At 66.7% G+C, this 54,555-nt stretch carries 50 protein-coding genes and 1 riboswitch; of the genes, 33 read left to right on the forward strand and 17 right to left on the reverse strand.

Annotated features, from left to right (window positions below; genetic code table 11):
• A partial coding sequence (locus IV113_RS11575; protein ID WP_291084802.1) for a potassium transporter TrkG occupies window positions 1-401 on the forward strand: 401 nt, incomplete at its 5' end.
• A gap of 11 nt (window positions 402-412) precedes the next feature.
• On the opposite strand, the gene IV113_RS11580 is transcribed toward IV113_RS11575, so the two are convergent.
• Window positions 413-1,117, reverse strand: coding sequence for a glutathione S-transferase N-terminal domain-containing protein (locus IV113_RS11580; protein WP_291084805.1), 705 nt, complete (start codon window positions 1,115-1,117; stop codon window positions 413-415).
• A gap of 122 nt (window positions 1,118-1,239) precedes the next feature.
• On the opposite strand from IV113_RS11580, the gene IV113_RS11585 reads away from it, so the two are divergent.
• Together IV113_RS11585 and IV113_RS11590 are read left to right on the forward strand one after the other, a co-directional pair.
• Entirely contained in the window at window positions 1,240-1,617 is a 378-nt protein-coding gene (locus IV113_RS11585) for a YchJ family metal-binding protein (protein WP_291084807.1), read from the forward strand.
• A gap of 8 nt (window positions 1,618-1,625) precedes the next feature.
• Window positions 1,626-2,288: an HAD family phosphatase gene (locus IV113_RS11590; RefSeq protein WP_291084811.1), complete on the forward strand. Its 663-nt coding sequence runs from the start codon at window positions 1,626-1,628 to the stop codon at window positions 2,286-2,288.
• On the opposite strand, the gene IV113_RS11595 is transcribed toward IV113_RS11590, so the two are convergent.
• Window positions 2,262-3,314, reverse strand: coding sequence for an AraC family transcriptional regulator (locus IV113_RS11595; protein WP_291084814.1), 1,053 nt, complete (start codon window positions 3,312-3,314; stop codon window positions 2,262-2,264). The genes IV113_RS11590 and IV113_RS11595 overlap by 27 nt on opposite strands.
• Before the next feature lie 121 nt (window positions 3,315-3,435).
• Here IV113_RS11595 and IV113_RS11600 point away from each other — a divergent pair, with 121 nt between their 5' ends.
• The 8 genes from IV113_RS11600 to IV113_RS11635 are packed head-to-tail and all read left to right on the forward strand — an operon-like array spanning window position 3,436 to window position 12,081.
• Window positions 3,436-5,058, forward strand: a complete 1,623-nt coding sequence (locus tag IV113_RS11600; RefSeq protein WP_291084817.1) for a carboxyl transferase domain-containing protein — start codon at window positions 3,436-3,438, stop codon at window positions 5,056-5,058.
• A 4-nt stretch (window positions 5,059-5,062) separates the two neighbouring features.
• Window positions 5,063-5,566: a DinB family protein gene (locus IV113_RS11605; RefSeq protein ID WP_291084821.1), complete on the forward strand. Its 504-nt coding sequence runs from the start codon at window positions 5,063-5,065 to the stop codon at window positions 5,564-5,566.
• A 32-nt stretch (window positions 5,567-5,598) separates the two neighbouring features.
• Window positions 5,599-6,735 (forward strand): acyl-CoA dehydrogenase family protein, encoded by a 1,137-nt coding sequence (locus tag IV113_RS11610; protein WP_291084825.1) that lies wholly within the window; start codon window positions 5,599-5,601, stop codon window positions 6,733-6,735.
• Between the two features lie 11 nt (window positions 6,736-6,746).
• On the forward strand, window positions 6,747-7,538 hold the full coding sequence (locus IV113_RS11615; RefSeq protein WP_291084828.1) for an enoyl-CoA hydratase/isomerase family protein: 792 nt from the start codon (window positions 6,747-6,749) through the stop codon (window positions 7,536-7,538).
• 6 nt (window positions 7,539-7,544) lie between these two features.
• Window positions 7,545-8,174, forward strand: coding sequence for a DUF4126 domain-containing protein (locus IV113_RS11620; RefSeq protein ID WP_291084831.1), 630 nt, complete (start codon window positions 7,545-7,547; stop codon window positions 8,172-8,174).
• Window positions 8,174-10,180: an acetyl/propionyl/methylcrotonyl-CoA carboxylase subunit alpha gene (locus IV113_RS11625; RefSeq protein WP_291084834.1), complete on the forward strand. Its 2,007-nt coding sequence runs from the start codon at window positions 8,174-8,176 to the stop codon at window positions 10,178-10,180. Before IV113_RS11620 ends, IV113_RS11625 begins: the two co-directional genes overlap by 1 nt.
• 53 nt (window positions 10,181-10,233) lie before the next feature.
• Window positions 10,234-11,154 (forward strand): glyoxylate/hydroxypyruvate reductase A, encoded by a 921-nt coding sequence (locus IV113_RS11630; RefSeq protein WP_291084837.1) that lies wholly within the window; start codon window positions 10,234-10,236, stop codon window positions 11,152-11,154.
• Between the two features lie 18 nt (window positions 11,155-11,172).
• Window positions 11,173-12,081 (forward strand): hydroxymethylglutaryl-CoA lyase, encoded by a 909-nt coding sequence (locus IV113_RS11635; protein WP_291084840.1) that lies wholly within the window; start codon window positions 11,173-11,175, stop codon window positions 12,079-12,081.
• A 71-nt stretch (window positions 12,082-12,152) separates the two neighbouring features.
• Here IV113_RS11635 and IV113_RS11640 read toward each other — a convergent pair whose 3' ends face one another.
• The 3 genes from IV113_RS11640 to IV113_RS11650 form a co-directional block, all read right to left on the reverse strand.
• A complete protein-coding gene (locus tag IV113_RS11640) occupies window positions 12,153-14,048 on the reverse strand; it encodes a hypothetical protein (RefSeq protein ID WP_291084843.1) in 1,896 nt (631 codons plus the stop codon).
• 54 nt (window positions 14,049-14,102) lie between these two features.
• The gene (locus IV113_RS11645; RefSeq protein WP_291084846.1) at window positions 14,103-16,058 is read right to left on the reverse strand and encodes a hypothetical protein; all 1,956 of its coding nucleotides are present in this window, start codon (window positions 16,056-16,058) and stop codon (window positions 14,103-14,105) included.
• Between the two features lie 257 nt (window positions 16,059-16,315).
• Window positions 16,316-18,199 carry a hypothetical protein gene (locus IV113_RS11650; RefSeq protein ID WP_291084850.1) on the reverse strand — a complete coding sequence of 628 codons (1,884 nt, stop codon included), beginning with the start codon at window positions 18,197-18,199 and terminating at the stop codon, window positions 16,316-16,318.
• A 147-nt stretch (window positions 18,200-18,346) separates the two neighbouring features.
• Here IV113_RS11650 and IV113_RS11655 point away from each other — a divergent pair, with 147 nt between their 5' ends.
• From IV113_RS11655 to IV113_RS11665, 3 genes are read left to right on the forward strand one after another with little or no spacing between them, the layout of a single operon-like run.
• Window positions 18,347-18,850 (forward strand): YbaK/EbsC family protein, encoded by a 504-nt coding sequence (locus IV113_RS11655; RefSeq protein WP_291084852.1) that lies wholly within the window; start codon window positions 18,347-18,349, stop codon window positions 18,848-18,850.
• Window positions 18,851-18,864: 14 nt separating this feature from the next.
• Window positions 18,865-19,104: a DUF1289 domain-containing protein gene (locus IV113_RS11660; RefSeq protein WP_291084855.1), complete on the forward strand. Its 240-nt coding sequence runs from the start codon at window positions 18,865-18,867 to the stop codon at window positions 19,102-19,104.
• Window positions 19,105-19,142: 38 nt separating this feature from the next.
• The gene (locus IV113_RS11665; RefSeq protein WP_291084945.1) at window positions 19,143-19,811 is read left to right on the forward strand and encodes a 2-hydroxychromene-2-carboxylate isomerase; all 669 of its coding nucleotides are present in this window, start codon (window positions 19,143-19,145) and stop codon (window positions 19,809-19,811) included.
• A 4-nt stretch (window positions 19,812-19,815) separates the two neighbouring features.
• Here IV113_RS11665 and IV113_RS11670 read toward each other — a convergent pair whose 3' ends face one another.
• A complete protein-coding gene (locus IV113_RS11670; RefSeq protein WP_291084858.1) occupies window positions 19,816-20,886 on the reverse strand; it encodes a substrate-binding domain-containing protein in 1,071 nt (356 codons plus the stop codon).
• 66 nt (window positions 20,887-20,952) lie between these two features.
• Between IV113_RS11670 and IV113_RS11675 the strand changes: the two genes are divergently transcribed.
• From IV113_RS11675 to IV113_RS11685, 3 genes are all read left to right on the forward strand, one after another.
• Window positions 20,953-22,668 (forward strand): NADH-ubiquinone oxidoreductase-F iron-sulfur binding region domain-containing protein, encoded by a 1,716-nt coding sequence (locus IV113_RS11675; RefSeq protein WP_291084861.1) that lies wholly within the window; start codon window positions 20,953-20,955, stop codon window positions 22,666-22,668.
• Window positions 22,665-25,619, forward strand: coding sequence for a molybdopterin-dependent oxidoreductase (locus IV113_RS11680; RefSeq protein WP_291084864.1), 2,955 nt, complete (start codon window positions 22,665-22,667; stop codon window positions 25,617-25,619). The genes IV113_RS11675 and IV113_RS11680 overlap by 4 nt, the downstream gene beginning before the upstream one ends.
• Before the next feature lie 91 nt (window positions 25,620-25,710).
• Entirely contained in the window at window positions 25,711-26,148 is a 438-nt protein-coding gene (locus tag IV113_RS11685; protein ID WP_291084867.1) for a universal stress protein, read from the forward strand.
• A gap of 3 nt (window positions 26,149-26,151) precedes the next feature.
• Here the strand turns inward: IV113_RS11685 and IV113_RS11690 are convergent, their stop codons facing one another.
• A complete protein-coding gene (locus IV113_RS11690) occupies window positions 26,152-27,285 on the reverse strand; it encodes an ABC transporter substrate-binding protein (protein ID WP_291084870.1) in 1,134 nt (377 codons plus the stop codon).
• A 130-nt stretch (window positions 27,286-27,415) separates the two neighbouring features.
• Between IV113_RS11690 and uvrA the strand changes: the two genes are divergently transcribed.
• The gene (uvrA, locus tag IV113_RS11695) at window positions 27,416-33,415 is read left to right on the forward strand and encodes an excinuclease ABC subunit UvrA (RefSeq protein ID WP_291084873.1); all 6,000 of its coding nucleotides are present in this window, start codon (window positions 27,416-27,418) and stop codon (window positions 33,413-33,415) included.
• Window positions 33,416-33,418: 3 nt separating this feature from the next.
• Here uvrA and IV113_RS11700 read toward each other — a convergent pair whose 3' ends face one another.
• Entirely contained in the window at window positions 33,419-33,880 is a 462-nt protein-coding gene (locus IV113_RS11700) for an Lrp/AsnC family transcriptional regulator (protein ID WP_291084877.1), read from the reverse strand.
• A gap of 109 nt (window positions 33,881-33,989) precedes the next feature.
• On the opposite strand from IV113_RS11700, the gene mdeB reads away from it, so the two are divergent.
• On the forward strand, window positions 33,990-36,566 hold the full coding sequence (gene mdeB / locus IV113_RS11705; protein ID WP_291084880.1) for an alpha-ketoglutarate dehydrogenase: 2,577 nt from the start codon (window positions 33,990-33,992) through the stop codon (window positions 36,564-36,566).
• A gap of 14 nt (window positions 36,567-36,580) precedes the next feature.
• On the forward strand, window positions 36,581-36,901 hold the full coding sequence (locus IV113_RS11710) for a hypothetical protein (protein ID WP_291084882.1): 321 nt from the start codon (window positions 36,581-36,583) through the stop codon (window positions 36,899-36,901).
• On the opposite strand, the gene IV113_RS11715 is transcribed toward IV113_RS11710, so the two are convergent.
• The 3 genes from IV113_RS11715 to IV113_RS11725 are packed head-to-tail and all read right to left on the reverse strand — an operon-like array spanning window position 36,902 to window position 39,421.
• Window positions 36,902-37,285 (reverse strand): hypothetical protein, encoded by a 384-nt coding sequence (locus IV113_RS11715; RefSeq protein ID WP_291084885.1) that lies wholly within the window; start codon window positions 37,283-37,285, stop codon window positions 36,902-36,904.
• Between the two features lie 52 nt (window positions 37,286-37,337).
• Window positions 37,338-38,612, reverse strand: a complete 1,275-nt coding sequence (locus IV113_RS11720) for an MFS transporter (protein ID WP_291084888.1) — start codon at window positions 38,610-38,612, stop codon at window positions 37,338-37,340.
• A complete protein-coding gene (locus IV113_RS11725; RefSeq protein WP_291084891.1) occupies window positions 38,609-39,421 on the reverse strand; it encodes an HAD-IIB family hydrolase in 813 nt (270 codons plus the stop codon). The genes IV113_RS11720 and IV113_RS11725 overlap by 4 nt, the downstream gene beginning before the upstream one ends.
• 89 nt (window positions 39,422-39,510) lie before the next feature.
• A riboswitch (S-adenosyl-L-homocysteine riboswitch) is annotated at window positions 39,511-39,598 on the forward strand.
• A 63-nt stretch (window positions 39,599-39,661) separates the two neighbouring features.
• Here IV113_RS11725 and ahcY point away from each other — a divergent pair.
• The 7 genes from ahcY (at window position 39,662) to IV113_RS11760 (ending at window position 46,274) form a co-directional block, all read left to right on the forward strand.
• The gene (gene ahcY, locus IV113_RS11730; RefSeq protein WP_291084894.1) at window positions 39,662-41,092 is read left to right on the forward strand and encodes an adenosylhomocysteinase; all 1,431 of its coding nucleotides are present in this window, start codon (window positions 39,662-39,664) and stop codon (window positions 41,090-41,092) included.
• 5 nt (window positions 41,093-41,097) lie between these two features.
• The gene (locus IV113_RS11735) at window positions 41,098-41,856 is read left to right on the forward strand and encodes a TlyA family RNA methyltransferase (protein ID WP_291084897.1); all 759 of its coding nucleotides are present in this window, start codon (window positions 41,098-41,100) and stop codon (window positions 41,854-41,856) included.
• A 42-nt stretch (window positions 41,857-41,898) separates the two neighbouring features.
• Complete coding sequence (metF, locus tag IV113_RS11740) at window positions 41,899-42,729, forward strand: methylenetetrahydrofolate reductase [NAD(P)H] (protein WP_291084900.1); 831 nt, start codon at window positions 41,899-41,901, stop codon at window positions 42,727-42,729.
• On the forward strand, window positions 42,726-43,142 hold the full coding sequence (locus tag IV113_RS11745; protein ID WP_363318611.1) for a septal ring lytic transglycosylase RlpA family protein: 417 nt from the start codon (window positions 42,726-42,728) through the stop codon (window positions 43,140-43,142). Before metF ends, IV113_RS11745 begins: the two co-directional genes overlap by 4 nt.
• Window positions 43,139-44,395, forward strand: a complete 1,257-nt coding sequence (locus IV113_RS11750; RefSeq protein WP_291084903.1) for a LysR family transcriptional regulator — start codon at window positions 43,139-43,141, stop codon at window positions 44,393-44,395. The genes IV113_RS11745 and IV113_RS11750 overlap by 4 nt, the downstream gene beginning before the upstream one ends.
• 123 nt (window positions 44,396-44,518) lie before the next feature.
• Complete coding sequence (locus IV113_RS11755) at window positions 44,519-45,499, forward strand: tripartite tricarboxylate transporter substrate binding protein (RefSeq protein ID WP_291084906.1); 981 nt, start codon at window positions 44,519-44,521, stop codon at window positions 45,497-45,499.
• A 175-nt stretch (window positions 45,500-45,674) separates the two neighbouring features.
• Complete coding sequence (locus tag IV113_RS11760; protein WP_291084909.1) at window positions 45,675-46,274, forward strand: OmpW family outer membrane protein; 600 nt, start codon at window positions 45,675-45,677, stop codon at window positions 46,272-46,274.
• Window positions 46,275-46,283: 9 nt separating this feature from the next.
• Here the strand turns inward: IV113_RS11760 and IV113_RS11765 are convergent, their stop codons facing one another.
• From IV113_RS11765 to paaA, 5 genes are read right to left on the reverse strand one after another with little or no spacing between them, the layout of a single operon-like run.
• Complete coding sequence (locus IV113_RS11765) at window positions 46,284-47,396, reverse strand: 2Fe-2S iron-sulfur cluster-binding protein (RefSeq protein WP_291084912.1); 1,113 nt, start codon at window positions 47,394-47,396, stop codon at window positions 46,284-46,286.
• Window positions 47,397-47,400: 4 nt separating this feature from the next.
• Entirely contained in the window at window positions 47,401-47,925 is a 525-nt protein-coding gene (gene paaD, locus IV113_RS11770; RefSeq protein WP_291084915.1) for a 1,2-phenylacetyl-CoA epoxidase subunit PaaD, read from the reverse strand.
• Window positions 47,926-47,933: 8 nt separating this feature from the next.
• On the reverse strand, window positions 47,934-48,785 hold the full coding sequence (paaC, locus tag IV113_RS11775) for a 1,2-phenylacetyl-CoA epoxidase subunit PaaC (RefSeq protein ID WP_291084918.1): 852 nt from the start codon (window positions 48,783-48,785) through the stop codon (window positions 47,934-47,936).
• A complete protein-coding gene (gene paaB, locus IV113_RS11780; RefSeq protein ID WP_291084921.1) occupies window positions 48,785-49,087 on the reverse strand; it encodes a 1,2-phenylacetyl-CoA epoxidase subunit PaaB in 303 nt (100 codons plus the stop codon). The genes paaC and paaB overlap by 1 nt, the downstream gene beginning before the upstream one ends.
• On the reverse strand, window positions 49,084-50,097 hold the full coding sequence (paaA, locus tag IV113_RS11785; protein WP_291084924.1) for a 1,2-phenylacetyl-CoA epoxidase subunit PaaA: 1,014 nt from the start codon (window positions 50,095-50,097) through the stop codon (window positions 49,084-49,086). Before paaA ends, paaB begins: the two co-directional genes overlap by 4 nt.
• 160 nt (window positions 50,098-50,257) lie before the next feature.
• On the opposite strand from paaA, the gene IV113_RS11790 reads away from it, so the two are divergent.
• The gene (locus IV113_RS11790; protein ID WP_291084927.1) at window positions 50,258-50,920 is read left to right on the forward strand and encodes a CAP domain-containing protein; all 663 of its coding nucleotides are present in this window, start codon (window positions 50,258-50,260) and stop codon (window positions 50,918-50,920) included.
• Window positions 50,921-50,927: 7 nt separating this feature from the next.
• Here IV113_RS11790 and rlmJ read toward each other — a convergent pair whose 3' ends face one another.
• Window positions 50,928-51,845, reverse strand: coding sequence for a 23S rRNA (adenine(2030)-N(6))-methyltransferase RlmJ (gene rlmJ / locus IV113_RS11795; protein ID WP_291084929.1), 918 nt, complete (start codon window positions 51,843-51,845; stop codon window positions 50,928-50,930).
• 206 nt (window positions 51,846-52,051) lie between these two features.
• Between rlmJ and rplM the strand changes: the two genes are divergently transcribed.
• The 5 genes from rplM to erpA all read left to right on the forward strand — a co-directional run.
• Window positions 52,052-52,483 (forward strand): 50S ribosomal protein L13, encoded by a 432-nt coding sequence (rplM, locus tag IV113_RS11800; RefSeq protein WP_056267763.1) that lies wholly within the window; start codon window positions 52,052-52,054, stop codon window positions 52,481-52,483.
• Between the two features lie 12 nt (window positions 52,484-52,495).
• A complete protein-coding gene (gene rpsI, locus IV113_RS11805; RefSeq protein WP_056267767.1) occupies window positions 52,496-52,888 on the forward strand; it encodes a 30S ribosomal protein S9 in 393 nt (130 codons plus the stop codon).
• A gap of 100 nt (window positions 52,889-52,988) precedes the next feature.
• Window positions 52,989-53,696: a DUF6776 family protein gene (locus tag IV113_RS11810; RefSeq protein ID WP_291084936.1), complete on the forward strand. Its 708-nt coding sequence runs from the start codon at window positions 52,989-52,991 to the stop codon at window positions 53,694-53,696.
• Between the two features lie 29 nt (window positions 53,697-53,725).
• A complete protein-coding gene (locus IV113_RS11815) occupies window positions 53,726-54,124 on the forward strand; it encodes a polymer-forming cytoskeletal protein (protein ID WP_291084939.1) in 399 nt (132 codons plus the stop codon).
• Window positions 54,125-54,236: 112 nt separating this feature from the next.
• Window positions 54,237-54,555: iron-sulfur cluster insertion protein ErpA (gene erpA / locus IV113_RS11820; protein ID WP_291084942.1), on the forward strand; the 319-nt coding region annotated here is incomplete at its 3' end.

The raw sequence follows: 54,555 nt of genomic DNA on the forward strand, positions 1-54,555 counted from the left end.
GCATCAAGCTGGTGCGCATGGTGCTGCTGATCAAGCAGGCGCGGCGCGAGCTGGTCCGCATCGTGCACCCGCGTGTGGTCAACCCTGTCACGCTGGGCGGCGCGATCATGCCCCCGTCCGTCATGACCGCCGTGCTGGGCTACATGCTGATCTACGGCGCGGCCACCATGGGCCTGACCATGCTGCTGCTGTTCACCGGGCTGGACATCGTGACCTCATTTTCGGCGGTGGTGGCCACGGTCAACAACATCGGCCCCGGTCTGGGAGATGTGGGTCCGGCGAGCAACTTCGGCGTGCTCAACGAGTTCCAGATCTGGGTGTTGACGTTTGCGATGCTGCTGGGCCGTCTCGAATTGCTCACCGTGCTCGTGCTTTTCACCGGTCACTTCTGGAGGAAGTGACCTTTTGAAAATCAGCCGCGCGCCGGAATGGCCAGGCCCTTGATCACCGCAGGGCGGGCCCCGAAGGCTTCGAGCACGCGCGGCAGTTCGGCGAAGTCGCTGAAGCCCACCAGATCACCCGCGCCATAAAAGCCCACCAGGTTGCGCACCCAGGGCCAGATCGCAATGTCGGCGATGGAGTAGTCCGCGCCCATGATCCACTCACGCCCAGCCATGCGCTGGTTCAGCACGGCGAGCAGGCGCTTGGTCTCGGCCACGTAGCGGTCGCGTGGGCGTTTGTCTTCGAAGTCCTTGCCGGCGAACTTGTGGAAGAAGCCAAGCTGGCCAAACATGGGCCCGACCCCACCCATCTGGAACATCAGCCACTGCAGCGTTTCGTAGCGGGCGGCCGGGTCTTGCGGCAGGAACTGGCCCGTCTTCTCGGCCAGGTACACCAGGATGGCGCCCGACTCGAACAGCGCCAGCGGTTGGCCGCCCGGACCGTTGGGGTCGAGGATGGCCGGGATCTTGTTGTTCGGATTGAGCGAGAGGAAGGCCGGCGAGGTCTGGTCGTTGGTGTCGAAGCTCACCAGGTGCGGCTCGTAGGGCAGGCCGGTTTCCTCCAGCATGATCGAGGCCTTGACGCCGTTGGGCGTTGGCAGCGAATACAGCTGCAGGCGCTCCGGATGTTGTGCGGGCCATTTCTGCGTGATGGGAAATTTGTCGAGAGATGTCATGAATGTTTTCCTGAATGAGAGCCGCATTGAACACCCGTCCTGCATGACCCGGACCCTGCAAGGGCATCGATAATTTCGTAACCACGCGCACAGATCACCACCTGCAGCACGACGAAAACCAGATGAAAATTCCCTGTCCCTGCGGACGCAGCGCGGCCTTCGAGGTCTGCTGTGGCCGATACCTCGGCACCGATGTGCCCGTGCCAGACGCCGAATCGCTCATGCGCTCGCGATACACCGCCTTTGTGCGTGGCGACGCAGCGCACCTGCTGGCCACCTGGCACGCCAGCACACGCCCGCCCTCAGTCGAACTCGAGCCGAGCGTGAAGTGGTTGGGCCTGGAAGTGAAGCGGCACTCGCCGATCGACAGCGCTCACGCCGAGGTCGAATTCGTCGCGCGCTCCCGCGTGCAGGGCCGCGGACAACGCCTGCACGAGCGCAGCCGCTTTGTGCGCGAAGACGGCCAGTGGTTTTACCTGGATGGCGACATCCTGACTTGAAGGACAACATGTTTGATGCGGTTTTGTTTGATTGCGATGGCGTGCTGGTGGACAGCGAACCCATCACCAACGGTGTGCTGCGCGAGGTGCTCAACGAGAGCGGCTGGGCGCTCACGCAGGCCGAGTGCATGCAGATATTCATCGGCAAGGCGGTGCGCGACGAGCGCGCGCGCATCGAGGCCGAGACCGGGAAGCCGCTCACGGACGACTGGATGCGCGCCTTTTACGCCCGGCGCGACGCGCGGCTTCGCGCCGAGCTGCAGCCGGTGCACGGTGCGATCGATGTTGTGATGGCCGCGCACCGTCACGCGGGTGGCCGCATCGCCTGCGCCTCAGGGGCTGACCGACCCAAGGTCGTGATGCAGATCGAGATGGCGGGCATGCAACCCTACTTTGGCGACCGGATCTTCAGCGGTCACGACCAGCCGCGCTCCAAGCCCGCGCCCGATGTCTACCTGGCCGCAGCGGCACACCTGGGGGTCGACCCGGCGCGCTGCCTGGTGATCGAAGACACCGGCACCGGTGCGCTGGCCGGCCTGGCGGCGGGCGCCACCGTGTGGGGCTATTGCCCCGACGGCCATGGCCGTGCGTTTGAAGGGCTGGCTGTGCACCGCGTGTTCCACCGCATGCACGACCTGCTCGAGTTACTGCCCTCGCCACTCGCCCGGTGACTTTCCCGTCCAGCCTTTGAAGGCGCGCATGAAGCTCTTCTCGTTCTGAAAGCCCGCCGCCTCGGCCACCTGCTTGATCGGACGCTTCGTGCGCAGCAGCATCTCGGTCGCGCGTTGCCGACGCGACTCGTCCTTCAGGCTTTGCAGCGATGCGCCTTCGTCCTTCAGCTGGCGGTGCAGGGTGCGCGGTGAGGTGTTGAGCAGCGCAGCGAGGTCGTTGGCGTTGTGGGCGTCCTGCGGGCGGCTGGCCAGCATCTGTCGCACGCGCTGCACCAGCAGGCGGTCGCGCCGATAGGAGCGCACGGTCAGGGGCAGGGCGCGCTGCAACAGCTGGTTCATGGCGGCTTCGTCGCGCCGCACCGGCAGGCTCAGGTAGCGGGCGTCGAAGTGGATGGCCGCGTGCTCCGCATCGAATCGGGTGGGTCCGTCAAAAAGAACGGCGTAGGCCTCGGCGTGCGGTGGCGCGGCGTAGGGAAACTGCGCACCCAGCAACGCAATGCGCGAGTCCACGTACCAGCTGGCCAGGCCGTGGATGTTGCGCAGCAACGAGACCGCGCAGAGCTCGGCCATGGGCCCGGGGTCGCGGTGCAGGTGCAGCGCGATGCTGACCACCTCGCCCGACACCTCCACGGCCAGCGTCGCATCGGGTGCCAGCAGGCCGTGGTGGCGGCACCAGCGCTTGAGTGCCACCCCCAGCGTGGGGCTGGAGAGCGAGGCGCGCGCGAGCAGGCCGTAGCTGCCCCAGGGCAGGGGCCGGGCAAAACAGCCCAGCGCTTCGTCGTCCAGCTCTCGCATGGCCGCACCCGAAATCACCTCCATCTGGGCTGCGGTGATTCGCCCGGTCGGATTTCTCAGTTGTGCTGGCGTTATTTGTGCCTGCGCCAGCGCGGCTGACGGATCCATGCCACGCGCATCGAAGGCCATCACCATGGCCCGGATGAGTGCGATGGGCGTGAGCGCAGGTCCCGCCAGGAGCTGGGTGGCGTCGGGCGTGGCTGGCAGTCGGCGGGGGGTGGCTTGGGGCATACCCTGATTTTCAGGGGCAATGGCAGCATTTGCAACCCAGCTGACCGACAGTACCCCACGCGCATCCCTATCCTCCACAATGACCCGAAACCCCCACAAGACAACCTGACAGGACCGCGACATGTCGACCCTGGAGACACAACTCAACGCCCGCTCTGCCGATTTCCAGGCCAACGCAGCCGCCATGCGCGCGGTGGTGGACGACCTGCGGGCGCAGGTGGCCAAGTCCACCTTCGGCGGCGGCGACGTCGCCCGCGCGCGACACACCAAGCGCGGCAAGCTGTTGCCGCGCGACCGCGTGCAGATGCTGCTGGACCCGGGCACGCCCTTCCTGGAGCTGAGCCCGCTGGCCGCGCTCAACATGTACCCCGACCGCGACGGCACCGACAGCGCGCCCTGCGCCGGCGTGATCACCGGCATCGGTCGGGTGAGCGGAGTCGACTGCCTGATCGTCTGCAACGACGCCACCGTCAAGGGTGGCACCTACTACCCGATGACGGTGAAGAAACACCTGCGGGCGCAAGAGGTGGCGATGCAGAACAACCTCACCTGCATCTACCTGGTGGACTCGGGCGGCGCCAATCTGCCGAACCAGGACGATGTGTTCCCGGATCGGGACCACTTCGGCCGCATCTTCTACAACCAGGCCAACATGTCGGCCAACGGCATCGCGCAGATCGCGGTGGTCATGGGCTCGTGCACGGCCGGGGGCGCGTATGTGCCTGCCATGAGCGACGAGACCATCATCGTCAAGAACCAGGGCACCATTTTCCTGGGCGGCCCGCCACTGGTGAAGGCCGCCATCGGCGAGATCGTGAGCGCAGAAGACCTGGGCGGTGGCGACGTGCACACCCGCCTCTCGGGCGTGGCCGACCACCTGGCGCAGAACGATGCCCACGCGCTGGCCCTGGCGCGCCAGGCTGTGGCCACGCTCAACAAGCGCAAGCTGGCCACGCAGGCGCTGCGTGAGCCGCGCGCACCGATCTATTCCACCGAAGAAATTTATGGCGTGATCCCGGTCGACACGCGCAAGCCCTACGACGTGCGCGAAATCATCGCCCGCATCGTCGATGGCAGCGAATTCCACGAATTCAAGGCGCGCTATGGCGCCACGCTGGTCTGCGGCTTCGCGCACATCGAGGGCATGCCGATCGGCATCGTCGCCAACAACGGTGTGCTGTTCTCGGAGAGCGCGCAGAAGGGTGCGCACTTCATCGAACTGTGCTGCCAGCGCAAGGTGCCGCTTTTGTTCCTGCAGAACATCACCGGCTTCATGGTCGGCAAGAAATACGAAAGCGAAGGCATCGCTCGCCACGGCGCCAAGCTGGTCACCGCCGTGGCCACCGCCCAGGTGCCCAAATTCACCGTGATCATCGGCGGCAGCTACGGCGCCGGCAACTACGGCATGTGTGGTCGTGCCTACAGCCCGCGTTTCCTCTGGATGTGGCCCAACGCGCGCATCAGCGTGATGGGTGGCGAGCAGGCCGCCGGCGTGCTGGCCACCGTCAAACGCGATGGCATCGAGGCCAAGGGGGGCAGCTGGAGCGCCGAGGAAGAGGCGAAGTTCAAGCAGCCACTGCTCGACCAGTTCGCCCACCAGTCGCACCCCTATTACGCCAGCGCCCGCTTGTGGGACGACGGCGTGATCGATCCGGCGGACACGCGCCGCGTGCTTGGCCTGGCACTGTCGGCCGCGCTCAATGCGCCGATCGGCGAACCGAAGTTTGGTGTTTTCAGGATGTGACGCCATGGACGCGCGTCAGCATTTCACCCTACTCGCCCGCTACAACGTGTGGGCCACGCAGCAGCTGCTCGCAGCCATCGAACCGGTCAACGAGTTCGATTACCGGCGTGACCTGCGCCTGTTCTTCAAGAGCATCCACGGCACGCTCAACCACCTGCTGGTGGGCGAGCACATGGCGTGGCAGCGGCGCTTCGCTCGCGGAGAATCGCCGAAGCTGGAGCTGGACATGGAAGTCGAACCCGAGCGCGATCGTCTGGCGCAGGCCCTGAAGGGTGGCGCCAAGACCTGGGAACCGCTGATTGCCAGCTGGCCCGCCGAGCGCTTCGACGGCAAGCTCGACTACTTCAACACGCGTGGCCAGCCCATGAGCCTGCCGTTTGCCGCCACGCTGGCCCACGTGTTCAACCACGGCACGCACCACCGGGGCCAGATCAGCGCAGCACTCACCATGCTGGGCCAACCCGCACCCGTGCTGGATCTCGTGTATTTCCTGCAGCAGACGGCTTGAATCTCACGACAACAAAAAAAGCGAGACAAACCATGAGCGCCACCATCTACGACAACCCCGACCACGAACTGCTGCGCGACCAGGTGGCACGTTTTCTCGAGCGCGAAGTGGAGCCGCACGCAGCCGCGTGGGAAGAGACCGGCATGGTGCCGCGCGAGGTGTTGCGCCGCATGGGCCAGGCGGGTCTGCTCGGTATCGCGTTCGAGAGCGACTACGGCGGCGCTGACGCCGACGCCATGACCAACCTGGTGTTCGCCGAGGCGCTGTCGCAAAGCACCTTCGCCGGTTTCATCATCACCGTGCTCGTGCACACCGACATGGCCGGCCCGCACCTGCACCACGCGGGCACCCCGGCACAGAAGGCGAAATACCTGCCCAAGGTCACGGCGGGTGAACTGATCACCGCGGTGGGCATCAGCGAACCCGGCGCCGGCTCGGACGTGGCCGGCATGCGCACCACCGCGCGCCGGGACGGTGACGAGTGGGTCATCAACGGCACCAAGATGTTCATCACCAACGGCGTGCACGGCGACCTGTATTTCGTGGCCGCCAAGACCGGAGCAGCGCGGCACGACATGTCGATGTTCATCGTCGAAAAGGGCACGCCGGGCTTCACGGTAGGCCGTGCGCTCAAGAAGACCGGCTGGCTCTCCAGCGACACGGCCGAACTCGTCTTTGACAACGTTCGCATCCCGGCCGGCAACCTGCTGGGCGAAGAGGGCAAGGGCTTCTATTCGGTGATGAAGAACTTCCAGACCGAGCGCATTGCGCTGGGCGCCATGGCCATCGGTCACTGCACGCAGGCCCTCAAGATCACGCTGGACCACGTGCGACAGCGCCAGGCCTTTGGCGCCACGCTGTGGGATCAGCAGACCATCCGCCAGCGCCTCTCGATGCTCGACGCCAAGGTGCGCGCGGCTCGCCAGTTCATGTACCACTGCGCCTGGAGCGTGACCCAGGGCCACGACATCGTGCAGGAAGTCTCCATGCTCAAGGCGCTCACCGGCGAGCTGGTCAACGAGGTGGTGCAGACCTGCCAGCAGTTCCACGGCGGCATGGGCTTCATCCGCGAGACGGCCATCGAACGCCTGTGGCGCGACGCGCGCGTGCTGGCCATCGGTGGGGGAGCGACGGAAGTGATGCTCGAAGAAGTCGCGAAACGTTATTGAGGACGAAGAACATGAGTGAAGTTTTGGATGTTTCCCGCCCCGCGCCTCACGTAGCGCGCGTGTGGCTCAACCGGCCAGACGTGCGCAACGCCTTCAACGACGATGTGATCGCCGCGTTGACCGCCACGTTCGAGACCCTGTCGAAAGACGAGGACCTGCGCGTGGTCGTGCTCGGCGCGCACGGCAAGGCCTTCTGCGCCGGTGCCGACCTCAACTGGATGAAGACCATGGCCGGCTACAGCTGGGACCAGAACCGCGCCGACGCGCAGCGGCTCGCCGACATGCTGTGGACGCTGGACCAGTGCCCGGTGCCGGTGGTGGGCCGCATCCAGGGCGACTGCTACGCCGGGGGCATGGGGTTGGCCGCCATCTGCGACGTGTTGGTGGCCGTCGAAGGTGCCACCTTCTGCCTCTCCGAAGCACGTCTGGGACTGCTGCCGGCCACCATCAGTCCGTACGTGGTGCGCGCCTTGGGGGAACAGGCTTCGCGCCGCTACATGGTCACGGCCGAGCGCTTTTCGGCGGTGCGCGCGCACGCGCTGGGCATGGTCCACGAACTCGCCACGCCCGAGACGCTGGACGCCCGGGTCGACGAGATCGTGGCCACCCTGGTGGCCAACGGACCGAAGGCCGCGCGTGAATGCAAGCGCCTGGTGCGCGACGTGAGCGGTGTGCCTGTGACCGCCGAGCTGCGCGGCGAGACCGCGCGCCGCATCGCCGACATCCGCGCCAGCGACGAGGGCCGCGAAGGCCTGCAGTCCTTCCTGGGCAAACGCGCACCGGGCTGGTTGCCACAGGCCTGATCGACCATGACGGAAACCCTCGCCTCCCTGGGAACGCCCGAGCTGCTGGCTCTGGCCGGGGCGCTCGGCTGGGCCAGCGGGTTCCGTCTTTACGCGGTGGTGTTTCTGGTGGGCGCGGCCGGTGCGCTGGGCTGGATGGAGCTGCCCGCCGGTCTGCAGGTGCTGCAGCATCCCGCCTTGCTGGGGGCCAGCGGCTTCATGCTGTTCGTCGAGTTTTTTGCCGACAAGATCCCGGTGGTCGACTCACTGTGGGACATGGTCAACAGCGTGGTGCGCATCCCCGCCGGCGCGGCGCTGGCGGCCGGCGTGTTCGGTGCCGACAGCGGCTCCTTGGCGCTGGCCGCCGCATTGCTGGGCGGCTCGCTCGCGGCCACCAGCCAGGCCGCCAAGACCACCACCCGCGCGGCCATCAACGCCTCGCCCGAACCCTTCTCCAACATCGCCATGAGCCTGGTCGAAGACGGCCTGGTGGTCGGCGCGGTGTGGCTCGCCACCAACCACCCGGTGGCTTTCGGCGTGCTGCTGCTCATCGCCGTGGTGCTGATGTGGATCGTCACCTGGATGCTTTTCAAATTCCTGCGTGCGGTGTTCCGTCGCGCGCAGGGCTTCTTCTCCGGACCCGTCAAGGAAACCTGATGTTCACCAAAATCCTGATTGCCAACCGTGGAGAGATCGCCTGCCGTGTGGCGGCCACCGCTCGCCGACTCGGCGTGCGCACCGTGGCTGTGTATTCCGACGCCGACGCCAGCGCCAAGCACGTGGCCGCCTGCGACGAGGCGGTGCACATTGGCGGCAGCGCGCCCAAGGACAGCTACCTGCAGTGGGAGCGCATCATCGAGGCCGCGAAGGCCACGGGTGCGCAAGCCATCCACCCCGGCTACGGTTTCCTGAGCGAGAACGATGCGTTCGCCAACGCCTGCGCCAACGCCGGCATCGCCTTCATCGGCCCGCCGGCCTCAGCCATCCTGGCCATGGGCCTGAAGGCCGAGTCCAAGCAGCTGATGGAAAAAGCCGGCGTGCCGCTGGTGCCCGGTTACCACGCGGCCGACCAGGACCCCGCGCTGTTGCAGCGGGAGGCCAACCGCATCGGTTACCCGGTGCTGATCAAGGCCAGCGCGGGTGGCGGCGGCAAGGGCATGCGCGCGGTCGACAAGGCCGAGGATTTTGAGGCCGCGCTGGCGAGCTGCCAGCGCGAGGCGCGCAACAGCTTCGGCAGCGACGCGGTGTTGATCGAGAAGTACGTGCAGCGCCCACGCCACATCGAGATTCAGGTGTTCGGCGACACGCACGGCAACTGCGTGTACCTGTTCGAGCGCGACTGCTCGGTGCAGCGCCGCCACCAGAAGGTGCTGGAAGAAGCGCCCGCGCCCGGCATGACGCCCGAGTTCCGCGCGCAGATGGGCGCGGCGGCCGTGGCGGCGGCCAAGGCGGTGAACTATGTGGGCGCGGGCACGGTGGAGTTCATCGTCGAACAGCCACCCGAAGGCGGCATGCGTTTCTATTTCATGGAGATGAACACGCGGCTTCAGGTGGAGCACCCGGTGACCGAAGCGATCACCGGGCTCGATCTGGTGGAGTGGCAACTGCGTGTGGCCGGCGGCGAGCCCCTCCCGTTGAAGCAGGAAGAGTTGCGCATTCACGGCCACGCGATCGAGGCGCGCATCTGCGCCGAAACGCCCGACAACAACTTTCTGCCCGCCACCGGCACGCTCACGGTTTACCGCAAACCCGACTGCACTGCGTTTGAGCGCGGCGTGGTGCGTGTGGACGACGGCGTGCGCGAGGGCGACACCATCAGCCCGTTTTACGACTCCATGGTGGCCAAGCTCATCGTGCATGGGGCCACGCGCGCCGAGGCCCTGGCGCGCATGGACGCGGCCCTGGCCGAGACGCGCATCGTCGGTCTGTCCACCAACGTGCAGTTCCTGCGCCACGTGGTCAACAGCCCGTCGTTCGCGCAGGCCAACCTCGACACCGCGCTGATCCCGCGGGAAGCCGCGGTGCTGTTCCACCAGGACAAGGTCGGTCTGGCGCTCGCGGTGGCCTCGGCCGTGGCGCAGACGCTGGTTGCCGAGCGTGCCGTGGAAGCCGCCGATCCGTTCTCGCGCCGCGACGGCTGGCGCCCGCACGGTCTCACCGTGCGCCGTTTCGACTTCGAGTACCTCGGCGAGTCCCTGCTCGCGCACCTCACCTACCTGCACGACGGCGCATTGCAGCTCACCTTCGGCGAGGTCAGCGGCGTGCTGCAGTTCGACACCTTGCCCACCGAGGGTGGCGCGCGCATGGATCTGCAGTTCCAGGGCCAGCGGCAGACCGTGCAGACCTGGCAACTGGGCGAGATCGTGCATGTCTTCTGTGCACTCGGCGCCACCCAGATCACCGAGATCGACGCGCTGGCCCACGCCGGCGTGGCCGCGGCGGACGGTGGACGGCTCACCGCGCCCATGCCCGGCAAGGTGCTGTCGTTTGCGGTGAAGGCGGGTGACGTGATCAAGAAAGGCCAGGCGCTGGCCGTGATGGAGGCGATGAAGATGGAGCACACCATCGCCGCCCCCGCCGACGGCACGGTGGCCGAGCTGCTGTACGCGCCCGGAGACCAGGTGAGCGAAGGCGCCGAGCTGCTCAAGATCACCACGGCGTGATGGAGATGGTGGCCGTGACAGCGCGCGCGGCCCGCTTCTTTTAAGCTCGGCGCATGAACATCACCATCTGCGTTGCCCAAACCAAAGCCGCTCCCTGGGAAGAGGGCTTTCGCGCCCTGCTGCCCGACGCCCACGTGAGCACCTGGAAAGCCGGGGACCCCCCGGCCGAGTACGCCATCGTGTGGTCGCCGCCTCAGGCCTTTCTGGACGAACAACCCGGCCTCAAGGCCATGTTCAACATCGGTGCCGGCGTGGACGCGATCATGAAACTGCGCCTGCCGCCGCAAGCCCAGGTGGTGCGGCTGGACGACGCCGGCATGTCGGTGCAGATGGCCGAGTACGTGTGCCACGCCGTCATTCGCCACTTCCGCGAGTTCGATGGCTACGAGGCCGACATCGCGGCCGGCCAGTGGTCCTACCGCAAGCCGCGCAGCCGCGCCGACTGCCCCATGGGCGTGATGGGCCTGGGCGTGCTGGGCGAACGCGTGGCGCGGGCCCTGCGTGTGTTCGAGTTTCCTGTGCATGGCTGGAGCCGCAGCCCCAAGCAGATCGACGGCATCACCTGCCATTCGGGCGCCGAGGGCTTCAACGGGTTTCTCGCGGCGAGCAAGGTCCTGGTCAACTTGCTGCCACTCACGCCCGACACCCAGGACATCCTCAATCGTGAAACGATGGGCCGCCTGCAGCCCGGCGGCCATGTCATCAACGTCGCGCGCGGCGCGCACCTGGTCGAGGACGACCTGATCGCCCTGCTCGACAGCGGGCATCTGTCGGGCGCCACGCTCGATGTGTTCCGCACCGAACCGCTGCCGGCCGAGCACCCCTTCTGGCAACACCCCAAAGTCACCATCACCCCACACACCTCGGCCCGCACCCTGCGCGACGAGAGCATTGCGCAGATCGCCGGCAAGATCGCGGCGCTGTCGCGCGGCGAGTCGATCGCCGGTGTGGTGCACCGCGACCGCGGTTATTGAAAGCTGAAAGAGCCCCTCATGAACATCCCCACCCGCGTTCAACTCATCGACGTCGGCCCGCGCGACGGCCTGCAGAACGAAAAGCAGCCGGTGCCCGCCGCCATCAAGATCGAGCTGGTGCACCGCCTGCAGGCCGCTGGCCTGAAAGAGATCGAGGTCACCAGCTATGTGAGCCCGAAGTGGGTGCCGCAGATGGCCGACAACCACGACGTCATGGCCGGCATGTCGCGCCAGGGTGGGGTGCGCTACTCGGTGCTCACGCCCAACCTCAAGGGCTTCGAGGCCGCCGTGCTCGACAAGCCCGACGAGATCGTGGTGTTCGGCGCGGCCAGCGAGGCCTTCAGCCAGAAGAACATCAACTGCTCGATCGCCGAGAGCATCGAGCGCTTCGCGCCCGTGGTGGAAGCGGCCAGGGCAGCCGGCATCGCTGTGCGCGGCGCCATGAGCTGCACCGTCGGTTGCCCGTACGAAGGTGAGATCGCGCCCGAGCGCGTGGCCTACCTCGCCGGGCTCATGAAGGGCATCGGCGTGCAACGTGTGGACGTGGCCGACACCATCGGCGTGGGCACACCGCGCAAGGTGCAGGCCGCGCTCGAGGCCACACTCCAGCACTACGGCATCGACGCGGTGTCCGGTCATTTCCACGACACCTACGGCCAGGCCCTGTCCAACACCCTGGCTGCACTCGAGATGGGGGTCTGGAATTTCCAGTCGTCCGTGTCGGGGCTGGGCGGCTGCCCCTACGCCAAGGGCGCCACCGGCAACGTGGCCACCGAAGACGTGGTCTATCTGTTGCACGGCATGGGCATCGACACCGGCATCGACCTCGACGCGCTGGTTGATGCCGGCGCATACATCAGCGAGCAGCTCGGCCGTCCGAGCGGCTCGCGCGTGGCGCGCGCCTTGCTGGCCAAGCGGGCAGGCTGAGGCCAACAGGCCGACGCCCAGCCGTTGGAGCTTCTTCTTGGCCAGAAGACACGACGGACTCTCCCGCTCGCTCAGTTTTTGAACGGCACGTGCAGCACCAGGCAGGTGATGCGGCTGTCGCGCCAGGTGCGCGTGTTCATGCGAGGGTAGAGACCGCCTCCTTCCACGTAAGGCAAGCCCATGCACCCTGACTTGCGGCACCACAGATGCACCGATATGTCGAACCCGTATCCGCTGTGGCTGCTGCCGGTCACGTACATGGCCATGGCCCGATCTGACCGCAGCCCCGTCAGCTTCCCGTCGATCTCCAGCAGCTGTGTGTTGATCCAACGCTGATGGAACGTCTGGTATGCCCATGGCCAGTCGCTCTCCCCCATGGCGTACTGGATCACGCCGCCTTCTTCCCTGCCATAGACCAAACGCTCACGGTTCAGCGCCTCGTAGAGCGCGCGCTCGAACTGCTGACGCATCCGTTCCGGCTTTTCGAGTCTGATGGTCGCGGTGATGTCCTGCTCCACGGCCGCGATGGCAGCATCCGCCCGGTGCAGCAGGTCCTGCGCCTGCAACTCGTCGGTGTAGTGCCGCTGGACCAAGTCCTGCAGCGGTTGCACCAAGTTTTCACAATCTGCAAGCAGTTTGGGTTGAATCTTCACGCTCTTGGAGCGCGACAGCAGGCGGTTGATGTCGCCGAGCACGTAGCCGGCGTAGGTGCTCAAGCCGCTGTCCAGCACCAGACCCACATCTTTCTCGGTCATGTCCTCGTCGTTGTGCTCGTCCGGTGCGGCGTGCTTCATCGTGGTGCGGGCACGCTGAAGCACTTGGGTTTCTGCTTTGGCAATCGCCTGGCGGTTGATGCGCACCGGTGCAGGTCCCTCGATCCAGTCCACCAGCCACTCGACCGATCGCGCATGCATGGGGTCGGGCGCGGACTGCGGTGCTTCGGATGCCCGTGGTGTGGGCGCGGGTTTGACCTGGGACAGTTCCTTGCGCAAGCGCGTGCCGCTCATGCCGAGATCTATTCCCGCCTGGATCACGGTACAGGCCACTATCGCGGCGGTGTTTGCAGCCATGGATGTCGGGTCGAAGAGGACCTTCCGGTTGATGGCGTCCATGGTCGCCGTGCAGATGTCGTTGCAGCGCGTTGTGCGTCGCGTCACGAAGCGCGCCACTTCGATGGCCACGAGATCCTCCATGGCACTGCCGTCCCGCTGGGATTGCTCCAACGCCATCCAGGCCTGCAGCAAGCCATAAACCGCATCGCCGAGATCTGCAGCCAGGAGGTTTTTATCGCAGGCCGCCAGGCCATCCAGCAGCAAGGGCAGCCATTTGTCCAGACCCGTGCCGCTTGCCTGTTCGATGAGGTCCAGGCAGGCCGACTGGTCGCCCGGCAAGCGGCCGAAGTGGCAAGCCTCCAGGGCCTCTCTGAACTTGAAATCCCTCCAGTGGTATTCAATGGAGAGTTTGTTGAACAGCTCGATGGATCGCTTGAACGCTATCGGGACGGCAGGGGCTCTGACCATGCTGCGTTTCGTGAGAATGACCAGGGACCGCAGCACGACGTTCATGGCGGCGTCCGGGACCAGAACAGCCAGCGTTTGAAGATCCTTGACGTGCTGTTGCACCGGTTCAGCGAAGTGGGGCGCCATGATCGAGGCGATGCGCTGCTCGCGGGCTGCCCGCGTATCGGTGTTCAGACGGCAGTGGGCCAAGGCCATGTACATCTCGAAACTGATCTGCGTCATGTCGGCGGGCAGCAGCCGAATTACGTTGTAGACCTGATCGCACAGCAGTTTCCTGTTGGCTTCGGTCAGTTCGGGGCAGCTCGACTTCACCAAATATTCGACGCCGATCTTGCGCGCCCCTTCCAGCTTGGGTGGCAGCGTGTCGGCCACGTCCGACAGGGCGAAATAGTGGGCGATCCAGGGGGTGAGGGGGTTTTGGATGTCGAAGTTCAGGTAGCCGTACATGGTGTTCTCCAAGGTTTAAAGCGGACTGCGTTGCGCCCCGCGATGCGCTGGCGTTCAGTCGGCAGCCATCACATGAAGGACAGTGCAGGAAATGTGGGCGTCTCGCCATTCCTCGGTGTTCATCCAGACGTCGGTGCTGTTGCCGGCGTTGGGCGTGCTGTGGCAGCCCTCCTTTCGGATCCACATATGGACCGACACATCGAACGCGTAGTTGCTCCGACTGCTGCCCGTGACGTAGAGCGCCAGTGCCTGATGGCGTTCCAGAGGGGCTCGTTTGCCTGCGATCTCCAGGCTCTGCACGTTGAGCCAACGTTGGTGGTACTCGCGGTGTACCCAAGGCCAGTCGGCCTGCCGCACGCGGCATGAGAGCACACCTCCGTGCCGCTTGCCGTAAACCAGTGGCTCCTTGGCGAGGGCTTCTCTCAGGCTTCGGGAAAAATTCTGCCGCACGCGTGCCTCGATCGCGATCGAGTCGATGGATGCACGCAAGCTCTTGATGGCGGATTCCGTGCGCGTCAGCAGTCTCAGAGCATCCCGCTCGTTGGACATGGTCCCCGTTCGCAAGTCCTTCAGTGCGGGGACCAGTTCCGTGCAGGTTTCGAGCAAGTCCTTGTTCATTTTCAGACTGGCGGCCCGCAAGCTCATGTCCTGGATCTCGCCGAGGAAGAACTCGGCGGTCGAACACAGGCCGCTCTGGACCACGAGCCCTGCATCGTTCACAGACAGGGCTTCGTCGGCAGGGACGACCTCGTCCGGCTTTGTGGAAATGGGCTTGGTAGGAACAGGCTTGGTGGTGGCGGCCGGTTGCTTGGTTGGCGCCGGTTTGGGTGGAACTTCCACGGTGGGGCGCGTCTTGTTTTGCGCTTCGAGGATCTTTTGCCGGGCGAGCAGGGCAGGCGCATCGGGTGTTTCGATCAATCCGTCGATCCAGCTCGCCAGCAGCTCGACCGACCGTGCGTGGATCGGACTCATGTCCGGCAAATCGTCGCCAGCTTTCAACGGCGGCTCGGGTGCGTGCGCCTGCTTGAACACAGTGCGTGCGCCATCTGGCGTGAAGTTGATCGCCGCCTGCGACATCGCCAGCTTGTAGGCGATTTGCGCCTCGCTGTTGGTCTGGGTCGACTTGGCATCCAAAAGCACCCCGGCTTCCATGGCGTCCCGCGAGGACTCGACGATGGCCGTGAGCCGTGCCTGGATACGCTCAGAGTACCGTGCCACGCCGTCGGTCACCAGGTTCTCGATACTCTGTTCCGGGGCCTCGATGGAACTTTCAAGGGTGTCGTGAACCGCATCGGCCATGTCGGACTCGAGGTGCATGGGCGACAGGTCGTCAATGCCCTTTTTCAGCAGCGGTAGCCACTTCTGCAGTTTGTGCGACTTGAGCTCCGCGTACAGGTGCGTGAGGCACGCTTCTCGTTCGCCCAGCTCTCGCGAGAAGTAGCACGCTTGCAGGCAGGCGATGGCGGCCGGGTCGTCGATCCCGCCAGTGGCTTTCGTGTCCCGGAGGAAGTCGATGAGGGGCTTGTAGTCCTGAGGCGATGTATCCATGCACCCTCTGCAAAGCCTGACAACATGGGAGTGCAGCGCCGCATTCATCATTTCGTCGGGCATCGCGACCGCGAGCAACTTCAGCTTCTCCCCATATGCCTGAAGGAACGGGCTTGGGTGGCTTTTGAAGTGAGGGTCAAGCAGTGCGGCGATGCGCGTTTCACGCTGAGCGCGCCTGGCGTCATCCAGTCTGAAGTGCGCCAGCACCAGGTGCATTTCGAGGCTGGAGGAGGCCATGCGGTTCGGCAGCCACTGCACGGTGTTGCAGACCTGCTGGATCAGCCAGGCTTTTTTTTCTGATGGCACATCATTGACAAACAAGCCGACCAGCATCTCCACGCCTTTTTTGCGCGCCGCGTCGATGACGGGATCGATGACATCCGCAACCTCCGAAATCACGAAGAAGCGGACGAGCCAGGGGTTGGGTCGCCGATCGATCTTGAAGTCCAGAAAGCCGTACATGGTGTTCTCCTGTTCGTTTGCGAGGTGGTAAGGGGGAGGCGATTTTTTGGGTTGCACGCGTGCTCATTGCGCTGGTGGCATCCTGCTCGATGGGTCACGTGCTGACCATCGCGTTCACACCGTATCTGCCTCCCAGAGCCTGACCCTGAAGCCGTGCTGCTCGATAACATCGTTGGTCATGAGCAAGCTTGCTTCACTGATCACCGGGGCCGTGCAGCGCGTGATCGATCGGCTGGCCTTGCTGAAGCCCGGCCCGCTCAGGTGGCTGAGGGAATGTGCAACACCGTGCAGGACGTTCGGGTGTCGATCCAGTCCGCCGTGTTCATGGGCGCATACGCAGCCGTGCTGGTGCCCGGCGCACTGTATCGCCCTGACCTGCGTTGCCACAGGTGCACCGACACGTCGAACTCGAAGCCGCTGAGGCTTTTGAGCGTGACGTACAGCCCCAGCGCCTGGTCGGGTTGCAGGGGCTGAGGCACCCCATCGATCACGATCTGGCGGGTCCAGGGCAGCCAGCGCCCGTGGTATTGCTCGGCCACCCAGGCCCAATCGCTGCGACGCAGAGGGCAGTTGATCACGCCGCCGTTGCGTTTGCCCGCCATCATGGGTTCCCTGGACAAGGCCATCTGCAGTTGCTCGGCAAAGCGTTGACGGGTGCGCGCATCGGTCTCCACGACATGGGGGTCTTTGCGCAGCACGCTGATCGCCACATCCGCCTGGTACAGGAGGCTGCGAGCCTTTCGATCATCGGATTCAAGGCCATCCCTCAACCTTTGAAGCGAGACCAGCAGGGCGGTGCAGGCGTGTAAGGCCGGCGAGGGGGTGTTCAATGCCTTGCCCCGCTCGATTTCCCAGATGCAGAAGTCTGCGTAGGTGCTCAGCGCGTTCTGCACCGTACATCCGACATCCGATTCGGTCATATCAAGATCGGTGCGTGCGTCCTTCTCCGGCATCCTGGTCTTGACGCGCGCTTCCTGACGAACCGCTTTCTCCTTGACCACAATCGCCTTGCGCTCCAGTGGCTGTGGTTCCTTCTCGCTGATCGGGCCCCCGATCCATTGCACCAGTTTGCTCACGGACCACGTGTTGACCGGGTCGAGATCGGGTGGGTTGGATGGGGCGCCGCCTTTGGGGGGATCCGACGCGGGTGTCCGCGGGTTGCGCAGGCGCTGGGGTGTCATGCGAAGCAACTGCTCCGACCAGACCTGGTTGGCTGCCGCGATCGCAGCCTGGTTCTGCTGTTGCACCTTGGCGCCCAGGGGCACCCCGGCGCGAACAGCATCGATGGTGGCCTCGATGACCATCTGACCTCGCGCGCTGTCGGTGGCGTGGCCCAGGGCCACCTGGTTGGCCACGATCTGGTCAATGTCTGCTTGCATCGATCCATCCAGGTTGGCCACCGCGCAGTCCTGCAACACGCTCACCAGAATGTCGCCTTCAGACGCCGACAACAGGCCTGCACCGAGCAACGCGGCCTGGGTGCTGCGCACGGCACCACCGAGATGGTGTTGAGCGGCCAGCGCCAACAGTTCGAGAAACCTCGGCCGTTCTGTCTGCGGGCGCGTGAAGCACGCGCTGAGCAGCAGATACTCTTCTTTCGTTCGCGTTTCAATGCCCAGAGCGCCCATCAGGGTGTCAAGGTTTTTCACGAGATCGGCGAAGTGGGTTGCCCAGTCCGGTTGGGCCATGGACACCATTTGCAGCCGGGCGGCCTGGCTGCAGACCATGGTCTCCAGGAAGGCATCGGGCGCCAGCGGTGCCAACACGCTGAGGTGTTTCATGCCGGCGATCACACTGGGCAGCTCAGGCGTTCCATGGAAGTAGGCATTCATCGTCGTGGTGATCTGGGCTTCGCGCTCCTTGCGCTGCGCATCGGGCAGCCGAAGGTGTGCCAGGGCAATGTACAGATCGGACATCAGGTCGACCGTATCGGCGGGCAAGCCCCGGGCGATGGCGTTCAGTGCTTTGAGCTGGGCGTCTGTGAGGTCGGGTACCTCGACCCTGATCTGTTTGAGCGCCTGGCCTCGCGCGGCGGCTTGTTCGAAGGACAAGTCCGGCAGCGCCAGATCGCGGCACAGGAAATAGCTGACGATCCATGGGGCTTCAGCGTGTTCGGGTTTGTAGTCCAGTTGACCGTACATGGGACTTGCTCTCGTAGGTTCGGGCTCGAATGGCGCGATTCGGCCAGGTGGCGGACGAGACCAGTTTGTGCGCTTGCCCCTGCGCCGACCATCGCTTCGAAAGCCCATGGCAGCGGGGACCGGCGAGGGTCGATACCATCGGTGCCCATGAGCGATGTTTCCTGCTTCACCACCCCGGCGGTTCAACGCGTGGCCGAGCACCTGCGCGCGCTGGGCCATCCCAACCCACCCCACATGCTCGACGACGCCGCTCGCACCGCACAGCAGGCGGCAGACGCGTTGGGCGTGGGGCTGGGGCAGATCGCCAAGAGCATCGTGTTCCGCCGCAAGCCGGACGGTGTGGCGGTGCTGGTCGTCACCTCGGGCGATTTGCGCGTGGACGAGCAAAAGGTGCAGGCCATCGTCTGCGCCGAGGGCGGCAAGCTGGGTCGTGCCGATGCCGATTTCGTGAAGAGCGCAACCGGCTTCTCCATCGGTGGCGTCTCGCCACTCGCTCACGCCACGCCGGTGGTCACACTGGTCGACCAGCAACTGTTCCGCTTCGACGAGATCTGGGCCGCCGCCGGCCATCCACACGCGGTGTTCCGCCTCACGCCCCACCAACTCCAGACCCTGACCGGCGCGCCCGTGCACGACGTCACCGTGGCCTGACAACCTCTCTCCCAATGTCCCAGCTCACCCGCCCACCCGTCACGCTGCAGGCCGCCCGCGCCAAAGCCGGCATCGCTCCCGGCGTGCCATCGCCCTGCATCTCGGTCTGTGAGATGGACGAGGTCAAGCTGTCTTGCAAAGGCTGCTTTCGCACGCTGGCCGAGATCTCGCAATGGAGCCGCATGGGCGACGCCGACAAGCTGGTGGTGTGGCAACAGATCGAAGCGCGACAGGTGCCGGTGGTGGCGCCATGAGCGCGCCGGGTAGTCCAGTGAGCACGCCCAACGCCGCCCTGCGCGAGATCACGTTCCACTACGACCCCATCTCGCCCTACGCGTTTCTGGCGTTCGAACGCCTGCCGCAGGCGCTCATGGGTCACAGCGTGGCCGTGCGCTACAAGCCGGTGCTGTTCGCCGCCCTGCTCAAGGCCCACGGTCAGCTGGGCCCGGCGGAGATCCCCACCAAACGCGACTGGACCTACCGCCAGGTGAACTGGCTCGCACACCAACACGGTGTGCGGCTGGACTTGCCCGCAGCACATCCGTTCAACCCGCTGGCCCTGCTGCGCCTGGGCCTGGCCTGCGCCACCGATGACACCCCCGGCGACACCAGCCGCTATGTGACCGAGCAACTGTTCCACCACGTGTGGCACGGCGGCCTGGACGCCACCGACCCGGCTCGCCTGGCCGACCTGCAGGCCCGTTTGCAGGACCACATGGCCCAGCGCGGAAAACCCTGGCAGGCACCCGACGGCGAGGTGGTGAAGCAGCGCCTGCGCGCCAACTCCGACGAGGCGATCGCGCTCGGCCTGTTCGGCGTGCCGGCGATGGTGGTCGAGGGCCGCGTGTTCTGGGGTTTCGACGCACTGCTGATGTTGCGGGCCTACCTCGATGGCGATGCCTGGTTCGACGCCGGCTGGGATGCCGCGGCGCGCACGCCCTCGGGCGTGCAGCGGCGTTGACCAGTCAGTTCGCGAACGCCTCGCCCACCGTCGTCACCTGCCCGGTGCTGGCGGCCTCGTAACCCTTGAGCGCTGCCACGCGCGAGCGGAACGCCGGTGAGCGCAGCACGGTGAGCACCGGACGCAACTCCGCGCGATCCATCGCATCGGGCGGCAGGGCAAAGAAGTAGCGTTCCTTCAGCAGGGGAATGAAGTGCAGACCGAAGCGGTGGGCCGCGGTCTGCACGCCCAGCCCCAAGTCGGCCATGCCGCTGGCCACATAGGCGGCCACGCCGGCGTGGGTCAGCTCGGTGTTGTCGAAGCCGGCCACCTCGCGCGGCGCGATGCCGTGGCGCTGCAGCAGCAGATCGGTCAGCACGCGCGTGCCCGAACCTTCAGGGCGGTTGACGAAGCGCAGGCCGCGCCGGGTGAGGTCGGCCAGACCCTGGATGTTGTTCGGGTTGCCGGGTGCGCAAAACAGTCCCTGGGTGCGCACCGCCAGGTGCACCAGCAGGTGCTGGTCGGGCTTGAGCCACTGCAGGTAACGCTGGGCCGCCGCGGCTTCGAATTCGCCCAGCGGCACGTGAAAGCCGGCCAGCTCGCAGTCGCCCTGCGCGAGCGCGGCCACGGCCTCCAGGCTGTTGCGGTAGCGCAGCTCCACCGGCACCTGGCGCGCGGCGAGCTGCTCGCGCAGCGCGGCCACCGCAAACCCGTGGCTGGCGTGCAGGCGAGGCACCGCACGCTGGCGGCGCTGCACGCGTCCGAGTTCACCTTCGAGCTCCGAGGCCAGCGACTCCAGCAACGGCTGCAATCGCGCGCCGATGCGGGCGTCGGCCCAGATGAGTTTTTCGCCCAGCTCGGTGAGCGCCGATCCACGCCCGCGCCCGCGCACCAGCAGCGCCTGGCCAAACAGCTGTTCGGCCTGCTGCAGCAGGCCCCAGGCATGGCGGTACGACAGGTCCAGCTCCCGGCCCGCCTGCGAGATGCTGCCCGAGGCTTGCACGGCTGCCAGCAGGTGCAGCAAGGTGTTGGCGTCGAGCGCGGGGCCGTCGTCCTGGCTGACGCGCCATTGGGGTTGCAGGGTGATGCGCAGCATGGTGACGGTGGGGGTTTATGAAATGGTGAACATATTAAAGCGGACTTGCGGTGCTAGGCTGACGGCATGAGCACCGTGATCCCCATCCGCCCCCTGAACGAGCCTGTCCGCAGCCGCCCACGCCACGCACCCAAGGGTCGGCAAGTGCAGCCCGCCGCGCGAGAACGGGTGGCCACTGTGTGTGCCGGCCTGGCGCCGCGCGCCGACCTGCTGATCGAACACCTGCACCGCCTGCAGGACGGCGAGGGCGCGCTGCGCCACGGCCACCTCGCCGCGCTGGCCGAACACCTCAAGCTCAGCCAGGTCGAGGTGTTCGAGGTCGCGAGCTTCTACCACCACTTCGAGATCGTCGACGACGACGCGGCCGTGCCTGCCACCGTGGTCCGCGTGTGCAACAGCCTCTCGTGCACCCTGGCCGGCAGCGAAGCCTTGATGACCGACCTGCAGACCGCCCTGGCGCACGACACCTCGGTGCGTGTGCAGGCCGCGCCCTGCATCGGCCAGTGCCACCGCGCACCGGCCGCCTGCGTGGGCCAGCGCCAGTTGTCGCATGCGAGCGTGGCCGAGGTGCAGGCCCTGCTCGCCAGCGGCGACACTGGTCCGCGCGAGCTGCCGGTGCCCGAGGCCTCTGAGCTCAGACCGTTGCAGCGCCTGCTCTCTGGCGAGCTCAGCGCCGAGGCGGTGCTCGCCGAGCTCAAGGCTTCCAACCTGCGCGGCCTGGGTGGCGCGGGCTTTCCGGCCTGGCGCAAGTGGGAGACGGTGCGCGCGCAACCCGGCCCGCGCCACATGGTGGTCAACATCGACGAGGGTGAAGTCGGCACCTTCAAGGACGGCCACGTGCTCACCAGCGCGCAGGCCGGCGCACCGCAGGTGCTGGAAGGCCTGCTGATCGCTGCGCAGGTGGTCGGCATCGAGCACGTGTGGCTGTACCTGCGCGACGAATACCACGACGCGCGTGTGCTGCTGCAGCGCGAACTTGACACGCTGGAAACCCGGCTGCAGGTGCTGACCGTGCAGTACCCGGGCTATCGGCCACCGCGCATCGAGTTGCGCCGTGGCGCGGGCGCCTACATCTGTGGCGAGGAGTCGGCGCTCATCGAATCGGTGGAAGGCAAGCGCGGCCTGCCGCGCCTCAAACCCCCCATCGTCGCGCTGCACGGCGTGTTCGGCCGGCCCACGCTGGCGCACAACCCCGAGACCCTGTGGTGGTTGCCCGAGATCCTGGCGCACGGCGGTGCGTGGCTCACGGCGCACGGGCGCGCCGGGCGCAACGGCCTGCGGCGCTTTTCGGTGTCTGGCCGCGTGAAGCAGCCGGGTGTGTATCTCGCGCCCGCCGGCATCACGCTGCGCGAACTGATTGATGAACACGCTGGCGGCATGGCCGAGGGCCACACGCTGTATGCGTACCTGCCCGGTGGCGCGTCGGGCGGCATCCTGCCGGCGGCACTGGCCGACGTGCCATTGGACTTCGACACCCTGGCCGAGCATGGCGCTTTTGTGGGCTCCATGGCGGTGGTGGTGCTGGGGCAGCACGACAAGGCGCGCGACGCCGCGTTGAACCTCATGCGGTTTTTTGAACACGAATCCTGCGGCCAGTGCACGCCCTGTCGCGCCGGCACCACCAAGGCGGTGGAACTCATTCAGGCGCCGGTGTGGGACGCACCGCTGCTGGCCGAACTCTCTCAGGTGATGCGCGACGCCAGCATCTGCGGCCTGGGCCAGGCCGCGCCGAATCCGGTGGACAGCGTGCTGCGGTTCTTTCCTCACGAGGTGGGCGCATGAAGACCAACGACCTGCCGGACCACGCGACGCCGATCGCCTTCACGCTCAATGGCCGCGCGCTGGAAGCCGCGCCGGGTGAGACCTTGCTGAAGGCCGCGCAACGCGCCGGCGTGGCGGTGCCGCACCTGTGCCACAAGGACGGCTTGCGCAGCCCGGGGAACTGCCGGGCGTGCATGGTGGAAATCGAGGGCGAACGTGTGCTCGCCCCGTCATGCTGCCGCGCGCCCACGCCGGGCATGGTGGTCACCACCGACAGTCCGCGCGCGGCTGCGGCGCAGAAGACGGTGCTGGAGCTGTTGTTGTCGGATGCACCCGACACTGCAGCGCTCAAGTTCGACAGCGAGTTGGCGCATTGGGGGCAAGTTGCCGGTGCGCAGGCAAGGCGTTTCCCCTCGCGCACCCACTACCCCGTTCGGGCTGAGCCTGTCGAAGCCCAGCGCACACCACCCGTGGATGCCCTTCGACAGGCTCAGGGCGAACGGGTATTGGCTCAAGGCGAACGGATGTCCGCTCAGCCCGAACGGTGGGGCGCCGACACGTCCCACCCGGCGATGACCGTCAACCTCGACGCCTGCATCCAGTGCACGCGCTGCATCCGCGCCTGCCGCGAGACGCAGGGCAACGACGTGCTGGGTCTCGCGTTTCGCGGTGGCCATGCGCAAATCGTGTTCGATCAGAACGACCCCATGGGCGCGAGCACCTGCGTGGCTTGCGGCGAGTGCGTGCAGGTCTGCCCCACGGGCGCGATTGCGCCGGCCAACGGTGCGTACGCGAAGGCTTCACAGCAGCAGGTGGATTCGGTTTGCCCTTTCTGCGGCGTGGGCTGCCAGCTCACCTACCACGTGACAGACGAGAAGATCGAGCACGTCGAGGGCATTGCCGGCCCGGCCAACGAAGGCCGGTTGTGCGTCAAAGGCCGTTTTGGTTTTGACTACGCGCACAGTCCCGAGCGGCTCACGCGCCCGCTGATCCGCCGGGCGGACGCACCCAAAGATCCGCAGGCGGTGATGCGCCGAAACTGGCGCGAACTCTTCCGCGAAGCCAGCTGGGACGAAGCGCTGGACGCTGCCGCGAATGGCTTCAAGCAGGCGATGGCCAGCACCACCGCGCGCGGGCGCCAAGGCCCGGTGGCCGGCTTCGGCTCGGCCAAGGGCACGAACGAAGAGGCCTACCTGTTCCAGAAGCTGATCCGCACTGCGTTCGACACGCACAACGTGGACCACTGCACGCGCCTGTGTCACGCGTCCAGCGTGGCCGCGCTCATGGAAGGCCTGGGCTCGGCCGTGGTCACCAACCCGCTGCGCGACGTGCAGCACGCCGACTTCGTGCTGCTGATCGGCGCCAACCCCGCGCAGAACCACCCGGTGGGCGCGACCTGGATCAAGAACGCGGTGAAGCAGCGCGGCATGAAGCTCGTGCTGGCCGATCCGCGCCGCACCGAGCTCGCACGCCACAGCTGGAAGCACCTGGGCTTCAAGTCGGGCACCGACGTGGCGCTGCTCAATGCGCTGCTGCACGCCATCGTGTTCGAAGGCCTGACCGACCCGGCCTACATCGAGGCCCACACGCTGGACTTCGCACAACTCAAGGCCCACCTGGTGGACTTCTCGCCTGAAGCCATGGCGCCGGTCTGCGGCATCGATGCGGCCACGCTGCGCGAAGTGGCGCGCGCCTACGCCACGGCGAAGAACGCCATGATCCTCTGGGGCATGGGCATCAGCCAGCACACCCACGGCACCGACAACGCGCGCTGCCTGATCGCGCTCTCGCTCATCACCGGCCAGATCGGTCGCCCCGGCACCGGTCTGCACCCGCTGCGCGGGCAAAACAACGTGCAGGGAGCGAGCGACGCGGGGCTGATCCCGATGGTGCTGCCCGACTACCAGAAGGTGGGCGACACACAGGCCCGCGAGAAGGCCGAGCATTTGTGGAACCTGCCGCCCGGCACGCTGGGCAGCGAGGCGGGCCTGACCGTGGTGGAGATCATCGACGCCGCCCACCGACGCGAGATCCGCGCCATGCTGATCCAGGGCGAGAACCCCGCCATGAGCGACCCCGACGCCACCCATGCCCGCGAAGCGCTCGCCGGGTTGGACCACCTGGTGGTGCAGGACATCTTTCTGACCGAAACCGCGAGCCTGGCCGACGTGGTGCTGCCCGCCACCGCCTGGCCCGAAAAGACCGGCAGCGTGACCAACACCGACCGCTGCGTGCAGCTCGGCCGCAAGGCCGTGCGTGCGCCCGGCGAAGCCATGGCCGACGCCTGGATCACCGAACAGCTGGCGCGCCGGCTCGGCCTGGACTGGACCTACGGTGTGGCCGCCGACGGCACTGCTGCGACGGATGCGCAGGGCGGCATCGGCGCGGTATTTGAAGAGATGCGCGCCATGATGCCCAGCATCGCCGGCCTCTCGTGGGCGCGGCTGCAGCGCGAAGGCGCGGTGACCTACCCGGTGAGCAGCGAAAACGACCCCGGCCAGCCGGTGGTGTTCACCGACGGTTTCCCCACCGCCAGCGGGCGCGCCTCGCTGGTGGGTGCCAGCGTCACGCCGCCGGCCGAGGTGCCGGATGCGTCGTTCCCGATGGTGCTCATCACCGGGCGCCAGCTGGAGCACTGGCACACCGGCAGCATGACACGGCGCAGCGAGGTGCTTGATGCGCTGGAGCCCGGCCCGGTGGTGAGCCTGCACCCCACCACCGCGCGGCGGCTGGGGCTGAGGGCGGGTGCTCTGGCGCAGGTGCGTTCGCGCCGTGGCGAGGTGGCGCTGCCGGTGCGGCTGGACGACGCGATGCCGCTGGACACGGTCTTCATCCCGTTTGCCTACGCCGAAGCGGCGGCCAACCTGCTCACCAACCCGGCCCTGGACCCGGTGGGCAAGATCGCCGAACTGAAGTACTGTGCGGTGGACGTGCGGCCCTCGGTGTCCACGCAGGAATCGGCCCGGGTTTGATCTGACGCAAGGCCTTTGAGCCCGGCCCCTCCTACGATGACCGTGCCGTCTCGTGCGGCCTTGTTCATTCATCACCTGGAGGAGATCGACCATGTTCAAAAAAATCCTGCTGCCCACCGACGGCTCCGAACTCGGCGTGTTTGCCACCCGCGCCGCCGTGCAACTGGCCAAGAGCCAGGGCGCGCAAGTGGTGGGCGTGTACGTGATCGACCCGTTCCCCTACATCGGCATCGGCGACGCCTCGGCCATCGGTCTGCAGTCCTACCTGACGGAGGCCAAGGCCGCTGCCGGCGTGGCGCTGGATGCCGCGCGCATGGCCTGCGCGGCCGACGGTGTGCCGTTCACGGGCGACACCATCGAACGCAACGTGGTCTACGAAGGGATCATCGAGACGGCCGAGGCCGAGGGCTGCGACCTGATCGTGATGGGTTCACACGGCCGCCAGGGCGTGAAGGCGCTCATCCTGGGCAGCGTGGCGCAAAAGGTGCTGACCCACGCGAAGGTGCCCGTGCTGATCGTCAAGTCTTGACGATCAGCGCATGAATTTTCCGTTGGCGTTCACGATCGACAAATCGGAAAAGTCCAGACCGGTGTGGTCCGTGGCGCTGTAGTTGATCTGCAGACCACCGATGTCGTAGTTGCGCATGCCTTCCAGCGCGTCGCGCAAGGCCACCGGTGTCGGGTTGGGGCCGGCGCGGCGCAGGCCTTCCGCCATCACCTTGGCCGCGGCAAAACCTTCCATCATGGCCGGTGACACACCCTCCAGGCCCTTGGCCTTGGCCAGGTCCTGCGCTTCCTTGATCAGCGGGTAGGCCACCGAACGTTCGTTGGGGAACACCTGCGTCACGATCACGCCACGGGCGTGTTCGCCGAGCAGTTTGATGAAACCGTCGGAGGCGTTGTTGGACAGCGTGACCAACTGGGCCCGCGAGCCCGCCGCGCGGATCGCCTTCATGCCGTTGGCGGCGTTGCCGGCCGAGCCGATGACCATCACCGCCTGGGCGTTGCTTTTGGCAACACGAGCCGCCAGTTCGGTGAAGTCGGGTTTGTCACGCGGGAATTTTTCCTGCAACACCGGCGTCTGCTTCACGGTGGCGAAGCCTTTCAGAGCGCCCGCGGCCGAGTCGGCGCCAAACGAGTCGTCGGTCTCCAGCAGCGCGATGCGCGTGATGCCGATGCTCGCCAGGTGCTCGATGGCCTTGGCGGCTTCGCGCTGGTAGGTGGCGCGCACGTTGAACACCCAGGGGTTCACCGGCTCGTGCAGCACCATGGCGCCCGTGCTCGGGCCCACCAGCGGCACCTTGAACTCGGCGAGCATGGGCAGCAGGGCCTGTGAATGCGGTGTGCCTCGGTTCAGGAACAAGGCCAGCACCTTCTGCTCGGTGATGAGCTGGCGCGAGACCTCCACCGTGACCTTGGGGTCGAACTTGTCGTCGACCGACACCAGCTCGATCTTCTGGCCGTTGACGCCGCCACGCGCGTTGACCGCGTCGAAGTACAGCCTGGCGCCATCGATGTTCTCTTTCACCCCGGCCGCCACCGAGCCGGTGATGCCCGTTGGATTGCCGATGCGCAGTTGCGCCCAGGCGGGCAGGGTGATGGTGATGAGGCCGGCCAGGCCGAGGGTGGCGAGGCTCCTGGGCCAGGAGGTGAAGTTTTTTTTCATGGGTTTGTCTCCGAAGATGGGCACAGTCTAGGCAGCCTGGTCGGGCGGGAAATTGTGGGTATGACGTACACGGCAGGGGGTATGTCACGCGGCTCCGTAGAATCTTTGCGTCCCCCTCTGGAGCCCCTGCATGTCCGATGCCTTTTTGCCCGCCGAGTTGCCTGTGGACGCGATTGCACCCGCGTCCGACGATGAGGGGCGCGACCGACCGACGGAAGGTGGCACTGGCCTGATCCGCATCCGCGGCGCGCGCCAGCACAACCTGAAGAACATCGACCTCGACATCCGCACCGGCGAACTCACGGTCGTCACCGGCCCCAGCGGTTCGGGCAAGTCGAGCCTGGTGTTCGACACCCTGTTTGCAGAGGGCCAGCGCCGTTACGTGGAAACCTTCAGCGCGTATGCGCGCCAGTTTCTCGACCGCATGGACAAACCCGCGGTGGACCGGGTGGAGGGCGTGCCACCGGCGATCGCGATCGACCAGACCAACCCGGTGCGCAGCTCGCGCTCCACGGTCGGCACCATGACCGAGCTCAACGACCACCTGAAGCTGTTGGTCGCGCGCGGTGCCGAGCTGTTCGACCGCGACACCGCGGCGCTGGTGCGGCACGACTCGCCGGAGTCGATCTACGCGGAGCTGAGTGCCCGCGCGGCGGCGCAGGGAGATCCCAGACTCGTCGTCACCTTCCCGGTGGAGCTGCCCGCGAGCACCACGCCCGAAGAAATCGAACAGTGGCTTTCGGCCAGCGGCTACACGCGGGTGCAGGCCGAGCGGGTGGTGCAGCGCGCCATCGCACCGGTCGATGAAAAGGCCAAGACCAAAGGCAAGGCCAAGGCCGCGCCCATGGAGTCGATCAAGGTGCTCGACGTGGTGGCCGACCGTTTCCGCATCGGCACCACCGAACCGGCGCGCGTGATGGAAGCCATCGAGGTCGGCTTGAAGCGGGGCAGCGGCAAGTTGATGGTGTATGCCCTGAAATCGGAATCTGACCCCCAATTGGGTGGGGAGCCCGAGATCTGGAGATTCAGCACCGGCCTGCATTGCCCCGAGAGCGACATCCGCTACAGCGAGCCAACGCCGTCGATGTTCTCGTTCAATTCGGCCGTGGGCGCCTGCGAGGCCTGTCGGGGTTTCGGGCGGGTGATCGGGGTGGATTACGGGCTGGTGATTCCGAACGACAAGCTCACGCTGCGCGCCGGGGCCATCAAGGTGTTCCAGACGCCGGCCTGGAAAGAGGCGCAGGACGACATGATGCGGCACGCCGAGGCCGCCGGCATCCCGCGCGACACCCCGTGGGCCAAGCTCACCGATGAGCAGAAACACTGGGTCAGGGCCGGCTCGCCGCAGTGGAACGGCAAGTGGAACCAGCACTGGTACGGGGTGGACCGCTTCTTCGAATACCTGGAGAGCAAGGCCTACAAGATGCACATCCGCGTGCTCTTGTCCAAATACCGCAGCTACACCGAATGCCCGAGTTGCCACGGCGCGCGCCTCAAGACCGACAGCCTGCTCTGGCGCCTGGGCACGAAGGCGCAGGCGGATGCGGTGCTGAAGCCCGCGAAGCGTTACTTGCCGCAGGGTGTGAAGTGGTCACGCACGCAACTGGAGGCCTTGCCCGGTCTGTGCCTGCACGATCTGATGTTGCTGCCGCTGGATCGGTTGCGGGTGTTTTTTGCCTCCCTGGCTCCCTCCCACACGCGCGGGGAGAAGGAGCCGAACACCGGGCAGGCGCAGGCCCTCAAACTCCTGCTCGACGAAATCAACACCCGCATCCGTTACCTCTGCGAGGTCGGCATCGGCTACCTCACGCTCGACCGGCAAAGCCGCACGCTCAGCGGTGGCGAGGTGCAGCGCATCAACCTCACCACGGCGCTCGGCACCTCGCTGGTGAACACGTTGTTCGTGCTCGACGAGCCCAGCATCGGCCTGCACCCGCGCGACATGGCGCGCATCAACGACGCCATGCTGCGCCTGCGCGACGCCGGCAACACGCTGGTGGTGGTCGAACACGATCCGGCCGTGATGCTGGCCGCCGACCGCCTGATCGACATGGGCCCGGGCCCGGGTGAGCGCGGCGGGCAGATCGTGTTCGACGGCACGCCCGAGCAGATCCGTTCGGCCGACACACTCACCGGCGCCTACCTCGGTGCGCGCAAGACCATCGGCATGGGTTTCAAGCGCGCGGTGACCGACAGCACGCCGCGCCTGATTCTTGAAGGCGCGCGCGAACACAACCTGAAGGACGTGTCGGTGGAGTTCCCGCTGCAGCGCCTGGTGGTGGTCACCGGCGTCTCGGGCTCGGGCAAGTCCAGCCTCATTCAAGACGTGCTGGCCCCCGCGCTGCTGCGCCACTTCGGCAAGTCCACCGACACGCCCGGCGCGCACGACCGCTTGCTGGGTGCCGACCTGCTCTCCGAGGTGGTGTTCGTCGACCAGTCACCCATCGGCAAGACCGCGCGCTCCAACCCGGTGAGCTACGTGGGCGCGTGGGACGCCATCCGCGCGCTGTTCGCCGACGCGCCGCTCTCGCGCCAGCGCAGCTACACGCCCGCCAAATTCAGCTTCAACAGCGGCGACGGGCGCTGCCCCACCTGCGGTGGCTCGGGCTTCGAGCACGTGGAGATGCAGTTCCTGAGCGACGTGTATTTGCGCTGCCCGGACTGCGATGGCAAGCGTTACCGGCCCGAGATTCTGGAGGTGCGCATCGAACGCGGCGCTCGCTCGCTCAACGTTGCCGACGTGCTGGACCTGACGGTCAGCGAGGCGGCGGAGCTCTTCAAGGCCGACAGAGAGGTGATCCGCGTGCTGCAACCCATCGTCGACGTGGGCCTGGAGTACGTGAAGCTCGGCCAGCCCGTGCCCACGCTTTCGGGTGGCGAGGCGCAGCGCTTGAAGCTCGCGGGCTTCCTGGCCGACGCCTCCAAGAGTGCGAGCGCGAGCCGCCAGCCGCTCTCGCGCAAGGGCACGCTGTTCCTGTTCGACGAGCCCACCACCGGCCTGCATTTCGACGACATCGCCAAGCTCATGCGAAGCTTGCGCAAGCTGCTCGATGCGGGCCATTCGCTGGTGGTGATCGAGCACAACCTGGACGTGATCCGCTCGGCCGACTGGCTGATCGACCTCGGCCCCGAGGGCGGTGACGCCGGTGGCCTGGTGGTGGCCGAGGGCGCGCCCGAGCAGGTGCGCGAACACGCGAGCAGCCACACCGCCAAGGCGCTGCGCGAGTACGCGCTGTCCATGGGCGAGGTGCACGCGGTGCGCGAAGGCCGCGCGTCCGACTACCTGGGACAGTCCAGCGGCCTGGCCGCCGCCGCCCGCCGCAGCGACAAACACGGCCACGCCATCCGCATCGTCAACGCCAAGGAACACAACCTCAAGAACTTGAGCGTGGACATCCCGCGCGGCCAGTTCAACGTGATCTCGGGCGTGAGCGGTTCGGGCAAGTCCACGCTGGCCTTCGACATCCTGTTCAACGAAGGCCAGCGGCGCTACCTCGAGAGCCTGAACGCCTACGCGCGCAGCATCGTGCAGCCCGCGGGCCGGCCCGAGGTGGACGCGGTCTACGGCATCCCGCCCACGGTGGCGATCGAGCAGCGGCTCTCGCGCGGCGGGCGCAAGAGCACGGTGGGCACCACCACCGAGGTCTGGCATTTCCTGCGCCTGCTCTATGTGAAGCTGGGCACGCAGCACTGCGTGCACGACGGCGCGGCCGTGATGCCGCAGAGTGCCGACAGCATCGCCGCCGCCATCCTCCAGCGCTACGCCGGCCAGCACATCGGCCTGCTCGCTCCGCTGGTGGTCAACCGCAAGGGCGTCTACACCGAGCTGGCCGACTGGGCGCGCCCGCGCGGCCACACCCACCTGCGCGTGGACGGCGAATTCCTCCCCACCACCGGCTTCCCGCGCATCGACCGCTTCAAGGAACACACCATCGAGCTGCCGGTGGCCGACTTCGTGGTGAGCGCCGACCAGGAGGCCCAGCTTCGCAGCCAGCTGGCCAAGGCGCTGGAGATCGGCAAGGGCGTGGTGCACGTGCTGCACCCGCTCGACGGTCTGGCTCGGGCTTTGGAAGAAGGTACTTCGACGCGTGACCTCGGCCGGCTGGAGGTGTTCTCCACCACGCGTGCCTGCCCGGTCTGCGCCACCAGTTACCCCGAACTCGACCCGCGCCTGTTCTCGTACAACAGCAAGCACGGCTGGTGCCCTGACTGTGTGGGCACTGGCCTCAAACTCTCGCGCGACCAGCGCACCGTGCTCGACGATTCGGTGCGCGACGACAAGGAGCGTGGCCGCGAGCAGAGCTTTGCCGAACCCGAGGTGGACGACCTGGTGGACGAGGTGTGCCCCGGCTGCGCGGGCACTCGGCTGAATGCCCAGGCCCGCGCGGTGAAGTTCAGCGCCGTGGGCATCACCGATGTGGCGCGGCTTTCGGTGCGCGAGGTGCGGCAGTGGGTGCAGGCGTTGATCAACAATGCCGTTCGCCCTGAGCCTGTCGAAGGGCATCCAGACTCGCAGGGGCTTCGACAAGCCCAGCCCGAACGGGGTTTTGTGATGAGCGTCCGCGAAACCGGCATCGCGCGCGACCTGTTGCCCGAAATCGAAAGCCGCCTCGCCTTCCTCGAAGAAGTGGGCCTGAACTACCTGACCCTGGACCGCGGCGCGCCCACGCTCAGCGGTGGTGAGGCGCAGCGCATCCGCCTGGCGGCGCAGCTCGGCAGCAACCTGCAAGGCGTGTGTTACGTGCTCGACGAGCCCACCATCGGCCTGCACGCGCGCGACAACGCGATATTGCTCAACGCGCTGCACAAGCTCGGCGACATGGGCAACACGCTGGTGGTGGTGGAGCACGACGAAGACACCATCCGCCGTGCCGACCACATCATCGACATCGGCCCCAGCGCGGGCAAACGCGGCGGGCGCGTGGTGGCGCAGGGCACGGTCGACGACCTGTCGGCGAACCCCGAGTCGGTGACCGGGCGCTACCTGCTGCATGCGATGAAGCATCCGCTGCAGGCCAGAAGGCCTGTGTTGCCCCCTCTCCCGCCAGCGGGAGAAGGTGAGGGTGCCCCCTGGCTCCACGTGCACCGCGCCCAACTTCACAACCTCAACCAGCTCGACGCCGCCGTGCCGCTGCAGCGCCTGGTCGTCATCACCGGTGTCTCCGGCTCGGGCAAGTCCACGCTCGCGCGCGACGTGCTGCTGACCAACGTGGCCGCCGCTGTCTCCCAGCGCAGCACGAGAGCCGGCCGCGACGCGATGGACCAGGGTCAATACCCCGCGTGGTCCGGCTGTGCCGGCGTGAGCGGTTTCGAGACCGTGGACCGCGTGCTCGAAGTCGACCAGACGCCGATCGGAAAAACACCGCGCAGCTGCCCGGCCACCTACATCGGTTTCTGGGACACGGTGCGCAAGCTGTTCGCCGACACGCTGGAAGCCAAGGCGCGTGGCTACGGCCCGGGCCGTTTCAGCTTCAACACCGGCGAAGGCCGCTGCCCGGGCTGCGAAGGCCAGGGCATGCGCACCATCGAGATGAGCTTCCTGCCCGACGTGAAAGTGCCCTGCGAGGTCTGCCACGGCGCGCGCTTCAACCCCGAGACCCTGGCCGTGACCTGGAAGGGCAAGAGCATCGGCGACGTGCTGCAGATGGAGGTGGACGAGGCGGTGGACTTTTTCGCCGCCATGCCCAGCATCGGCCACCCGCTGCAGCTGCTGAAAGACGTGGGCCTGGGTTACCTCACGCTGGGCCAGCCCAGCCCCACGCTCAGCGGTGGCGAGGCGCAGCGCATCAAGCTCGTGACCGAACTCAGCAAGGTGCGTGACGACATCACGCGCCGTGGCCAGAAGCCGCCGCACACGCTGTATGTGCTGGACGAGCCCACGGTGGGCCTGCACATGGCCGATGTGGAAAAGCTCATTCGCGTGCTGCACCGCCTGGTGGACGGTGGACACAGCGTCATCGTGATCGAGCACGACCTGGACGTGATGGCCGAAGCCGACTGGATCATCGACCTCGGTCCCGAGGGCGGGGGCGGTGGTGGCCTCATCGTGGCCGCCGCGCCGCCCGACGAGGTGGTGCGGCTGGACACGCACACCGGGCGCGTGCTGGGGCCGGTGCTGGCGCGCAGCTGAACCTCAGTTGCGCGGCAGGGGCAGGGCGGTCTTGTACCGCACCTGCTTGAGCGTGAAGCTGGATCGAATCTTCTCCACCTCGGGGATGGGGGCCAGCCGGTCCAGGATGAAGCGCTCCAGTGCCGCCATGTCGGCCACCACCACGCGGATCAGGTAGTCCGAGTCACCGGTCATGAGGTAACACTCCATCACCTCGTCGTGGTCGGCAATGCGCTCCTCGAAGCGCGCCAGCGCTTCCTTGCGCTGGGTCTTCAGGCTGATGTTGATGAACACGTTCAGCCCCAGCCCCAGGCTCGCCGCGTCGGCCAGCGCCACGTACTGGCGGATCACGCCCGCGGCTTCCAGCGCCTTGACCCGCGCCAGGCACGGCGAGGGGGACAGCCCCACGCGCTTGGCCAGCGCCACGTTGGACAGCGAGCCGTCGTGCTGCAGCTCGTGAAGGATGCGTCGGTCGATCTGGTCCATGGCTTCTTGTGTTGACGATTGAACGGAGTGCGGCAGATTGTGCTGCCAAAGGACAGTATTGCAAGCTGTTTGGCAGCACATGCCGGCGAGTCACCGGTACAGTGATCCCATGAATGCCCGCCCCGACATCGACCATGATCCCGATCCGCACGAAACCGCCGAATGGCGCGATGCCTTTCTGGCGCTGGTCCAGACGCAGGGCCCGGCCCGCGCCCGCCAGATGCTGGACGAGCTCGCCCGGCTGGCGCGTGGACAGCGCGTGGCCTGGCAGCCCGAGCTCAACACGCCCTACGTCAACACCATCGCGGTCGAAGACCAGCCCGCCTTCCCCGGCGACCTCGCGGTGGAAGAACGCCTGGCCTCGCTGATGCGCTGGAACGCGTTGGCCATGGTGGTGCGCGCCAACCAGGCGTACGGCGAACTCGGCGGCCACGTCGCCAGCTACGCGAGCGCGGCCGACCTGTTCGAGAGCGGTTTCAACCACTTCTTCCACGCGCGCAGCGACAGCCACGGCGGCGACCTGGTGTTCTTCCAGCCGCACAGCGCGCCGGGCGTGTACGCGCGCGCCTTCCTCGAAGGCCGCCTGAGCGAAGCCGACCTGCTGCACTACCGCCAGGAAATCACCGCACCCGCCAGCGGCGCGCGCGGCCTCTCGAGCTACCCGCACCCGTGGCTCATGCCCGACTTCTGGCAGTTCCCCACCGGCTCCATGGGCATAGGCCCGATCAGCTCGATCTACCACGCGCGCTTCATGCGCTACCTCACGCACCGCAACCTGCAGAACTGCGAAAACCGCAAGGTCTGGGGCGTGTTCGGCGACGGCGAGATGGACGAGCCCGAAAGCATGTGCGCGCTCACGCTGGCCGCGCGCGAGAAACTGGACAACCTGGTGTGGGTGGTCAACTGCAACCTGCAGCGCCTGGACGGCCCGGTGCGCGGCAACGGCCGCATCATCGACGAGCTGGAAAAACTGTTCGCGGGCGCGGGCTGGAACGTGATCAAGCTGGTCTGGGGCAGCGACTGGGACGGCCTGTTCGCGCGCGACACCACGGGTGCGCTGGTGCGTGCCTTCGCGCAGACGGTGGATGGGCAAATGCAGACCTTTGCCGCCAAGGACGGGCGCTTCAACCGCGACAACTTCTTCGGCCAGAACGAAGAGCTCGCGCGCCTCGCGCAGGGCATGACCGACGAGCAGATCGACCGTCTGAAGCGCGGCGGCCACGACCTGGTGAAGATCCATGCGGCCTACGCCGCGGCCGCGGCCCACACCGGCCAGCCCACCGTGATCCTCGCGCAGACCAAGAAGGGCTACGGCATGGGCAGCGCGGGCCAGGGCAAGATGACCACGCACAGCCAGAAGAAGTTCGACGGCGCCGACCTGATCGAATTCCGCAACCGCTTCAACCTGCCGCTGTCCGACGAACAGGCCACCGGCCTCAACTTCTTCAAACCCGCCGACGACAGCGCCGAGATGCGTTACCTGCGCGAGCACCGCGCACAACTCGGTGGCGCCATGCCACGCCGCGAGACCGCCTGCGAGGTGGTGCCCGTGCCCGCGATCGAGGCCTACGCCACCTTCGCCCTGAAGGCCGACGGCAAGGAAATGAGCACGACCATGGCCTTCGTGCGCATGCTGGGTGGCCTGCTCAAGGATCCGCAGCTCGGCCCACGCATCGTGCCCATCGTGGCCGACGAAGCGCGCACCTTCGGCATGGCCAACCTGTTCAAGCAGGTCGGCATCTACAGCAGCGTGGGCCAGCGCTACGCGCCTGAAGACATCGGCTCGGTGCTGAGCTACCGCGAGGCGCTGGACGGGCAGATCCTCGAAGAAGGCATCAGCGAAGCCGGCGCGCTGGCAAGCTGGACCGCCGCGGCCACCAGCTACAGCGTGCACGGCCTGGCGATGCTGCCGTTCTACATCTACTACTCCATGTTCGGCTTCCAGCGCGTGGGCGACGCGATCTGGGCCGCGGCGGACCAGCGCTCGCGCGGTTTCCTGCTCGGCGCCACCTCGGGCCGCACCACGCTGGGCGGCGAAGGCCTGCAACACCAGGACGGCAGCAGCCACCTGGTGGCCGCGACCATTCCCAACTGCAAGGCCTGGGACCCGGCGTTCGCGGGCGAGCTCGCGGTGATCGTGGACGCGGGCATGCGCGAGATGCTGGTCGAGCAGCAGGACGTGTTCTATTACGTCACGCTGATGAACGAGAACTATGCCCAGCCCGATCTGCCCGAGGGCGCGGCCGAAGGCGTGCTCAAGGGCGGCTACCGCTTCGGCCAGTTCGGTCCAGCCAACGCCGGGCAGCGTGTCACCCTGCTGGGCTCGGGCGCGATCTTCACCGAGGTGCTCAAGGCGGCCGAACAGCTCGCCGCACAGGGCATCGGCGTGGAGGTGTTCAGCATCACGAGCTGGAGTGAACTCGCGCGCGACGGCGTGGTGAACGGCGAGGAGTCGCATCTCACGCGCCTGCTGGCCAACAGCGCGGGCCCGGTGATCGCCGCGACCGACTACGTGCGCACCGTGCCCGAGAGCGTGCGCGCCTTCGTGCCTGAAGGCCGGCGCTTCCACACCCTGGGCACCGACGGCTTCGGCCGCAGCGACACGCGCGCCGCGCTGCGCGCCTTCTTCCAGGTGGATGCCGACAGCGTCGCGGCGCGCGCCCGGCAGGCGTTGACCGGGGCTTGAGCTAAGCTGCCGTGGTGCAGCACCAGGTCATCCACATCCACCCGTCCGCTCCGGCCCAGCCCACGCTCGGCGCGCCGTGCAATGGTTGTGGCGTGTGCTGCATGGCCGAGCCCTGCCCCCTCGGACAGGTGATCTCGCGCAGGCGGCACGGCGCTTGTGGTGCGTTGCGTTGGGACGAACAGCTATCGGTGTACCGCTGCGGCGCGATCACCGACGCCGCCGGCGTTCTGGGTCCACGCTGGCGCTGGGCGGCGCCGGTGCTGCGCCAACTGGCGCGCCGCTGGATTGCCGCAGGGGTGGGTTGTGACGCCCACCTGCAGAGCGAGCGGGGCTGATCAGCGCGCGAACAGCACGACCACGCCGATGACCAGCGCGGCGATGACAAACATGAATAGCCGCGTGCGCACCCGCAGCAGCTCCACGGCCGCCACCAGGCGTGCGTTCTGCTCGGCGAGTTCGGCCAGGGTCTGAGCCATCTGGGTCTGCGTCTGGGCTTGTTGATCGATCAGCTGCCGGGCTTCGATCAGCCGGTTGCGCAGCTCACCCAGGCTGGGTGGCGTGTCCGACACGAGGTCCATGGGCATGGCGGTGGCGGTGGGGCTCTCGGGCGCCTTTTGCCGGTCCATCAGCTTGCGGGCGGCGTTGAGCACCTTGGGCGCGTGTTCGATCACGTCGCCCCAGGGGATCACTTTGAGGGCGAGCAGCCAGGGGATGGCCATGTGGGGGTCCTTTCGCAGGGCGGATGACGCGGAATGCACCCTTGGGAGCAGCTTAACCCGGTGGGGTTCCCGCAGATGGGGACGGAGCGGCGCCTCTCAACAGCCACCAGCCCACCCCGGCCACCGACAGCAGCAGCGCCGGAAATCCCACCGTGGGCGCCCACTGCAGGGTCGCGGCCCCCAGCGCCGGTGCCAGCACGCCGCCCAGCGTGTACGACAGCACCAGCACCGCGGTGCTGTTGACCAGGGTGATGCCGTCTTCGCGCGAGCCGATGTCGATCATGGCCAGGGTGTAGAGGCTGCCGCCGGCGCCGCCCCACAGGAAGGCCACCGGCGCGGCCAGCCAGGGCGTGTCGGCCACGAAGGGAATCACCAGCGTGGCCAGCAGCGTGATCAGCGCGCACACCCGCATGATCTTCAGGCGCGTGGCGCGGGCGTTGCCCCAGCGCTGCTTGGGGTGGTGGGCCAGGCGGTCGGCCAGCAGGCCGGCGGGCAGCATCATGAGTGCGCTGCCCAGACCGCTGGCCGAGACCAGCAGCGCAGCGGCGGTGGCGCCCAGGCCGAGTGCCAGGCCGTACAGCGGCAAGATGGACGTGAGGCCGCTCTCGAAGAAGCCACCGACGAAGCCCACCGTCATGATCAGCGGGTGCGCGCGCAGTGCGTGCCACACGCCCGACAGGCCCACCTGCGCACTGTGCGTGTCGGCAGCGGCGGGCATGCGCGGAATGAGCAAGCTCCAGCCCAGGCCGAACACGGTGAGCGTCAGCGCCAGCCAGAGCGCGGCATCGCTCTGCGCGCCCAACCAGGCCAGCACCAGCGGGCCCAGCACGAAGGTGGTGCCGACCATGGTTTCGAAGATGCCGACATTGCGCCCACGCTGCGCAGGTGGAGAAAACTCCGCGACCACCGCTTCGGCCAGCACCCAGCGCAGGCCGGCGGCCATGCCCTCGATGAGGATGCAGACGAACCACAGCACCAGCGAGTTGCTGAAGAGGAAACCACTGATGGCCACCACCGGCACGAAGGCCGCGAGCCGGAGCGAGGGCCGCCGGCCCAGTCGCTGTGTGATGGCCGAGGCGAACGGCGTCATGGCGAACACACCGAGCCACCCCGTGGCCACGAACACACCCGCCAGCGCGGTGGACACGCCGTCGCCCTTGAGCCGCAAGAGCAAGAGGGGCATGAGCATGAAGTAGCCCACCAGCTGGAAAAAGGTGGAGCCGAAGATCGCCACCAGCCCGAGGCGCGCTTGCGTGGGCACGGGCGTGCCGGGCGCGGTGCCGGTGATGGCATGGCTGTGCTGGGGTGGCAACGGGTGTTCGCTCATGTCGACCGTGCATTCAACACCGCGTTGGCCACCTCCGCAAAGCCCGCGCCGCGCTCACCCTGCGTCACATGGCGCGGGTGGTGGCGGAGCGCTGCCCAGAAGCGCGCCACGTTGGCCACGCCCACGCTGTGCGGGAAGTGGCCGAACATGCGGGCGTCGTTGGTCGAGTCGCCCACGTAGACCCATCGGTCTAGTTCGGCGTCGAGGTCGCGGCCCAGGCGCGTGCGCACGATCCAGCGCGCGCCGACGAGCTTGTCGTGTTCGCCGATCCAGCCGTTGATGTGGATCGAACTCACGGTGGCGTTGAGCCCCTCGCTGCGCATGAGGGCCACCACCTGCGCGATCTCGGCCTCGCCCAGGTGAGCGAACTCGCTGTGGTCGATGGCGATGTCGGTCTCGCGCCCGGGGCTGTCGGTGGTCAGGCGGGTCTGTGGCAATTCACGCAGCACGCGCTGCGCCACAGCCTGCAGGCGGGCGAAGTTGGTGGTTCGCGTGGCCGCGTCCTGCAGGTAGTCGCGGCAGAGCCGTCCATCAGCGCCGCGCCACAGCGCCACAGCGCCGTTCTCCGCCACGATGGCGTCCACCGGCCAGGCCAGGGCAAAGGCTTCGCTCCAGCCCGCTGGCCGGCCCGTGATCGCCAGCACCGGCAGACCGGCGGCGCGCAGGCGGTGCAGGGCGTCCAGGGCGTCATCCGTGATGGCACCGTCCGTCGTCAGGGTGTCGTCGATGTCGGTCAGCACGCCGTGGATGCGCTCGCGCGCCGCGGTGGGCCACAGGTCGAGCGGGGAGGGCGCGGGGATGGTGGGCATGGGGCCGGCAGTGTCGCACAGGCTTACAAATTGGCAGGTCTCCGGCATCACAGACCACACACCCGGCGGCATGCTGGGCTAAAATCCCGCATCCGAGGAGCGTTGCAGCGTCCCCACTGACCAGTTCAGAAGCGGGGCGTGAGGCTCGGACCATCCATGCAACGACGCTCATCCACATCCCGTGCGATGAGTTTTTTTTCGCCCGCCGATGTGGTTTGTCCATCCCTTCTGGAGCGAACCATGAATGCACGTCTGAACACCCCCCTCACCGATTGCGCGATCGCCGACATCTCCCTGGCCGAATGGGGCCGCAAAGAGGTCAAGATCGCCGAGACCGAAATGCCTGGCCTGATGGCCATCCGCGAAGAATTCTCTGCTGCCAAGCCGCTCAAGGGCGCGCGCATCACCGGCAGCATCCACATGACGATCCAGACCGCGGTGCTGGTCGAAACCCTGCAAGCCCTGGGTGCCAGCGTGCGCTGGGCCTCTTGCAACATCTTCTCCACGCAAGACCACGCCGCCGCCGCACTGGTGGCGCAAGGCACGCCGGTGTTCGCGCACAAGGGCGAGACCCTCACCGAGTACTGGGACTTCACGCACCGCATCTTTGAATTCGGCGCCGCCGGCACCGAAGGCGAAGGCCCGAACATGATCCTGGACGACGGCGGCGACGCCACGCTGCTGATGATCCTGGGCCAGAAGGCCGAGAAAGACATCTCGGTGGTGGCCAACCCGACCAGCGAAGAAGAGACCTGCCTGTACGCCGCCATCAAGGCCAAGATTGCCGTGGACCCGACCTGGTACAGCCGCAAGGCCGCGCAGATCATCGGCGTGACCGAAGAGACCACCACCGGCGTGCACCGCCTGAAGGAAATGAGCGCGAAGGGCACGCTGCCGTTCCGCGCCATCAACGTCAACGACTCGGTGACCAAGAGCAAGTTCGACAACCTGTACGGCTGCCGTGAATCGCTGGTCGACGGCATCAAGCGCGCCACCGACGTGATGATCGCCGGCAAGGTCGCCTGCGTGGCCGGCTACGGTGACGTGGGCAAGGGCTCGGCCCAGGCCCTGCGCGCGCTGTCGGCCCAGGTCTGGGTGACCGAGATCGACCCCATCAACGCCCTGCAGGCCGCGATGGAAGGCTACAAGGTCGTGACCATGGAATACGCCGCCGACAAGGCCGACATCTTCGTGACCACCACGGGCAACAAGTCCATCATCACGCACGACCACATGGCCGCGATGAAGGACCAGGCCATCGTTTGCAACATCGGCCACTTCGACAACGAGATCGACATCGCCTCGATCGAGAAGTACAACTGGGACGAGATCAAGCCCCAGGTCGACCACGTGACCTTCCCCGACGGCAAGAAGATCATCATGCTGGCCAAGGGCCGCCTGGTGAACCTGGGCTGCGGCACCGGTCACCCCAGCTTCGTGATGTCGAGCTCGTTCGCGAACCAGACCATCGCGCAGATCGAGCTGTTCACCCAGCCGCAGAAGTACGAAGTGGGCCAGGTCTATGTGTTGCCCAAGCACCTGGACGAGAAGGTTGCTCGCCTGCACCTGAAGAAAGTCGGCGCGATGCTGACCGAGCTGACCGACGAGCAGGCCGCTTACATCGGTGTGAACAAGGCTGGCCCGTACAAGCCGGACACCTACCGGTACTGAGCCCCATGCGGGCAGACCAACTGCTCGTCGAGCGCGGGCTGGCGGCTTCCAAGTCGCAAGCCCAACGGCTGATTGCATCGGGCGTGCGCTGGCGACTGCTTCCGGGCGACTGGAAAACCATCTCGAAGAACGGCGAAGAGCTGCGCGAGACGGTGGAACTGCAAGCGGTGGACAACGCCGAGACGAGGTTCGTCTCGCGCGGTGGACTCAAACTCGACGGCGCCCTGCAACGCGTGGCACTCGACGTGCGCGGCCTGCGCTGCCTCGATGTGGGTCAGAGCAGCGGTGGTTTCACCGACTGCCTGCTGCAGCGCGGCGCGGTGCAGGTGGTGGGTGTGGACGTGGGCCAGGGCCAGTTGCATCCGGGGCTGCGCGGCGATGCGCGCGTGGTCTGCATCGAGAAATGCAACGCTCGCGACCTGTCGGCCGATGTGCTGCAGGCTGCGGGCGGACCACCACCGTTCGACCTCATCGTGGGCGACCTGTCGTTCATCTCGCAAACACTCGTGTGGCCAGCGCTCATGCCCTTGCTCAAGGCGGGCGGGCATGTGCTCATGCTGGTGAAGCCGCAGTTCGAACTGCAACCCGAGCACATCGGCAAGGGCGGCCTGGTCAAGAGCGAGGCCAGCTACCCGCTGGTGCGTGAGCGCATCGAGCAGGTGGTCAAGGACAGCGGTCTTGCGCTGCTGGACTACTTCGAGAGCCCGATCACCGGGGGTGACGGCAACCGCGAATTTCTGGTGTTCGCCCGCAGCCCGGTCTGAGGCCGCTGGCGGTGTCGAACCCGCACATTTCTGGAGAACCCCATGGGCCTGCCCGTGAGTCTTGAATTTTTTCCGCCCAAGACGCCCGAGGGCGTGGACAAGCTGCGCGCGGTGCGCCAGCAGCTCTATGGATTGAAGCCCGAGTTCTGCTCGGTCACCTACGGCGCCGGCGGTTCCACGCAAGAGGGCACCTTCAACACGGTGCGTGACATCCTTGCCGAGTCCGTGCCGGCGGCCTCGCACTTCTCGTGCATCGGCGCCACCAAGGCCTCGGTGCGCGAGCAGCTCGCCACGCTCAAGACCATGGGCGTGAAGCGCCTGGTGGCGCTGCGCGGTGACCTGCCCAGTGGCTATGGCGCGGGCGGCGAGTTCCACTACGCCAGCGACCTGGTGTCTTTCATCCGCGGCGAGACCGGCGACGACTTCCACATCGAGGTGGCGGCCTACCCCGAGGTGCACCCACAGGCGAAGTCACCCGAGTCCGATCTGCAGGCCTACGCGACCAAGGTGCGCGCGGGTGCGCACTCGGCCATCACCCAGTATTTTTACAACAGCGACGCCTACTTCCGCTTCGTGGACGACGCCGTCAAGCTCGGTGCCGACGTGCCGGTGGTGCCCGGCATCATGCCCATCACCAGCTCCACCCAGCTCATGCGTTTCTCGGATGCGAGTGGCGCCGAGATCCCGCGCTGGATCCGCCTGCGGCTGCAGGCTTTCGGCGACGACACGGCGTCGATCAAGGCCTTTGGCCTGGACGTGGTGACCGACCTGTGCGACCAACTGCGCAACGGGGGCGTGCCGGCGCTGCACTTCTACACCATGAACCAGAGCGTGGCCACGCTGGAAATCGCGAAGCGGCTGCAGTTGTCATGAGCTTCAAGTCCGCGTTCACGCTCGCACTGGCCACCGTGTTGTGGCTCGGCGGCTGTGCGACGCGGGTGCCTTCGGTGCCACCCCTGTCCGATGCGGAGGAACCCGCGGCCGTGCCGGACGCGCGCGAGATCGAGCGCGGCCGGGCCTCGTGGTACGGCGAGCCCTTTCATGGGCGACGCACCGCCAGTGGCGAAATCTTCAACATGAACGAGCTCACCGCCGCCCACAAGACCTTGCCCTTCGGCACGCGCGTGCGGGTGCGCAACCTCGCCACGGGCCAGGACGTGTTGGTGCGCATCAACGACCGTGGCCCTCATGTCAGGGGCCGCATCATCGATCTGAGCCGCGCCGCCGCTGCGCAGGTTGGCCTGCTGGGCACTGGCACGGCGCCGGTGGTGCTGCTGGCCGAATGAACGCCGAGCTACCGGCTGGTGCCCCGGGCGGGCCCGTGGTGCTGCGCTGGTTGCATGTGTTGACGGCCGTGGTCGCGCACGGCAGCGTGGCCCGAGCGGCCGCCGAACTCTGCCTGTCGCCCTCGGCGGTTTCGCGCGCGGTGCGCCAGACCGAGGCTGCCATCGGCATCGACCTGTTCGAACGCGGCGCGCGCGGCATGACCGCGCTGCCGGCGGCGCGCCAGCTCGCGCTGCGTGCCCAGCGCGCCCACGAACAACTGCTCAAGGCCGATGCCACCGGTCGGGCCAGAGCGGCCACCCCACGCCGTGCGCTGCGCGTCTCGCAGATCACCGACGGCATGCTGCACGCGCTGGTGTCCACCGCGCGCAGCGGCGTTGAGACGGTGGCGGCGGCCACACTCGGCGTGTCGCAGCCGGCGGTGCACTTGCGCCTGCGCGCGCTGGCCCACCTCGCGGGCACGCCGCTGGTGCGCCGCACCGACCGTGGCGTGCGCCTCACCGAGGCCGGTGAACGCTGGGCTGCCGCGGCCGAACTCGCCTTGAGCGAATTGCGCGTGGCCGAAGAAGAACTGGCCGGCTGGCGCGGCCTGGCCGTGGGGCAACTGGCGGTGGGTGCCCTGCCCATGGCGGGCACCGAGTTGGTTCCACGTGCGCTGGGTCGGTTGCTGGAGCGCCTGCCCGGCGTGCAGGCCACGGTGGCGGACGGTACCTACGAAACGCTGCTGCACCTGTTGCGCCATGGAGAGATCGACCTCGTTGTGGGCCCGCTGCGTGGCGCGCTGGCAGCGGCCGACATCGAGGAGCAGACGCTGTTTGTCGACCACCTGGTGCCGGTCGTGCGCGCCGGGCATCCGTGGTTGGGGCGCTCGAAGGCGGTGCTGCGCCGGGGCTTGTCGGGCGCCGACTGGATCTCGCCCCTGCGTGGCTCCCCCGCGCGCGCGGCGTTCGAGGCGGCGTTTCGCGCCGCCGGGCACGAGCCACCGGCAGCGCGGCTGCACGCCAACAGCCCGTCGGCGGTGCGCGCCCTGCTGCTGCAGTCCGACCGGGTGGCTCTGCTGTCTCCGCTGCAGGTCCTGAGCGACGTGGCCAGCGGCGTGCTCGCCGTGCTGCCCCTGCCGCTGGCGGGCACCGAGCGCGCCATCGGCATCACCACGCGGCGCGGTGGCCTGCCGTCGCCGGCCGGTCGGGTGTTCATGGACGAACTGCGCGCGGTGGTGGATGAACTTCAACTGACGAGCGCCAGGCCGGTATAAGCAATTCGGCAGGCTGGCGTGGGCAATTGCAGCCCGGATGGTCACCACGGTGGTGATACTGGAAGGCCACATCCGGGCGAGGCAGCGGCCAGCATGCTGCGCGCCCCCACATCAGGAAACCGCATGCATTCCCCTTCCTCATTGACCCGCCGCACCGTGCTGATGGCAGCGGCCGCCAGCGTGGCGGCGCCCGCTCTGCGGGCCCAGACCCTGCCCCGCACCATCCGGCTGGTGGTGCCGTTTCCGCCCGGTGGTTCGCCCGACATCCTGGCCCGTGCCTTGCAGCCCCGGCTGGCCGCGGCGCTCGGCGTGAACGTGGTGATCGACAACAAGCCGGGAGCCGGAGGTTCGCTCGGTGCGACCGATGTCGCGCGCTCCGCGCCCAACGGCGCCACCCTGCTGATGGGCCACACCGGCACGCTGGCCGTCAACCCCGCGATCTATCCCGGCCTGGCCTACGACCCGCAAAAGAGCTTTGCACCGATCGCCTGGGTGGCCCGCGTGCCCAATGTGCTGGTGATCAACGCGTCGCTGCCCATCACCACGTTGAAACAATTGATCGAGCGCGCCAAGGCGCAGCCCGGCCAGCTCACGCACGCGTCGGGCGGCAACGGCAGCGCTGCCCACATCGCCTTCGAATACCTCAAGCAGCGCGCGGGCATGTTCATGCTGCACATCCCCTACCGCGGCACGGCGCCCTCGATCACCGACGTGATCGGTGGACGCGTCGACTGCACCTTCACCGGCGCCCCGGCCGTGCTGCCCCACGTGCAGGGCGGTCGCCTGCGTGCGCTGGCGGTGTCCAGCCCGCAGCGCCTGCCCGCCCTGCCCAACGTACCCACGGTCGCCGAGAGCGGTTACCCAGGCTTCGAGGCCGATCAGTGGTACGGCGTGGTCGGCCCGGCCGGCATGGCGCCCGAACTGGTGGCGCGGCTCAATGCCGAGATCAACGCGGCGCTGGTCCACCCCGAGGTGCTGGAGCCGCTCACGCGCGAGGGTGCCACGCCCATGCCGTCGAAGCCGCAGGATTTTGCCGCGCTGATCGCGCGAGAGATTCCGCGCTGGGCCGAGGTGGTCCGCGTCGGCAACGTCAAGCCATCCTGAGCGGCGCTGCCGGCCAGCCCACCGCCTGAGGGCGCGACCGGCGAATTGATCTGCGTCAAACGCGGGTGTTGCCGCCGTGGGTGTGCCGGTGCGCATTGATGCAGCGCAACATGCCACAGCCCGGGGTCTTCTGTAATCGATGTCGGGAATGTTCCCGGCTCGATCACTGAAAACCATGAAAAAGACCACTGTCGCTCTCGCTTCCCTCGTGCTGCTGGCATCGGGCGCGGCCATTGCGCAAGACTTCACCGCGGGCTCGCTGCTGGTGCGTGCTCGCGCTGTCCGTCTGGACAGCGCCAACAAGGACAGCACCGGCCTGAACCTGTCGATCAATGACAAAACGCTGCCTGAAGTTGATTTCACGTATTTCTTCAGCCCCAACCTGGCCGCCGAGCTGGTGTTGACCGTGCCGCAGAAGCAGCGCGTGTACGCCGGCGCCACCCAGATCGGTACGCTCAAACACCTGCCGCCCACGCTCACGCTGCAGTACCACTTCAACCACAGCAGCGGCGTCAAACCCTACGTGGGTGCTGGTCTGAACTACACGCGTTTCAGCTCGGTGGATCTGCTCGGCGGTGCGGCGGACCTCAAGCGCAACAGCGTGGGGCTGGCGTTCCAGGCGGGCGTCGACATTCCGCTGGCCAAGAACTTGTACCTCAACGTCGATGTGAAGAAGGTCTACATCAAGACGGACGTCATCGCTGGCGGCAGCAACATCGGCACCTTCAAGGTGGACCCGATGTTGGTCGGTGTGGGTCTGGGCTGGCGCTTCTGAGGCAGCGCCTCAGCGCTCGTCGTAACTGATCACCAGGCGTTCGCTCGTGGGGCGCGCCTGGCAGCTCAACACGAAACCCTTGTCGGTTTCCCAGGGCTCCAGCGTGTAGTTCTTCTCCATCGCCACCGAGCCCTCCACCACCTTGGCGCGGCAGGTGCAGCACACGCCGCCGCGGCACGACCAGGGCAGGTCGAGTCCGGCATTGAGTGCCACGTCGAGCACACGCTCGTCGCGGTTCATGCGCAGTTCGTGTGGCTTGCCGTCGAGCAGCACGGTGAGCGCCACGTCGCCCTCGGTTCGCCCGGCCGCATCGGCATGGCCGAGCACCACCGCCCTGCGCGCTTCGGCCGGCAGGGCGTCGAGCGTGGGCGAGGTGAAGCGTTCGGTGTGCACGCGGTCGGGCCGCACGCCTGCACCGAGCAAGGCTTGCTCGGTCGCTTCAATCATGGCTTCGGGCCCGCAGATGAACACCTCGTCCATGCTGGCCACCGGCAGCAGCGTGGCGATGAGCGCACGCACCTTGTCGCCGTCGATGCGGCCTTCGAGCAGCGGCACCTCCTGCGCCTGGCGCGAGAGGATGTGAATCAACGTCAGTCGGCCGGCGTAGCGGTCCTTCAGGTCCTGCAGGGCTTCGTTGAACATCACGCTGTCCATGCGGCGGTTGCCGTAGACCAGGGTGAACTTGGCCTGTGGCGATTCTTCGAGTGTGCTGGCCATGAGCGAGAGGATGGGCGTGATGCCCGAACCCGCTGCGAAGCCCACGCGGTGCAGTGCGCGAGGCTTGTGCACGGTGAAGCGGCCGTCCGGCGGCATCACCTTGAGGGTGTCGCCGGCCTTCAGCTCGCGGGCGGCCCAGTTGGAAAACACGCCGCCGTCCACCGGCCGGATGCCCAGTGTGAGTTCACCGCGTTGTGTGAGCAGGCTGCGCGGGCTGCTGATGGAATAGCTGCGCCGAACATCTTGCCCGCCGATGGTTGCACGCACGGTGAGGAACTGGCCGGGTTCGAACGAGAACGCCGTGCGCTGCCCGGGCGGGATGGCCAGGGTGATGGCCACCGCGCCCGCGGCCTCGGGGCTGATGCGGGCGATGGGCAGCTCGTGGAAGTGGGGTGCAGTGCTCATGGCATCAATACGGCTTGAAGTAGTCGAAGGGTTCGAGGCAATTCAGGCAGCGGTACATGGCCTTGCACGCGGTGGAGCCGAAGGGTGAGGTTTCGGTGGTGTGGGTCGAGCCGCATTGCGGGCAGGGCACGGTCTCGCGCTGCAGGGCCTGGCGCGAAAACTTCAGCACGTTGGTGCCTGCGTTTGCGGTGCTGCCGCATTGCGGCGGCGCGATGCCGTAGGCGCGCAGCTTCTCGCGCGCAACGCCGCTCATCCAGTCGGTCGTCCAGGCCGGCGCCAGTTGCGTGACCACGCGTGCGGTGATGCCGGCGTTGGCCAAGGCGGCGCGCACATCGTCTTCGATCTGCCCCATGGCCGGGCAGCCGCTGTAGGTGGGCGTGATCACCACCTCGGGCGTGCCGTCGACGCCCCATCGCACCTCGCGCAGGATGCCGAGTTCGCTCAGACTGACCACCGGAATCTCAGGGTCGCTCAGGTCGGCGAGCGCGGCCCAGATGCCTGCTTGTTCGTGTTCGGTGGCGGCATGCATGGTGCGCTTCACCAGACGGCTTGCGGATGCGTGCGGGCCAGGCTCTGCATCTCCGCAAGCAGAAAGCCCATGTGTTCCGAATGCACGCCCAGCTTGCCCTGCGGAACGTAGCCTTGCACAGCCGGGCGCTCGAGCGTGGCCTCGTTCACCGTGTCGTCCACCAGCGCGTCCCAGTCGGTCTTGAGGTCAGCCACATCGACGCCCGTGCCGCTGTTCGCCGCCTGCGTTTCGGCCTCGCTGCCGATCCAGAATTCCTGGCAGTAGGGCAGCAGGTGGTTGAGCGCGGCCTGCGCGCGGGCGTGCGATTCGTCGGTGCCGTCGCCCAAGCGCACCAGCCAGTCGCTGGCGTGGCGCAGGTGGTAGCGCACCTCCTTCAGCGACTTGGCGGCGATGGCGGCCAGGTGCGCGTCGGCCGAGGTCTGCAGCCTGTCCCACACCAGCACCATGAGCGCGCTGTAGAGGAAGTTGCGGGTGATGGTGGTGGCGTAGTCTCGGTCGCCCGACGCCGTGCTGGCCAGCGGCCCACTGTGCGGCAGCTCCAGCAGCGTGAGGTTGCGGAACTCGGCGGTGTCGCGGAAATAGGCCAGCGTGTCCTCGGTCACGCGACCCTCGGTGCGTGCGCCCTGCAGGTGTTGGAAGCGCTGCGTGAGTTCGGCATCGTCGTTGATGCGCGCGGCGGCGTGCTGGTACAGCATGCGGGCCTGGCCCAGCAGATCGAGGCTGTTGTTGGCGAGGGCCAGATCCTCTTCAAGGATGGGCCCGTGGCCGCACCATTCGGCGTTGCGCTGGCCGAGCACCAAGGCGTTGTCGGCCAGGTGCAGCAAGTAGTCGACGGGTGCATGGGTGGGAGCCGAGACCATCACATGTGCCCCACTTTGTCGGGGATCTCGTAGAACGTGGGATGGCGGTACACCTTGTCGGCCGCCGGGTCGAAGAAGCTGTCCTTGCTGTCGGGCTCGCTGGCCGTGATGCTGTTGGACGGCACGACCCAGATGCTCACGCCTTCCTGGCGACGTGTGTACACGTCGCGCGCCATCTGCAGCGCGTGCGGCGCGTCGCTGGCGTGCAGGCTGCCGCAGTGCTTGTGTTCCAGGCCCTGCTTGCTGCGCACGAAGACTTCCCAGAGGGGCCATTCCTTGAGGGCGGTGTTGGTGGTGTTCATGCGGCCTCCTTCATCGTGCGTGCTTGTTGTTTGGCCGCATGGGCCAGGGCCGCCTCGCGCACCCAGGCGCCGTCGTTCCAGGCTTTCACCCGCGTGGCCAGGCGCTCCTTGTTGCACGGGCCGTCGCCGTTGACCACGGCCCAGAACTCATCCCAGTCGATCTGGCCGTAGTCGTGGTGACCGCGCACCTCGTTCCATTTGAGATCGGGGTCGGGCAGCGTCACACCCAGCACCTCGGCCTGCGGCACGGTGGCGTCCACGAACTTCTGGCGCAGGTCGTCGTTGGAAATGCGCTTGATGCCCCAGCGCATGCCCTGCACGCTGTTGGGGCTGTCGGCGTCGGGCGGGCCGAACATGGCCAGGCACTTCCACCACCAGCGGTTAACCGCGTCCTGCACCATGGCCTTCTGTTCGGCCGTGCCCTGCATCATGGTCATCAGGCACTCGAAGCCCTGGCGCTGGTGAAAACTCTCTTCCTTGCAGACGCGGATCATCGCGCGGGCGTAGGGGCCGAAGCTGCAGCGGCACAACGGGATCTGATTCATGATCGCCGCGCCGTCCACCAGCCAGCCGACCACGCCGACGTCGGCCCAGGTCAGCGTGGGGTAGTTGAAGATGGAGCTGTACTTGGCCTTGCCCGAGTGCAACGCGTCGAACATCTGGTCGCGGCTCGTGCCCAGGGTCTCGGCCGCGCTGTACAGATACAGGCCATGGCCGCCCTCGTCTTGCACTTTGGCCACCAGAATGGTCTTGCGCTTGAGACTGGGCGCGCGCGAGATCCAGTTGCCCTCGGGCAGCATGCCCACGATCTCGCTGTGCGCGTGCTGGCTGATCTGGCGCACCAGCGTCTTGCGGTACGCGTCCGGCATCCAGTCGCGCGGTTCAATCTTGCCGTCGGCGTCGATCACGGCGTCAAAGTGCGCCTGCAGGGCGGCGTCGTGCGGCACCGACTTGAGCGGGTTGCCCGGCTTGGCGTCGGCATCCGGAACGTTGAACGACTGGGTGTACATGCGCGTCTCCTGCGCCACTGGCCGGGCGCGTGGATCGCAGTATAGCCAATTAGCCGACCGAGCGGTCGGCTAATTTTGCGACGCCCACTCAACGTATCTCCACGCTGTACCGATACACGCGCTTACCGGCGATTCCGGCGCCTCACCTACAGTGGCTCACATGAACTCTGCTGTCACCACTGCGCTTTCCCATCCTGCGTCCTCCTCGCCAGCGGCCCGTGTGCCGGTGGTGCTCGTGCTGTGTGCGTTGTTGCTGGCTTGCGGTGGCGGAGGTGGCGATGACCCGCCAGCGGGCCCCGATGGCGTGATCGGCACCACGCCCACCACGGTTTCAGGCTCGTCGGGTGCCACCGGTGGCGGAACCGGGCCCGTCGCGCTGGACGCCAGCACTAGTTGCGGTCTGCCGGAGTTTCGCATCGACCTTCTGCGGCAGATCAATGCCGCACGCTCGGTGGCCCGCACCTGTGGCAGTGCCGCGATGGCGGCCGCCGCGCCCTTGACTTGGAACGACCGCTTGTTTTCCGCCGCTGCGCGCCATTCGCGCGACATGGCGACCAGGAACTACTTTTCCCACATCGGCCTGGACGGTCGCAACCCGGCACAGCGTGTTGCCGACGAAGGCTACGCGTGGTCCTGGGTGGGCGAGAACATCGCCGCGGGGCAACCCGCTGTGTCGCCGGTGATGAGCAGTTGGCTGGCCAGCCCTGGGCACTGCGCAAACATCATGCGACCCGAGTTCCAGGAGGTGGGCGTGAGCTGTGTGCAGCAGGCGGGCAGTACCTATGGTCGTTACTGGACCATGGCGCTGGGCCGCCCGCAGTGATCGAGCTTCAGCCGCCCGATTCCAAGGTTTGTGATTTGCCGCGGCCGCGGCCAAGGTGTGCCAGCAACTGAGGCAAGGCCACCTGCAGCACGGCTTTGAGCGTGTGGGGCGGGTTGATCACAAACATGCCGCTGGCGGTCAGCCCGGGCCGGTCTTCAGGACCGTGCGTCGGGTCCTGGCCGATGGCCAGCGCGGCGTTCAGCCAGGGCTTCTGCGCCTGGTTGGCCAGCGTCTTGAGGCGGCGTGGCAAATCGTGGGCCTCGGGCCGCGGGATCACCGGGTACCAGACCAGATAGGTGCCAGTCGGGAAACGCTTGATGGCCTCTTGTATGCAGGCGCTCACTTTGCCGTAATCGCTTTTGATCTCGTAGCTCGGGTCGATCAGCACCACGGCGCGTTTGGAGCCGGTGGCCGAAGGCGGCGGCGGCAGCAGCGGGCGCAAACCTTCAAAACCGTCTTCACGCGCCACCGCGATCTGCCGCCCGGCGTCGAGCTGGGCGATGTTGGCCGCGAGCGTTTTGCTGTCGGTGGGGTGCAATTCAAACAGCTTGAGCCGGTCGCGCGACTCGGTCCGCATCAACTGCTGCATCACGAAGGGCGAGCCGGGGTAGACGCGCAGCGCGCCGGAGGGGTTGAAGCCCGCGATGATGTCGAGGTAGTCCTCGATCGCGGGCGAAACATCCTTGGCCGGCGGCTGGTCGGCGGCCCTGAGCGCCGCCATCAGCTTGACCACGCCGTCCTTGGCCTCGCCCCCGGTCTCGGTGTAGTCGCCGTCCAGGCGGTACAAACCGGCACCGGCGTGGGTGTCGACCAGGGTGATGCCGGCCTCTTTCTGCATCAGATGGCGCAGCGTGGCGATGAGAGTGGTGTGCTTGAGCACGTCGGCGTGGTTGCCGGCGTGGAAGGCGTGTCGGTAGCTGAACATTCTTCGATGGTAGCGGTTTGACCACGCCGGGCGGGTCTGCAAACGTTGAAATTTGCCAGTCACCCCTGCAATTTCGTACAATCGAGGGCTTCGCAGCGAACTGCTGGCTCCGCGACGAAGTATCCAAAACCCACCTAAGAGCGTTCCGTCAGAGAACGACCGACCGTGGAAAAGAGCCGCCAAACCACCTCTTCAAGAGAAAACTCATGACCAAAACGTTCAGCGCAAAACCCGCTGACGTGACGCACGAGTGGTTTGTGATTGACGCGACCGACAAGGTCCTCGGACGAGTAGCCAGCGAAGTTGCTCTCCGTTTGCGCGGCAAACACAAGGCCATTTATACGCCTCACGTCGATACCGGTGACTTCATCGTCATCATCAACGCAGCCAAGATCCGCGTCACGGGCAACAAAGCCCTCGACAAGGTCTACTACCGCCACTCGGGTTATCCCGGCGGTATCTATGGCACCAACTTCCGCGACATGCAGGCCAAGCACCCTGGCCGCGCACTCGAGAAGGCTGTCAAGGGCATGCTGCCCAAGGGCCCGCTCGGCTACGCCATGATCAAGAAGCTCAAGGTGTACGGCGGTGCAGAGCACCCGCACACCGCCCAACAGCCGCAAGTGCTGGAACTCTAAAGGAGCCTTGAGATGATTGGTGAATGGAACAATGGAACCGGCCGTCGCAAATCCAGCGTCGCCCGTGTCTTCCTGAAAAAAGGCAGCGGCCACATCACGGTCAATGGCAAGGACATTCAGGCCTACTTCGGCCGTGAAACCTCCATCATGATCGCCAAGCAGCCCCTGCTGCTGACCAACCATGCCGAAACCTTCGACATCCAGGTCAACGTGCACGGTGGCGGTGAATCCGGCCAGGCCGGCGCCGTGCGCCACGGCATCACCCGCGCCCTGATCGACTACGACGCCACGCTCAAGCCGGGCCTGTCGCAAGCCGGTTTCGTGACGCGCGATGCTCGCGAAGTCGAACGGAAAAAAGTCGGTCTGCGCTCCGCGCGCCGTCGCAAGCAGTTCAGCAAACGCTAATCTGTCTGGCCTCAACTGCAAAAGCCGCCTTCAAGTCGAACTTGGGGCGGTTTTTGCTTTCTGGGACCGGGTTGCGTTTGCTTTCATTTGAAAGGTTTGCATGCGGTTTCGGCTTCTGCGCAGAAAACTCACCGTCAGCGCGCCGCGCATGGCGGTGCGCAGCGCGTTGCCGTGGCCGTTTCGCTGGCTGCTCGGCGCGGTCGTGCTCGGCTTCTCCGGGTCGATGGCCATGTGGGCCTTCGATGTTGGTCGCGACATTGCCGGTCTGGACCGAGAGTCCAAGCAGGAGCTCACCCGGCTGCGCTCCGAAGTGCAAGCCTTGCGCGTCGATCTGCTCCACGCGCAGTCGGTGGCCAACACGTCGGAGAGCCTGCTGACCACTGAACGCAGTGCGCAAGAACAGCTGGCCATGCGCATACGCCAGCTCGAGGCCGACAACGAATTGCTGCGCACCGATCTTGGTTTTTTCGAGCGTTTGATCCCGGGTTCGGGCGGAGATGCACTGAGCATCCGCAGTCTGCAGGCCGAGCGTGTGTCCGACACCCAGTGGCGGTGGCAGGCGCTCATGATGCAGGCCACCAAGAATGCGCCCGACTTCAAAGGGTCACTTGCGATCACTTTCACCGGCACGCTCAACGGCAAGCCGTGGTCGTTGGCGCAGGCGCCAGTGCCACAGCCGGTATTGATCAAAGGCTACCTGAGGCTCGAAGGCATCGTCGATGTGCCTGCTCAAGCCATGGTAAAAAACGTGACGGCCAAGATCCTTCAAGGGAGCTCGGTGCGGTCGGTACAAACATTCCAGCTGTGACAGCAGCGATCCGTCGTTTGGAGAAGCCCATGTTCGGCAAGAAAAAACAGCCCCCCATCAAGAGCCTGATCGCCCAGGGCACCCGCATCGAGGGCAATGTCTTGTTCCACGATGGATTGCGTGTGGACGGCGAGGTGGTCGGCGACATCCGCGCCAGCGACGAACAACCCAGCATTCTCGTGATCAGCGAGGTGGCGGTGATCACCGGTCAGATCCTGGCCGACCACGTGATCATCAACGGCCACGTCAAGGGCCCGGTGCAGGCGTTCGAGCTGCTGGAGCTGCAGCCCAAGGCACGCATCGAGGGCGACGTGTCGTACAAGGCCCTGGAGATGCACCAGGGCGCGACCATCACTGGCCAGCTCAAGCCCATGGTCGGCGGTGTGGAGGACAAACCCACACTGAAACTGGCGGCAAACAACGGTTGAGCGCATTCCCGAGCGAATTGATTTAGTATCTTTCCCATCCCCCGGAGCGCTGTGCGCCCGGTCTTTCTCCGTGGACCTGATTGAGGGCCACACCATCCCAAGAGGTCATCCCATGAGTGCAGTGGCAGAAAACATCCAGACTGAAATGCCGGCGCCGCTGGTTTTCACCGACAGCGCCGCCGCGAAGGTGGCAGAACTGGTTGCTGAGGAAGGCAACCCGGACCTGAAGTTGCGCGTGTTTGTGCAAGGTGGCGGTTGCTCCGGTTTCCAGTACGGTTTCACCTTCGACGAAGTGACCAACGAAGACGACACCACCATGACCAAGAATGGCGTGTCGCTGTTGATCGACGCCATGAGCTATCAGTACCTGGTGGGTGCCGAGATCGACTACAAGGAAGACTTGGAAGGCGCGCAGTTCGTGATCAAGAACC

It is taken from the genome of Hydrogenophaga sp. (genome assembly GCF_018780385.1).
Classification (GTDB): Bacteria; Pseudomonadota; Gammaproteobacteria; order Burkholderiales; family Burkholderiaceae_C; genus Hydrogenophaga.

Excerpts from the sequence above, each read along its gene's own strand:
- IV113_RS11580 (WP_291084805.1), bottom strand. The coding sequence starts at position 1,117 with ATGACATCTCTCGACAAATTTCCCATCACGCAGAAATGGCCCGCACAA.
- IV113_RS11585 (WP_291084807.1), top strand. The coding sequence starts at position 1,240 with ATGAAAATTCCCTGTCCCTGCGGACGCAGCGCGGCCTTCGAGGTCTGC.
- IV113_RS11590 (WP_291084811.1), top strand. The coding sequence starts at position 1,626 with ATGTTTGATGCGGTTTTGTTTGATTGCGATGGCGTGCTGGTGGACAGC.
- IV113_RS11595 (WP_291084814.1), bottom strand. The coding sequence starts at position 3,314 with ATGCCCCAAGCCACCCCCCGCCGACTGCCAGCCACGCCCGACGCCACC.
- IV113_RS11600 (WP_291084817.1), top strand. The coding sequence starts at position 3,436 with ATGTCGACCCTGGAGACACAACTCAACGCCCGCTCTGCCGATTTCCAG.
- IV113_RS11605 (WP_291084821.1), top strand. The coding sequence starts at position 5,063 with ATGGACGCGCGTCAGCATTTCACCCTACTCGCCCGCTACAACGTGTGG.
- IV113_RS11610 (WP_291084825.1), top strand. The coding sequence starts at position 5,599 with ATGAGCGCCACCATCTACGACAACCCCGACCACGAACTGCTGCGCGAC.
- IV113_RS11615 (WP_291084828.1), top strand. The coding sequence starts at position 6,747 with ATGAGTGAAGTTTTGGATGTTTCCCGCCCCGCGCCTCACGTAGCGCGC.
- IV113_RS11620 (WP_291084831.1), top strand. The coding sequence starts at position 7,545 with ATGACGGAAACCCTCGCCTCCCTGGGAACGCCCGAGCTGCTGGCTCTG.
- IV113_RS11625 (WP_291084834.1), top strand. The coding sequence starts at position 8,174 with ATGTTCACCAAAATCCTGATTGCCAACCGTGGAGAGATCGCCTGCCGT.
- IV113_RS11630 (WP_291084837.1), top strand. The coding sequence starts at position 10,234 with ATGAACATCACCATCTGCGTTGCCCAAACCAAAGCCGCTCCCTGGGAA.
- IV113_RS11635 (WP_291084840.1), top strand. The coding sequence starts at position 11,173 with ATGAACATCCCCACCCGCGTTCAACTCATCGACGTCGGCCCGCGCGAC.
- IV113_RS11640 (WP_291084843.1), bottom strand. The coding sequence starts at position 14,048 with ATGTACGGCTACCTGAACTTCGACATCCAAAACCCCCTCACCCCCTGG.
- IV113_RS11645 (WP_291084846.1), bottom strand. The coding sequence starts at position 16,058 with ATGTACGGCTTTCTGGACTTCAAGATCGATCGGCGACCCAACCCCTGG.
- IV113_RS11650 (WP_291084850.1), bottom strand. The coding sequence starts at position 18,199 with ATGTACGGTCAACTGGACTACAAACCCGAACACGCTGAAGCCCCATGG.
- IV113_RS11655 (WP_291084852.1), top strand. The coding sequence starts at position 18,347 with ATGAGCGATGTTTCCTGCTTCACCACCCCGGCGGTTCAACGCGTGGCC.
- IV113_RS11660 (WP_291084855.1), top strand. The coding sequence starts at position 18,865 with ATGTCCCAGCTCACCCGCCCACCCGTCACGCTGCAGGCCGCCCGCGCC.
- IV113_RS11670 (WP_291084858.1), bottom strand. The coding sequence starts at position 20,886 with ATGCTGCGCATCACCCTGCAACCCCAATGGCGCGTCAGCCAGGACGAC.
- IV113_RS11675 (WP_291084861.1), top strand. The coding sequence starts at position 20,953 with ATGAGCACCGTGATCCCCATCCGCCCCCTGAACGAGCCTGTCCGCAGC.
- IV113_RS11680 (WP_291084864.1), top strand. The coding sequence starts at position 22,665 with ATGAAGACCAACGACCTGCCGGACCACGCGACGCCGATCGCCTTCACG.
- IV113_RS11685 (WP_291084867.1), top strand. The coding sequence starts at position 25,711 with ATGTTCAAAAAAATCCTGCTGCCCACCGACGGCTCCGAACTCGGCGTG.
- IV113_RS11690 (WP_291084870.1), bottom strand. The coding sequence starts at position 27,285 with ATGAAAAAAAACTTCACCTCCTGGCCCAGGAGCCTCGCCACCCTCGGC.
- uvrA (WP_291084873.1), top strand. The coding sequence starts at position 27,416 with ATGTCCGATGCCTTTTTGCCCGCCGAGTTGCCTGTGGACGCGATTGCA.
- IV113_RS11700 (WP_291084877.1), bottom strand. The coding sequence starts at position 33,880 with ATGGACCAGATCGACCGACGCATCCTTCACGAGCTGCAGCACGACGGC.
- mdeB (WP_291084880.1), top strand. The coding sequence starts at position 33,990 with ATGAATGCCCGCCCCGACATCGACCATGATCCCGATCCGCACGAAACC.
- IV113_RS11715 (WP_291084885.1), bottom strand. The coding sequence starts at position 37,285 with ATGGCCATCCCCTGGCTGCTCGCCCTCAAAGTGATCCCCTGGGGCGAC.
- IV113_RS11720 (WP_291084888.1), bottom strand. The coding sequence starts at position 38,612 with ATGAGCGAACACCCGTTGCCACCCCAGCACAGCCATGCCATCACCGGC.
- IV113_RS11725 (WP_291084891.1), bottom strand. The coding sequence starts at position 39,421 with ATGCCCACCATCCCCGCGCCCTCCCCGCTCGACCTGTGGCCCACCGCG.
- ahcY (WP_291084894.1), top strand. The coding sequence starts at position 39,662 with ATGAATGCACGTCTGAACACCCCCCTCACCGATTGCGCGATCGCCGAC.
- IV113_RS11735 (WP_291084897.1), top strand. The coding sequence starts at position 41,098 with ATGCGGGCAGACCAACTGCTCGTCGAGCGCGGGCTGGCGGCTTCCAAG.
- metF (WP_291084900.1), top strand. The coding sequence starts at position 41,899 with ATGGGCCTGCCCGTGAGTCTTGAATTTTTTCCGCCCAAGACGCCCGAG.
- IV113_RS11745 (WP_363318611.1), top strand. The coding sequence starts at position 42,726 with ATGAGCTTCAAGTCCGCGTTCACGCTCGCACTGGCCACCGTGTTGTGG.
- IV113_RS11750 (WP_291084903.1), top strand. The coding sequence starts at position 43,139 with ATGAACGCCGAGCTACCGGCTGGTGCCCCGGGCGGGCCCGTGGTGCTG.
- IV113_RS11755 (WP_291084906.1), top strand. The coding sequence starts at position 44,519 with ATGCATTCCCCTTCCTCATTGACCCGCCGCACCGTGCTGATGGCAGCG.
- IV113_RS11760 (WP_291084909.1), top strand. The coding sequence starts at position 45,675 with ATGAAAAAGACCACTGTCGCTCTCGCTTCCCTCGTGCTGCTGGCATCG.
- IV113_RS11765 (WP_291084912.1), bottom strand. The coding sequence starts at position 47,396 with ATGAGCACTGCACCCCACTTCCACGAGCTGCCCATCGCCCGCATCAGC.
- paaD (WP_291084915.1), bottom strand. The coding sequence starts at position 47,925 with ATGCATGCCGCCACCGAACACGAACAAGCAGGCATCTGGGCCGCGCTC.
- paaC (WP_291084918.1), bottom strand. The coding sequence starts at position 48,785 with ATGGTCTCGGCTCCCACCCATGCACCCGTCGACTACTTGCTGCACCTG.
- paaB (WP_291084921.1), bottom strand. The coding sequence starts at position 49,087 with ATGAACACCACCAACACCGCCCTCAAGGAATGGCCCCTCTGGGAAGTC.
- paaA (WP_291084924.1), bottom strand. The coding sequence starts at position 50,097 with ATGTACACCCAGTCGTTCAACGTTCCGGATGCCGACGCCAAGCCGGGC.
- IV113_RS11790 (WP_291084927.1), top strand. The coding sequence starts at position 50,258 with ATGAACTCTGCTGTCACCACTGCGCTTTCCCATCCTGCGTCCTCCTCG.
- rlmJ (WP_291084929.1), bottom strand. The coding sequence starts at position 51,845 with ATGTTCAGCTACCGACACGCCTTCCACGCCGGCAACCACGCCGACGTG.
- rplM (WP_056267763.1), top strand. The coding sequence starts at position 52,052 with ATGACCAAAACGTTCAGCGCAAAACCCGCTGACGTGACGCACGAGTGG.
- rpsI (WP_056267767.1), top strand. The coding sequence starts at position 52,496 with ATGATTGGTGAATGGAACAATGGAACCGGCCGTCGCAAATCCAGCGTC.
- IV113_RS11810 (WP_291084936.1), top strand. The coding sequence starts at position 52,989 with ATGCGGTTTCGGCTTCTGCGCAGAAAACTCACCGTCAGCGCGCCGCGC.
- IV113_RS11815 (WP_291084939.1), top strand. The coding sequence starts at position 53,726 with ATGTTCGGCAAGAAAAAACAGCCCCCCATCAAGAGCCTGATCGCCCAG.